The 57,671-nt window shown below is 34.6% G+C and carries 33 protein-coding genes and 2 rRNA genes (2 of these 35 cut by a window edge); 30 read left to right on the plus strand and 5 right to left on the minus strand.

Translation table 11 applies throughout. The annotated features are described in order from the left end of the window. From HHX25_RS12685 to HHX25_RS12710, 6 genes are all read left to right on the plus strand, one after another. Nucleotides 1–653 (plus strand): 23S ribosomal RNA (locus HHX25_RS12685) (it extends 2,168 nt beyond the left edge of the window). Between the two features lie 131 nt (nt 654–784). Continuing rightward, nucleotides 785–894: ribosomal RNA gene (gene rrf, locus HHX25_RS12690) — 5S ribosomal RNA — on the plus strand. A 225-nt stretch (nt 895–1,119) separates the two neighbouring features. Continuing rightward, a complete protein-coding gene (locus HHX25_RS12695) occupies nt 1,120–3,564 on the plus strand; it encodes a helix-turn-helix domain-containing protein (protein WP_169674015.1) in 2,445 nt (814 codons plus the stop codon). A 303-nt stretch (nt 3,565–3,867) separates the two neighbouring features. Further along, nucleotides 3,868–4,539, plus strand: a complete 672-nt coding sequence (locus tag HHX25_RS12700; protein WP_169674018.1) for a hypothetical protein — start codon at nt 3,868–3,870, stop codon at nt 4,537–4,539. Between the two features lie 5 nt (nt 4,540–4,544). Beyond that, on the plus strand, nt 4,545–6,275 hold the full coding sequence (locus HHX25_RS12705; protein WP_169674021.1) for a hypothetical protein: 1,731 nt from the start codon (nt 4,545–4,547) through the stop codon (nt 6,273–6,275). A gap of 6 nt (nt 6,276–6,281) precedes the next feature. Then, complete coding sequence (locus tag HHX25_RS12710) at nt 6,282–7,622, plus strand: hypothetical protein (protein WP_169674024.1); 1,341 nt, start codon at nt 6,282–6,284, stop codon at nt 7,620–7,622. Nucleotides 7,623–7,896: 274 nt separating this feature from the next. Here HHX25_RS12710 and HHX25_RS12715 read toward each other — a convergent pair whose 3' ends face one another. From HHX25_RS12715 to HHX25_RS12735, 5 genes are read right to left on the minus strand one after another with little or no spacing between them, the layout of a single operon-like run. Then, complete coding sequence (locus tag HHX25_RS12715; protein WP_169674028.1) at nt 7,897–9,201, minus strand: cryptochrome/photolyase family protein; 1,305 nt, start codon at nt 9,199–9,201, stop codon at nt 7,897–7,899. Next, the gene (locus HHX25_RS12720; protein ID WP_169674031.1) at nt 9,202–9,699 is read right to left on the minus strand and encodes an SRPBCC family protein; all 498 of its coding nucleotides are present in this window, start codon (nt 9,697–9,699) and stop codon (nt 9,202–9,204) included. 3 nt (nt 9,700–9,702) lie between these two features. Next, a complete protein-coding gene (locus HHX25_RS12725; RefSeq protein ID WP_169674034.1) occupies nt 9,703–9,879 on the minus strand; it encodes a Lacal_2735 family protein in 177 nt (58 codons plus the stop codon). Nucleotides 9,880–9,891: 12 nt separating this feature from the next. Next, the gene (locus HHX25_RS12730; protein WP_169674037.1) at nt 9,892–10,353 is read right to left on the minus strand and encodes a TspO/MBR family protein; all 462 of its coding nucleotides are present in this window, start codon (nt 10,351–10,353) and stop codon (nt 9,892–9,894) included. 24 nt (nt 10,354–10,377) lie between these two features. Next, a complete protein-coding gene (locus tag HHX25_RS12735) occupies nt 10,378–11,796 on the minus strand; it encodes an SDR family oxidoreductase (protein WP_169674040.1) in 1,419 nt (472 codons plus the stop codon). A 365-nt stretch (nt 11,797–12,161) separates the two neighbouring features. Between HHX25_RS12735 and HHX25_RS12740 the strand changes: the two genes are divergently transcribed. The 24 genes from HHX25_RS12740 to HHX25_RS12855 all read left to right on the plus strand — a co-directional run. Next, nucleotides 12,162–12,836 carry a TetR/AcrR family transcriptional regulator gene (locus tag HHX25_RS12740; RefSeq protein ID WP_169674043.1) on the plus strand — a complete coding sequence of 225 codons (675 nt, stop codon included), beginning with the start codon at nt 12,162–12,164 and terminating at the stop codon, nt 12,834–12,836. A gap of 50 nt (nt 12,837–12,886) precedes the next feature. After that, a complete protein-coding gene (locus tag HHX25_RS12745) occupies nt 12,887–13,156 on the plus strand; it encodes a hypothetical protein (protein ID WP_169674046.1) in 270 nt (89 codons plus the stop codon). Between the two features lie 122 nt (nt 13,157–13,278). Further along, nucleotides 13,279–14,955, plus strand: coding sequence for a peptidase domain-containing ABC transporter (locus HHX25_RS12750; protein WP_169674051.1), 1,677 nt, complete (start codon nt 13,279–13,281; stop codon nt 14,953–14,955). Further along, a complete protein-coding gene (locus HHX25_RS12755) occupies nt 14,948–16,306 on the plus strand; it encodes an HlyD family secretion protein (protein ID WP_169674055.1) in 1,359 nt (452 codons plus the stop codon). Before HHX25_RS12750 ends, HHX25_RS12755 begins: the two co-directional genes overlap by 8 nt. Nucleotides 16,307–16,310: 4 nt before the next feature. Continuing rightward, nucleotides 16,311–17,717, plus strand: a complete 1,407-nt coding sequence (locus tag HHX25_RS12760) for a TolC family protein (RefSeq protein WP_169674058.1) — start codon at nt 16,311–16,313, stop codon at nt 17,715–17,717. Between the two features lie 253 nt (nt 17,718–17,970). Continuing rightward, nucleotides 17,971–22,053, plus strand: a complete 4,083-nt coding sequence (locus HHX25_RS12765; protein ID WP_169674061.1) for a hybrid sensor histidine kinase/response regulator transcription factor — start codon at nt 17,971–17,973, stop codon at nt 22,051–22,053. A 468-nt stretch (nt 22,054–22,521) separates the two neighbouring features. After that, the gene (locus HHX25_RS12770; protein WP_169674064.1) at nt 22,522–25,614 is read left to right on the plus strand and encodes a SusC/RagA family TonB-linked outer membrane protein; all 3,093 of its coding nucleotides are present in this window, start codon (nt 22,522–22,524) and stop codon (nt 25,612–25,614) included. 11 nt (nt 25,615–25,625) lie between these two features. Next, nucleotides 25,626–27,338: a RagB/SusD family nutrient uptake outer membrane protein gene (locus HHX25_RS12775; protein WP_169674068.1), complete on the plus strand. Its 1,713-nt coding sequence runs from the start codon at nt 25,626–25,628 to the stop codon at nt 27,336–27,338. 171 nt (nt 27,339–27,509) lie between these two features. Then, nucleotides 27,510–28,733, plus strand: a complete 1,224-nt coding sequence (locus tag HHX25_RS12780; RefSeq protein WP_169674071.1) for a glycoside hydrolase family 88 protein — start codon at nt 27,510–27,512, stop codon at nt 28,731–28,733. 717 nt (nt 28,734–29,450) lie between these two features. Further along, the gene (locus tag HHX25_RS12785) at nt 29,451–31,145 is read left to right on the plus strand and encodes a DUF4955 domain-containing protein (RefSeq protein ID WP_169674073.1); all 1,695 of its coding nucleotides are present in this window, start codon (nt 29,451–29,453) and stop codon (nt 31,143–31,145) included. Nucleotides 31,146–31,151: 6 nt separating this feature from the next. Further along, on the plus strand, nt 31,152–35,138 hold the full coding sequence (locus HHX25_RS12790) for an FG-GAP-like repeat-containing protein (RefSeq protein WP_169674076.1): 3,987 nt from the start codon (nt 31,152–31,154) through the stop codon (nt 35,136–35,138). A gap of 22 nt (nt 35,139–35,160) precedes the next feature. Next, a complete protein-coding gene (locus HHX25_RS12795) occupies nt 35,161–36,711 on the plus strand; it encodes a DUF4955 domain-containing protein (protein ID WP_169674079.1) in 1,551 nt (516 codons plus the stop codon). Between the two features lie 2 nt (nt 36,712–36,713). Then, a complete protein-coding gene (locus HHX25_RS12800) occupies nt 36,714–38,288 on the plus strand; it encodes a sulfatase family protein (RefSeq protein WP_169674082.1) in 1,575 nt (524 codons plus the stop codon). A 518-nt stretch (nt 38,289–38,806) separates the two neighbouring features. Continuing rightward, nucleotides 38,807–40,669 carry an alpha-L-fucosidase gene (locus tag HHX25_RS12805; protein ID WP_169674086.1) on the plus strand — a complete coding sequence of 621 codons (1,863 nt, stop codon included), beginning with the start codon at nt 38,807–38,809 and terminating at the stop codon, nt 40,667–40,669. A 27-nt stretch (nt 40,670–40,696) separates the two neighbouring features. Further along, nucleotides 40,697–42,688 carry an alpha-L-fucosidase gene (locus HHX25_RS12810; protein WP_169674089.1) on the plus strand — a complete coding sequence of 664 codons (1,992 nt, stop codon included), beginning with the start codon at nt 40,697–40,699 and terminating at the stop codon, nt 42,686–42,688. A 19-nt stretch (nt 42,689–42,707) separates the two neighbouring features. Further along, a complete protein-coding gene (locus HHX25_RS12815; protein WP_169674092.1) occupies nt 42,708–44,681 on the plus strand; it encodes an alpha-L-fucosidase in 1,974 nt (657 codons plus the stop codon). A gap of 22 nt (nt 44,682–44,703) precedes the next feature. Beyond that, nucleotides 44,704–46,230, plus strand: a complete 1,527-nt coding sequence (locus tag HHX25_RS12820; protein ID WP_169674095.1) for an alpha-L-fucosidase — start codon at nt 44,704–44,706, stop codon at nt 46,228–46,230. 40 nt (nt 46,231–46,270) lie between these two features. After that, nucleotides 46,271–48,472, plus strand: a complete 2,202-nt coding sequence (locus HHX25_RS12825) for a glycoside hydrolase family 3 N-terminal domain-containing protein (RefSeq protein ID WP_169674098.1) — start codon at nt 46,271–46,273, stop codon at nt 48,470–48,472. Nucleotides 48,473–48,496: 24 nt separating this feature from the next. After that, nucleotides 48,497–50,557, plus strand: coding sequence for a hypothetical protein (locus HHX25_RS12830; RefSeq protein ID WP_169674101.1), 2,061 nt, complete (start codon nt 48,497–48,499; stop codon nt 50,555–50,557). A 100-nt stretch (nt 50,558–50,657) separates the two neighbouring features. Then, nucleotides 50,658–52,574, plus strand: coding sequence for a glycoside hydrolase family 97 protein (locus HHX25_RS12835; protein WP_169674104.1), 1,917 nt, complete (start codon nt 50,658–50,660; stop codon nt 52,572–52,574). A gap of 1 nt (nt 52,575) precedes the next feature. Then, nucleotides 52,576–54,150 (plus strand): alpha-L-fucosidase, encoded by a 1,575-nt coding sequence (locus tag HHX25_RS12840; RefSeq protein ID WP_205958041.1) that lies wholly within the window; start codon nt 52,576–52,578, stop codon nt 54,148–54,150. A 61-nt stretch (nt 54,151–54,211) separates the two neighbouring features. Beyond that, on the plus strand, nt 54,212–54,808 hold the full coding sequence (locus tag HHX25_RS12845) for a hypothetical protein (protein WP_169674107.1): 597 nt from the start codon (nt 54,212–54,214) through the stop codon (nt 54,806–54,808). Nucleotides 54,809–54,894: 86 nt separating this feature from the next. After that, complete coding sequence (locus HHX25_RS12850) at nt 54,895–55,815, plus strand: family 43 glycosylhydrolase (protein WP_169674110.1); 921 nt, start codon at nt 54,895–54,897, stop codon at nt 55,813–55,815. A 312-nt stretch (nt 55,816–56,127) separates the two neighbouring features. Beyond that, on the plus strand, nt 56,128–57,671 hold the 5' portion of the coding sequence (locus tag HHX25_RS12855) for an NPCBM/NEW2 domain-containing protein (RefSeq protein WP_169674113.1). Its footprint extends 1,258 nt past the window's final position; the window shows 1,544 of its 2,802 coding nt (coding positions 1–1,544); it begins with the start codon at nt 56,128–56,130; its stop codon lies beyond the right edge, outside the window.

Genomic DNA, 57,671 nt, shown 5'->3' on the forward strand with positions numbered 1-57,671 from the left:
TGGTGGGTAGTTTGACTGGGGTGGTCGCCTCCAAAAGAGTAACGGAGGCTTCTAAAGGTACCCTCAGCACGCTTGGTAACCGTGCGCAGAGTGCAATGGCATAAGGGTGCTTGACTGAGAGACCTACAAGTCGATCAGGTTGGAAACAAGAGCATAGTGATCCGGTGGTTCCGCATGGAAGGGCCATCGCTCAAAGGATAAAAGGTACGCCGGGGATAACAGGCTGATCTCCCCCAAGAGCTCACATCGACGGGGGGGTTTGGCACCTCGATGTCGGCTCGTCACATCCTGGGGCTGGAGAAGGTCCCAAGGGTTGGGCTGTTCGCCCATTAAAGTGGCACGCGAGCTGGGTTCAGAACGTCGTGAGACAGTTCGGTCTCTATCTACAGTGGGCGTTAGAAATTTGAGTGGATCTGACTCTAGTACGAGAGGACCGAGTTGGACAAACCTCTGGTGTACCAGTTGTTCCGCCAGGAGCACTGCTGGGTAGCTACGTTTGGAAGGGATAAGCGCTGAAAGCATATAAGCGCGAAACCCACCACAAGATGAGATTTCTTTAAAGGGTCGTGGGAGATTACCACGTCGATAGGCTACAGGTGTAAAGGCAGCAATGTCACAGCCGAGTAGTACTAATAACCCATAGGCTTATTGTACGCCTGTTTTTTTATAGGTTCAACCATTGTTATGCTTCATGTGCTTCATCCACGGATGTTTTTTCAATATGTCACGATATATGTCTTTCCGATACGGAAAGAGGCCCCGCACGGGTTGCGGGACAAAGATTTAAGGTGGTTATAGCGATGGGGCTCACCTCTTACCATTCCGAACAGAGAAGTTAAGCCCATTAGCGCCGATGGTACTGCATTGTAGTGGGAGAGTAGGTCGTTGCCTTTTTTGGAAGCCCTTCATGGAAACATGAAGGGCTTTTTGTTTTTTTAAATAATCAACATATAAACGATACACAACTAAATAAAGGCTAAACTTTGTATAAGGATTCGTTTGTTATTCAGAATCAAAGACAAGAATTATTTTCTTCAGGCATCCCCGAATTATTTAACTACTTTATTATAATACATGTAATGGGTTTCTTATCTTTAATACGTTTTTATAATAAACAGAATGACAGAAAATAAGGAACTAGATTTAGCTTGGGACTTTGTTAATAATACCGATAGAAATGTATTTTTAACAGGGAAAGCTGGTACTGGAAAGACCACTTTTTTGCACAAGCTAAAAATGAAATCTTTGAAACGTATGGTTGTCGTAGCACCTACAGGTGTTGCCGCGATCAATGCAAAAGGGGTTACTATACATTCATTTTTTCAAATGCCATTTGGTCCACTCTTACCAGATACAGATTTGAATAATTCGGCTTCTGGGTTTAATCGAAAGTTTAGCAAAACCAAAATAAATATTATTAAGTCTTTGGATTTATTGGTCATCGATGAGATTAGTATGGTGCGTGCCGATTTATTAGATGGTATAGATAAAGTCTTAAGGCGTTTTAAAAACAGAGATAAGGTCTTTGGAGGTGTTCAATTATTAATGATTGGCGACTTACAGCAGTTATCCCCTATTATAAAGGAAGACGAATGGGAATTACTTAAAGCTCATTATAAAAATGGTTTCTTTTTTAGTAGCCAAGCGTATATGCAATGCCAGGCCATTACCATTGAATTAAGTCATATTTACAGACAGGATAACCCGAAGTTTATAAGTATTCTGAATGAAATTCGAACGAATACACTAACCAAAAGCTCGGCAGACGAATTAAACAAACGCTATCAACCCAATTTTGTGCCAGATGAAAAAGAAGGCTATATCTCTTTAACAACACATAATAAGAAAGCAGAACAAACTAATTATAGAGAACTGGAAAAGCTAAATACAAAAACCTATACTTATAGAGCCAGTATAGAAGGTAAGTTTCCAGAATATGCCTATCCAAATAAAGAAGAACTGATTTTAAAAGTTGGGGCTCAGGTCATGTTTATTAAAAATGACAGCTCACCCGAAAAACGTTATTTCAATGGAAAAATAGGGAAAGTGATTCATCTGGATAAGGATGAAGCTATTGTGCATTGTCAGGAGGATGATTTTAATATAGTTACCACACCCGAAATCTGGGAAAATATCAATTATACAGTAGATACAGAAACCAAAGCTATCACCGAAAATAAAATTGGATCCTACACACAGATGCCATTACGGCTCGCATGGTCTATTACCATACATAAAAGTCAGGGACTAACCTTTGAAAAAGCGATTATCGATGCGCAAGGGGCTTTTGCTCACGGGCAAACCTATGTAGCATTGAGCAGATGTAAATCTTTAGAAGGTTTGGTGTTGAATAGTAAAATAAGTTCCAGTCATATCATTAGCGATAGTAATGTGTTGTCTTTTAATAAAATGACCGAAGAGAATCAGCCCGATCAACACGTTTTGCAAGTTTCAAAGTCAGAATTTCAGTTGAATTTAATAGAGGAGTTATTCAATTTCTATAAATTCCTCCATCCCATAGGGCGTTTGCTGGATATTTATTATAAAAACAAAACTATTATAGAAGGACAAGTAGAAGAACCTTTAAATACAATGAAAACCTGTGTTACAGAGCTGTTGAAAGTCGCCAATGCATTTAAAGCACAATTAATTACCTTAGTAGAAGTTTCTAAAACGCCAGAATCGAGTGAAGCACTTCAGGAACGTTTTATAAAAGCAATTGACTATTTTGGTGCCCAGACAAAGCAACATATAAGTCCTTCAGTTAAAGCCTTTGGTTTTACAACAGATAACAAAGCAATTGAAAAAGACCTCCTTAAACAGTTTGATACATTAGAAGTATTATTAGCGACTAAACTGCTTTATTTTGGAGGCATGACGGCGGGTTTTAATGTTACCACCTTTTTAGAACTACGCGCTAAATCTGTTTTTCTGGCCAAGGAGAAACCAAAAAAGCCTAGAAAAACAGTGATAGATGGCACTACAAATATGGAGCTATTTGAGTTATTGAGAGAGTTGAGAAATAATATAGCACAGCAAGAAGATTTAATACACTATCAAGTGTTTACACAAAAGGCATTGTACGATATGTGCGAAACCCTACCGACCAATAAGCAAGAGTTATTGCAGGTAAATGGGATGGGCAAGGTGCGGGTAGAAAAATACGGAATAGCTATTTTAGAGGTGATTAGAGCTTACTGTGATGAACATAATATAGAGACTTCTAGTACTAGTGAGATTGACTTTTATGAAAAGCCCAAGCCAAAGCGTAAAAAAGGCGATACCAAAAAGGTTTCCCTGGACTTGTTTAAAGCTGGGAAATCTCCAGATGCGATTGCATTGGAGCGTGATTTAAATGTCAATACTATTATGGGGCATTTAGCTAGTTTTATACCTTCTGGCGACGTAAAAATAACTGATTTAATTTCTGAAGTACACTATAAAGAACTAAAAACTATCATTCCAAAAACAAAATTTGAAAACCTCTCAGACCTCAAACACCAGATAGATGCTAAATACAGCTATGGAGAATTACGTTTGGTGCTTGATGATTTGTCTAAATAGTTTTTAAGCAATGTTATAATGTTCTGTGTGACCTTAGTCCTGAACTCAATTTGGATTAACTTTCCTTTGATGAAAAGTAATTGAGATATAGTTTTGATTAGATGATAATAGAAACGAAGAAGGAACATCCATTGCGATATACATATCTATTTTGAGGTAGGAGGTATGGTTACGGCTAAGAAAACGATAGCAAGCTTAAGCTATGCTATAAGAGGGTATCTACTCAAATTTTATCAGAAAAATTATACTTTAAAACAGTACTAGTTATAATAATTCTATTAAATTTACTGCTTAAAAATTGCAATGCACAAAAAGTTAGTCAAAGTATTTTTTTTAGGACTATTCGTTATTTGCACGAGTTGTTTCGAAATTATAGAAGAAGTTAGTTTTAATAAAGATGGTTCGGGACATGTTACACTAACCATGAATTTAAGCCAGAGTAAAACTAAGCTAAATTCTATAATGTTGCTTGATAGTGTTAACAACTACAAGGTGCCTTCCAAAACAGAAATTAAAAATAAAATTGCTCAAATAATTCGGAAAGTAAAGCAAATTGAAGGTATTTCGAACGTTCAAAATACGTCCAATTTTAATGAATATATTTTTACAGTTTCCTGCGATTTTACGAATGTTGAAGTCTTAAATATGGTGATTTCTAGTTTTAGTTCAAAAAAAGATGCCGCGATTATAAAACAACAACAACATTTTAGCTTCAATAAATCTCAAAATACGTTTAGCAGAAACTACCATTATGACCTTTCACGAGCATTTAAAAAAACGAATCTAGAAGACCGTAAAGTTTTCGAAACGGCAACAATGACTACTATTTATCGTTTTGAAACTCCAATTGCTTCATCAAAAAACCCGACTGCTAAAATATCAGGAAGTAAAAAGGCCATCATGTTACGAGTACATGCGCAAGACCTTATTAAAAACAAAAATTCAATTAAAAACCAAATAAAACTTCAGAAGTAAATACCATGAAAAAAATCCTACTTTTTATAGCTGTTTTTGTGTCATACACAAACATAGCACAAAATATTGAAAGTAAAATACCAAATAGTACTGAGGCTATCATTTCTATAAACGGTGATCGTCTTATAGAGTTGGTCTCCATTGCAGAGTTTGACGACTATAATTTTGCTAAAAAAATGTTTAATGAGTTAAATAGAAAGAATGATTCTACATTTACTGTATCAAGTGTTAAAGATCTTGGGTTCGATATAGACTCGAAAGCATTTTACTTTCACAAGCGAACAGATAGTATAAGTTATCATAATTTCATGGTTAAATTAACCGATAGAAATAAGTTTGAAAACTTACTACCTAAGAAGAAAAGAGAAAGCATTATTTCAGAAGGAGGCATGCATATAAAGGCAAGTAATGGTGCTATAGCAGTGTGGAATGATCATTTACTTTTATTTACTGGATATGAAAAACAGCGTAGTTATTTTAAAGAAAATGAAGAACGCTTGATGGCCAAACCAGAAAACCAGGAGCTTTCATATTATAAAGTAAAGAAAAGAATGACTTCCCAGTGGGCAAAAACATATGCTCTAGATATTTTTAGAGGAAATGGAGAAGCTTCTATTTTAAACAATAAAAACTATAGAGCAAACAAGGATGAAAACGCTGTAGCATCTGTTTGGGTTCGAAACTATGGTCATTTGCTTAATGGCGCCATGTCGGCTGGTATGAGTGGTATGGGAAGAAAAGGGGGGATGCCATTTTTTAAAGGATTTGAACCTACATCTGATTTGTATGGTTTTAAAAGTGTTGTTGCTAATTTATATATAGACGAAGACGCTATTAAGCTGACCACCGAAATGGAAGTGAATTCCGATTGGCAAAAGATAATTAAAAATATCTATAACTCTAAAATGAATCATAGTTTTTATGATTATTTTAATCAGAATGAGGCTTTGGCTTATATGAGTTTTTCTATGGATATACAGGCACTTTTGGAAGAGTATCCAGCTTTAATGACGCGCATATATGGTGGGATTACTCCAAAATATAAAGAAGAAATGGATCTGACCGGTGCCTTTTTTTCTCTTTTAATAGATGAAGAAGCCATTGGCGAATTAATGACTGGTGATGTGTTATTTGTGTTGAACGATTTTGGAGAGAAAGAAGTAACATATACATCGTACGAATTTGACGAGGATTATAAAAGAAAAGAGCTAACAAAGACAAAAAATGAAGTCGTGCCAGATTTTACGATTATGATTGGTTCTAAAAAAGAGAAATTGTTAAATAAAGTGGTTCGTTTAGGTGTTAAGCATGGCCTTTTTGAAAATACAGGAGGGTATTATAAAATGAATTTGCCTGATATGAAAACGCCTGTTGATTTATATGCTGTAGTAAAAAATGATATTTTGTTTTTCACTACTTCAGAGGAAAGAATTTCAAATATTGTAAATAACCGTTTTGTTAAGGATTTGGGAAAGCATAAAAAACTAATAAAAAATAATAACACCATCTTTTATATAAATGGCCAGGAACTGATGTCTAGAATGCCCTTTTCAGAATTAAATAGTAAAGCACGTAGATATTTTAATTACACGAAAGATAATTTTAAAGATGCTTATTTTAAAGGATCTAAGGTGAAAGGCAATAAAGTGCATTCAGAAATAAAAATCAATACGTCCAGTTCTCAAGGAAATTCGTTAAAAGCATTTTTAAATTTTATTGAGGTCCTGGCTAAGTAAAGATAGATGAAAAAAAAGCTCGCCTATCTTTTCGTAGCTATTATTATTGTGGTTTTGGTACTGTATCTTTTTAGATATAAGCGCTCTTTAATAGTCGAAAATAAGATACCCATTACGGCTACCGAAATCGTGCATATCGATCTTCGTCAAATAGAACATCATTTGTTGGTTGATGCTATCAAGAACCCGTTTAAATACATCAGTTTTAAAACTGAAAAAAAGAAAGAACGTCTATCGTTTAACGAAGCTATTTCTGTTCCAAGAAACCTGTTGTTTTTTACCAATACCTCTAGTTTTAAAGGAGCTTGGTTTAGTAATATTATAGAACTTAAAAATAATGCTAAACTTAGAAGTTATTTATTACAAGAGGGATTTGAAGAATCAATAGATGAGACGTTGGAATTGTATCGTAAGGATAAAATGATCCTAGCAGTATCTGGTGAGAACCTGTTAATTGTATATAAAAAACAGAAGCAAATACCTGTAAGAACAGTGATTCAATCTATTTTCAATGAAACGAGTTTCTATAAAAAAGACACAGATTTGCTCAAATCCATTTCAAATTCAAAAAGCGATATGGCCTATACTAATTTGAATGCTGATTTTTTAGATGCAAATTTTAAAAATGGATGCTTTGAAATTAAAGGAAAGCTACATTCTAATCTATTTATAGCCGATGCCTATGCTGAAAACCCCAAACACTCGATAGGGTTTCTTTCAACTAGAATTAATAAAGATCATCAGGTATTTAAATCTCTTATATCTGATAAAAACAAGACAAAGTTTCGTGAATTTGCAAAGCTATCGATTGACTCTATCATAGATCATTGGAACGGAAGTGCGGTAATTAATCTAAAAGCAGTTCATAAAGAAATTGATACAATTGTTACTTACGAGTATGACGACGATTTTAATAAAATAGAAAAAAAATCGGTTCAAGAACTCAATATACCCCATGCCGTTATTTCATTAGGAAGTGATGCGAAACTGTATGAGTATTTTTATAGAGGCAAAGCGATTCAAATCATTGACAATGACACCCTTTTTGCAGGGATGCCTTTATATAAAATGTATGTGAGAAGACATGAAAACAACCTAAATATTTTTACTCAAAAACAGTTTGAAAGTAGTTTTATAAAAGAAAAAAAATACAAATTAAATACTTATATAGATATAAGTAAGTATTTAGATACCCCGCTCGAGTTTTCTTTAATGCCAAATAAAAAGGACTACTTTCAATTATTAAAAGATGTCTCTGCTAAACTGACATTAAGTGATGAGCTATTGATACAGGTGAGATTAAAGGAGAACAATCGTAATTTTCTTAGTCAATTTTTAAAACCTTGACGATCTTCTCTTTTTGCTAAAAAGATTAGAAGGACGAGGTTTAAAATGTTTGTGGAATGGATTTGGATTTGGTCTGCAAAGTTTAAATGTCAATTTATGATCTATTAAAGCCAGTAGGTTAGTATTATATAAGTTTTGGGTATCCCAAAGGTTAATAGTTCAATTTAAGAAGGTTTTACAGGTTGTTCACTTCATATTAATGTTTTCTCATTTCGAAGTATAATTAATTATATAAGGTTCTTCTTTATACTTCGAGTATAATATTTGGCTTGTTTTATTTCAAAGCATCCCCATAAACTTTTAAACAGCGTTCTCGTGCCAATTTATGGTTTACTAAAGGAGGCGGGTAACTAAGCTCTTGAAATTCGGGTACCCATTTTTGGATATAAATCAGGTCTTTGTCAAATTTTTGAGCTTGTGAAGTTGGGTTAAAGATTCTAAAATAAGGAGCAGCGTCTGTACCACAACCAGCTACCCATTGCCAATTACCAATATTACTAGACATATCGTAATCCAATAGTTTTTTTGCGAAGTAGGCTTCTCCCCAACGCCAATCTATTAATAAATGTTTGCACAAAAAACTGGCAACCACCATGCGCACACGATTATGCATGTTGCCCGTGGCATTTAATTCGCGCATACCAGCATCAACAAGCGGATAACCTGTTTCTCCTTTGCACCATAGATAAAATTCCTGCTCGTCATTACGCCAAATAATTCTATCGTATTTCAGTTTAAAAGCTTTTGTTGCCGTATGCGGATAATGCCATAAGATCTGCATAAAAAACTCACGCCAAATCAGTTCTTTTAAAAAAGTATTATTGGATTGTTTGTAGGCTAATAAAACAATTTCACGAATGCTCACAATACCAAAACGTAACTGAATTCCAAGCTTTGAGCTCCCGTTCTGAGCAGGAAAGTCGCGCTTGCTTTCATAGGTGTTTATAAAAGTTGAGCTGAGCTTATAGCCTTCTGTCTTTATTGAAGCAGCTTTAAATCCTATATCTTGAAGCGATAAAAAAGGCAGATTCTTACTTTTTACAAAGTTTTCCAAATGTTTTTCAGAAGGAAACCTTTGAATGCCTTCTTTTTTTAAGACTTCCAGCCATTTTTTTGAATATGGTGTATATACTTTATACGGAGAACCATCTTGCTTAACGATATCGTTTCGTTCAAAAATAACCTGATCTTTAAAGCTCTTAAAAGTAATGTTTTTAGAAGTTAAAAGTGTTTCGATTTGTTGATCACGTTGTAGGGCATAGGGTTCGTAATCCCGGTTTGTATAAACCGATGTTATGTGGTTTTCTGAAATCAACCGCTTAAAAATGGTTTCTGGCTTTCCAAAATAAATAGCTAAGGAGCTTCCAAATGCTTTTAGTTTGGTATTGATTTTTTCTAATTGCTCATGAATAAATGTTACTCGTGCATCATCATGGTCTAGTTTATCAAGAATATCTGAATCAAAAATAAAAATAGGTAACACAGGAGGACCAGATATTAATGCTTTGTATAAACCAGCATTATCATGAGCTCTTAAGTCTCTTCTAAACCAAAAAACAGTCACCCTTTGCTTTGTCATTTAAAAAGATTTTAAGGTTAGTTGATTAGGAGTGGTCTTTAGTTTTCCAAAAAGCTCCGTTAGTTTTTTTTCTCTGTAACTAAAAATTTGTTTGAGCTGTTTTTTTACGATGATGGGATGTACCCATTGTCCTAAAAGACCAAAAGGAATCTTATAGTCAATAATATCTTCCATCTCTACACCACCGTTAATGTCTTTTATAAAATGTTTGTGATGCCATAAGGCATAGGGACCGAAACGCTGCTCGTCAACAAAATATTCCCCTTCTTTAACATGGGTGATTTCCGTAACCCATTTCGTAGTGTATCCAGAAAAAGGCGATACTTTATATTGTATAATTTGTCCTGGAAACATAGGTCGATCTGCTCCAGATAGAATATGAAACCCCATGTGATCTGGTGTAATGACTTTAAGGTTCGCTGGATTAGATAGGAATTTCCAGGCTTTTTGCCTTGAAATAGGAAATGCTTGTTTGGAATGCAATTGATAGAGTTTCATAAGCTAGTTTGGTTTAGAGGCTAATTTCTCAATGTGTTTATATACCTTGTCAGCTTCGACATATTTTTCATCACTCAATTTTCTATTAACAGTAGATAATTTATAAGCTTCGCTTAGTAGCTTTCTATGTGAAGCATGAAGTTTTTCGAGCGACGACTTTTTTTTGAAGAAATTAAACATATGGTTTCTTTTTTAATTGTAAATAAGAATGTAAAGGTTTAAGGATGTTGCGATATAAAGCCAAACAACATAAGGTACGATAAATAAACTTTTAAATTTGATAACCTTATAAAATGCTATTAAAAAGTAGGAGACTAGTAAGGTTAATAATATTAAATTTATGAACCCTAAAGTGATTAAATGCTGATTGAAAAACACATAATTCCAACTAATATTTAATAAAAATTGTATAGCAAACAGTAATATTATTTTGTTGGATTTTAATTTATCATATAATAATGACATATAAAAAGAAAAACAGATCATAATAGTAGTCCATGCGGCTCCAAATACCCATCCTGGTGGTGACCATGGTGCTTTGTTCAGATCCATATACCATGCTGTAATTGGTCCGTTTTGCATGAGCAAACTGCCAATACCCAATGCTCCGAAATTAATAAGAAGGAATATGAAGAATAAAACTGTTTTTTTCATTTTTAAAGGTTTTAATACTTACAATTAGGCTGCAATTTTATTAATCATGCCATTAAAAATAAGACCGTGAAAGGGTAAAACTGCATACCAGTATAAGCGTCCCCAAAGTCCTTTTGGTCTAAAAGTAGCTTTTTGCATAAGCGTATTATTAATAATTTTAAATTCTAACCATGCTTCTCCGGGTAGGCGCATTTCGGCAAATAGCAAAAGGCGCTTTTCATCATTGTTGGCATAAAGCACACGCCAAAAATCAAGGGCATCTCCAGTCTGCAATTCACTAGGATGCCTTCGGCCACGTCTTAAACCAATGCCGCCTACAGCTTTATCTAACAAGCCTCTTATCTTCCAAAGTATGGTGCCATAATACCAGCCATTGTGCCCACCAATGGCCCAAATACGCTTCATAGTTTGTGTTTCATTTTTAACGGTTCTTTTTTTGATATCCTTAAAACAACCAAATTGAGGAACTTCAATATATTGAGAGAGTCTGTTGCTAAAGCGTCCGCTTACTAAAGAGTCTTTCCAGCTGGACATAATACAGTTTTGTTCTATTTTCATGAAGGCTTTTTTTACAGCCTGTTTATAATCTATAGGTTTTATATTTAGTAATCGATTAATATCGCTAGGTCTGCCAATAACTTCAACTTTCATGCTATCTACTAAAGATGTAGCCAATTTATACGAAGTTGCTGTTATAAAGAATAGCCAATAGGATGACAGTTTTGGTGTCATTACCGGAACTGTTAAAATGTGCCTTTTTAATTTTCTAACACGTGCAAATTGCAGCATCATTTGTTTGTAAGATAAGATATTCGGTCCAACAATATCATAAGATTTATTCATAACTTCGGGACGATAGATGGCCTTTGATAAAAAAGAAAGTACATCTCGTATTGCGATAGGCTGACATTTAGTGTTTACCCATTTGGGAGTGATCATTATAGGTAGTTTTTCAACTAAATCCCGTATAATTTCAAAAGAGGCACTACCACTGCCAACTATAATTCCTGCTCTAAAAGTCGTAAGAGCATATTTTGATGATTGCAATAATTGCTCTACATTATATCTGGATTGCAAGTGCTTAGATAACTGGTTGCCGTTAACAATACCACTTAAATAGATGACCTGCTTTGCTCTGGTGTGTTCCAGACATTTTCTAAAATTTAAAGCACATTGCTTTTCTAAGGATTCAAATTTTTCAACACTGGTAGACATCGAGTGTATTAAATAATAGCTCAAATCGATATCTTTTGGAATGTTCTTTAAGCTTTCTTCTTTAAGGAAATCGACTTCGATTACAGAAACGTTCGTGTGATTTTTGAGTGTTTGTGGCACTCGATTTGTGTCTCGTACACAGCATATTAATTCATGGCCTAGTTCTAACAATATAGGAATGAGTCGTTTGCCTATGTAGCCTGTTGTGCCTGTTACTAATATTTTCATGTCATGACTATTTATATTACAAATATAATAATAAATATTATTTTGTTTAATATATTTGTTTAAATGTTAAACAAAATAGACGAATAAGCATTTTGAATAGATGATTAACGTAAAATTTTCTGTATTGAAAAAAGGCGCATTTCATTTTAAGGAAAGATCATCGAACAGGTTGCTAATTCTTAATTGGGAGCAAAAAAGAGAAATGTTTTGGATTAGAAATTAATGCAATAATATTTAAATAAAACATTGTAAATCTTGATGTCATGTTATGTAAATAAGTAAAAATTATATTATAATAAACTTAAATAATAGTATTACTATTGTTTTTTGATAGTAATACTATTATATTTGTCATAGTTAATCATATGAATACAATACCCGTACATATAAACATTAATCCTGAGCTTTATAAAAAGAATCCAGAATCTTCAGATCTTGGTAAGCGTATCATTACTAAAAGCATAGAAATGATTCATGAGATAGGGTTTGAAGATTTTACTTTCAAAAAATTGGGTGTTGAGATTACATCTAACGAAAGTTCCATCTACCGTTATTTTGAAAGCAAGCATATGCTTCTGGTTTATCTTATAAATTGGTATTGGAGTTGGTTGGAATATAGGCTGGCATATAAAATTCAAAATATAAAATCGCCTAAAGAAAAGTTGGAAATTGCCGTAGATTTACTTGTGCAGGAGGTGATAAACGATAATGATTTTTCGAGTATAAATGAAGTGTTGTTACACAAAATAATAGTCGATGAGTCGTCTAAGGCGTATCACACTAAATCGGTCGATACCGAAAATGAAAAAGGATTCTTTAAGTGCTACAAACGTGTCGTAGGACGTGTGAGCGAATTGGTTCTTGAATATAACCCTGATTTTGAGTTTCCGCATATGCTGATTTCCACAGTGATAGAAGGTGCGCATCAACAACGCTATTTTTCACAGCACCTGCCATCGTTAACAGATTTTGAAAAGGGAAAGAATAATATAGTCAGGTTTTACACAAATTTAGTGTTTAAAGCATTGAATATTTCATGAGTTTTAGGTTTCAAACATATAAACCCTTTTATATTCTAATAGCCATAGTTATGTCGTTATATTTTGTAACACAATATAACGTTCAAAATTATTTAATTGAATCAAATAAAGAGATTGTTTCCCTGAAAAAAGAAACTTCAGAAGATTCAGAAAAAAAAGATAAAATTGAGGAGCTAAATGAAGACTCTAAAAAAATCCATACACAAGTAGTGTATCATACATTATCTTTAAAAGTAGATGAAGATTTTACCTTTTATGTTGAAAAACATAGTCTGGTAATAAATTTTGATGTTCTAATTCCGCCCCCTGAACAGGTCTGATTTTCTTCTCATACATATGCCGCATTAGTCTAATTTCTATGCGGTACCTCAATTACAGTAAACATTATAACCAATTAAAAAACAGTATTAAAGGTCATTGCTATTTAATATAACTTATTTCTATGGAACAAAAACAATTAACACCTTGGAGACGATTTATAGGCTTATTGCAGCTGGATAGAAAAGATATTAGACAAATCTTTTATTATGCCATTTTTGCGGGTATAGTCGCTTTATCCTTGCCGTTGGGCATACAAGCGATAATCAATTTTATTCAAGGAGCCCAAGTATCTACCTCATGGATTATATTAGTGATTTTGGTAACGATAGGTGTAGCTTTTCAAGGTGTCCTACAATTAATGCAAATTAGGATTCTTGAAAATATTCAACAAAAGATTTTTACAAGATCTTCTTTTGAGTTCGCGTACAGATTCCCAAAAATAAAGATGAACGAGCTACGAAATTTTTATCCGCCCGAGTTAGCAAATAGATTTTTTGATACCCTGACGGTTCAAAAAGGATTATCAAAGATTTTAATTGATTTTCCTGCAGCCTTATTACAAATAATATTTGGGTTGTTACTACTGTCATTTTATCATCCTTTCTTTATCATATATGGCATATTGCTTATAGCTTTGGTTTACGTCCTTTTTAAATCTACAGCTCGAAAAGGACTTGAAACGAGCCTTATGGAGTCGAAGAACAAATATAAAGTAGCGCATTGGATACAAGAGGTGGCACGGTCTTTAATTAGTTTTAAACTATCTGGAAATAGTCAATTGGCTATGGATAGAAATGACGATTTAACGGCCAAATATCTTTCGGCAAGAGAAAGCCATTTCAGAATATTGCTCAAGCAATTTATTCAAATGATTGGATTTAAAGTGCTGGTAACTTCAGGTTTATTGCTTATAGGCGGATTACTGGTGCTAAATCAACAGATGAATATTGGTCAGTTTGTTGCGGCCGAGATTATTATTCTGCTTTTAATCAGTTCTGTCGAAAAGGTAATCACAGGATTGGAATCTTTTTACGATGTGCTAACTTCATTAGAAAAGATAGGTCAGATAGTAGATAAAAAGCTAGAACCGCAGGGGGGGATAGATCCTTTTGAAAATAAAAGTAGTATGACTTTGGAATTGGATGACCTAAAGTATAATTCTCCTGAAGGACAAGAGATACTTAAAGGTATTAATTTTACACTCTCATCAGGAGATAGAATTCACTTAGAAGGGGCTTCGGGAGCTGGTAAAACAACCTTGCTTAAGGTAATTTCAGGTCTGGTGGAACCAACAAGTGGCGATTTGTATATAAATGATGTGTCATTAGAAGCAGTATGGCCTAATCGATATAGAGCTAATGTGGGACAAGTGCTGCCAGATCAAACACCTTTTGAAGGAACCATACTCGAAAATATAACATTAGGCACTAACAATATAGTGCAGGAACGATTGCATGAAGTGCTAAAAAGTGTAGGCTTGTTGGATTTTATTAAGAAACAACCCAAAGGGTTAATGACCATGATACATCCGGAAGGGCAACAAATTCCGTATACGATTTCCAAGCGTATTGTATTGGCAAGAGCTATTATTCAAAATCCTAAATTGTTAATACTCAAAGACCCTTTAGAACACTTTGAAGAAAAAGAAGCTAATCGAATAATCGATTATTTGCTTTCTCCAAAACAGAGCTGGGCACTTATTATTTCTAGTAGTAACCCGGTATGGAAGGAAAAATGTCATAGAAGTATGAAGTTAGAAAAAGGTGTATTAATTAATAAAAATAATACGGATGCTTAATATATCTCATAATCAAATAAATAAAAAAGTAACCTTAGAGGGTTATCAATCCTATAAAAAAGTCTTTCAAAGAAGACATTATAAAATGTTCAATAGGTTTTTAGGAGCATTTTCAATTATTGGAATTATTATCTTGTTTTTACCCTGGACACAGAATGTTACCGCAGATGGATACGTAACAACATTAACTCCAGATCAAAGACCTCAAACAATACAATCGCCCATACCTGGAAGGATTGAGCAGTGGTATGTAAAAGAAGGGGATTTTGTTAGTAAGGGAGATACGATACTTCGTATTTCGGAGATAAAAACTGAGTATCAAGATCCAAAGTTAGTGGAGCGTACCAGGCTTCAACGGGATGCAAAAAGTAATTCTGTACAATCATATAAAAACAAGATCGAAGCACTTAAAAATCAAATAGGAGCTATATCCAGAGAAAGAAGTTTAAAACTTGAACAAGCTGAAAATAAGTTAAAACAATCTTATTTAAAGGTAAAAAGTGATAGCATAGATTTGGAAGCTGCGAAAACAAATTATAAGATTGCTAATACGCAATTAGAACGCGTTGTTACACTTCATAGTGAGGGGTTAAAGCCTATGACAGCTGTTGAAGAGAAGCGGTTAAAAAAGCAAGAAGCTCAGGCAAAGTTGATTTCTCAGGAGAATAAGTTGATGTCAAGTAAAAATGATGTGATCAACGCAAGAATAGAAATTAATAGAGTAACGGCTGCATATGCAGATAAGCTAGCTAAGACTGATAGTGAAAAATTTACAGCACAATCAAACCAGTTTGAGGCAGAAGCCCAGACATCGAAGTTAGAAAACCAGACCTCTAATTATGAGCTTAGAAATGCACTTTATTATATCACGGCACCACAAGATGGTTATGTGAATAAAGCATTACGAGCTGGTATTGGCGAAACGTTTAAGGAAGGCGAATCTTTGGTAGGTATTATGCCTGCTAATTATGATTTGGCAGTAGAAACCTTTGTAGAACCTATAGATTTACCATTAATACATAGGGGAGAGCGTGTGAGAATTCAATTTGACGGATGGCCAGCTATTTTCTTCAGTGGATGGCCAAATGCATCATTTGGAACATTTGGAGGGCGAGTAGTAGCTGTAGAGACATTTATTAGTGATAATGGAAAATTTAGAGTACTTATTGCGCCAGATACTAACGAAAATGAATGGCCTCAAAATGTACGTGTTGGTTCTGGCGCCTATACGATTGCTTTATTAGAAAACGTACCAATCTGGTTTGAAGTATGGCGAAAGTTAAATGGATTCCCACCTAATTATTATAAACCTGATCAAAATAAGGTAAAGCAAAAAAAATCAAAAAAATAAGGACATGAAAATTTTCTTTAACAGTTGTATCTATTTTTTTAGTCTTTTTATAGTAGCTCAAGGTACTTTAACAGACTCCTTATCTTTTCAGGAATATATGGGTTATGTAAAACAGCATCATCCTTTGGTGAAGCAGGCTAATTTAACTTTAAATATTGGAGAGGCTAACCTTTTAAGGTCTAGAGGCGGGTTTGATCCAAAAATAGAAGTCGATTTCAATCGAAAAAAGTTCAAGAACACAGAGTATTATAATGAACTGAATACTACTTTTAAAATACCTACCTGGTATGGTGTTGAGTTTAAGGCTAATTTTGAGCAAAATTCAGGAGATTTTTTGAACCCGGATTTATCTGTGCCTGATGATGGTTTGTATAGTGCAGGCGTTTCGGTGTCTCTTGCCCAAGGATTACTAATTAATGACAGAATGGCTTCACTTAAAAAAGCACGATTTTTTAGAGAGCAATCGAAAGCAGATAGGGATTTGTTGGTTAATAATGTATTATTTGAGGCAGGAATGGCCTATACAGAATGGCTGGAGGCAGCTAATGAAGAACGTATATTTTCAAATTTTTTAACAAATACCAATATTCGTTTTTTGGCTGTGAAACGAAGTGTGGAAACAGGTCAGGCCGCATCCATAGATTCGGTAGAAGCAAAAATAGCTTTGCAAAATAGACAGTTGAGTTTTGAAGCAGCTAAACTTAAACGTATAAAAGCAGCTTTAAAAGCAAGTAATTACTTGTGGATTGAAGGGGTGCCTGTTGAGATTGAAGAAAACATTTTCCCTATTAGGCCTTCTGCAGATGATTTAAATATGACATTAATGATACAGCAAAACCGAATAGATTCATTGCTCTTAGAACAACATCCAAAATTAAGATCGTTAGATAATAAGATTGGAGCATTGAAAGTAGATAGGAATTTAAAAATGAATAAACTATTGCCAAAACTTGATCTGCAGTATAATTTTTTATCTGAAGATTATGAGTCGTTGGGAAATTTTAACACGTCTAACTATAAGGCCTTTGTAAACTTTAGTGTACCTCTTTTTCTGCGCAAAGAACGTGGTGATTTAAAGCTTGCCAAATTAAAACTGCAAGATGTTGATTATGAAAGGGCATCACAGGTGCTTACCATCAAAAATAAAATTAATGCTATTAATAGTGAGATAACATCTTTGGATAAACAGCAAGTTATTGTAAATAATGTTGTTGCTAATTACAAAACTTTGCTAAAGGGTGAAGAACGTAAATTCTTTTTGGGAGAGAGTTCTTTGTTTCTTATCAATTCACGAGAACGTAGTTTGATAGATGCTCAATTAAAAGAAAACAACATTGTGATAAAACGACTTGAATCCAGTATTCGATTTTTCAATACACTTGGGATAAGTCCTTTGGTACCTGTTAACTAAATGTTCTTTTCTTCCCTTGTGTATATGGACTGTTCGATAAAAATATTGCTCAAAATAAATTACTAAAAAATGTATTTATAAATTTCTGATCTCAAAAGTTATATATGGTTTTAATAAATCCAATTATTAATAAACATCGTGATAATTATCAGAAACTTTACCTATATTGTGGAATTAAAGTTAATTTCACACATATTTTTTAGTATATTTTAATATTATGATAAAGAATCATTATATATTCTTGTTCATATGTATGTCTAATTTGTTAGTTGGTCAAGCTATACATAAGACGTCAAATGATTTAAAATTCGAACACTTTTCTTCTAAAGAAGGGCTGTCTCAAAGATCGGTAACATCCATTTTTCAAGACAAAAAAGGATATTTGTGGTTTGGAACCAGGGATGGATTAAATAAGTTTGATGGAAAAAGCTTTGTTCAATATAGACATAATTCACAAGATTCTACAAGTTTAAGTTATAGCTGGATTAGTTCGATCTATGAAGATACTATGGGGAATTTGTGGGTAGGAACCAAACAAGGGCTGAATAAGTATAACCCCATTGGAGATAATTTTATAAGATATAAGTATTCACTAAATGAAAATACAATCTCAGATAACGAAATTTGGGATATTACACAGTTAGATGATGATTTTATTTGGGTTGCTACAAACGATGGAATTAATAAAATAGAAATAAAAACAAACAAAATATCTTATTTAAAGCATGAAAGTAATAATGTAAATTCCATTTCAGATAATAGAGTTAGAAGTTTTTTTTCTTCAGAAGAAAATGAATTTTGGATTTGCAATATTGAAAGTGTAGACGTTTATAATGCTCAGAATAAAAGTTTCAGACAATATGATTATCCTAAAGGAACCATAACAAATGCACATGTAAACAATTCGCCATCCATATTTATAGATAGCAACCAGAATGTTTGGTTGGGATACGAAGGGGGGCTTGCAATTTTAGATAAAGCTTCCAATGCTTTTGTGAACTATCATTTAAACGCATCAAGAATCATTGATAAACCTGTGAGGAGTATAAGTGAGGACAATTTTGGAAATATCTGGATAGGAAGTTATAACGGACTTTATATACTTAACCGTAAAGCAGGAACTCTTAAACACTATGTGCATGACGAAAACAATGATAAGAGTTTAAGTCAAAACTCAATATATAAAATTTTAATAGACTCCAATGGAGGCGTGTGGATTGGTACCTGGGCTGGGGGTATAAACTTTTTTGATAAAGACCATGATAATTTCAAAAGTGTTTCTTCAAGTCTAAACAATAAAGGTTTAAATTATAAGGTAATTAGCTCTATAGTAGAAGGTACGGATAAAAAAATATGGATTGGTACAGAGGGAGGAGGTATTAATTTGTATGATAAAAGAACGGGAAAAGTAGAATATTTTATGAGCGATCCCGCAAATCGTTTTAGTTTAAGTTCAAATAACATTAAGCATATATCCAAAGGCTCTAACGATAATTTATGGATTGGTACGCATGATGGAGGGGTTAATTATGTCAATCCTAATTTAAGGCCTTTAAAGTTTTATAACCTTGAAGATAAATCGCCTAAAGGGATTAATCTTAAAGATTATAAAATTACTACTATGATGGAGGATAGTAATAAAAATTTATGGATTGGAACGTTGACGGCAGGTGTTATTTTTTACAATTCGAAGGAAGCTTCATTAACTAGGTTTAAAAGTCCAATTAAATCTGTAATATTCATTAAACAATCCGATAACCCAAATGTGCTACTTTTTGGAGGGGCTGGAGGTATTGGTAACATTGATATTAACTCAAAAATTATAAAACTAGTTGATTTTAATAATACGAAAAGTGAATATGGATTTCCTATACAGGCAAATTGTATATATAAAGATGAAAATGATAATTATTGGATAGGGACAGAAGGCAAGGGGCTTTATAGATACAGTCTTAAATTAAACAAATCGGAACATTTTGGAACTAATGAAGGGCTTCCAAGCGAAATAATATATGGTATTTTGCCAGATAAAAATGATAATTTATGGATTAGTACCAATAATGGGCTTAGTAAGTTTGATGTTAAAAAATTGGCTTTTAGGAATTTTTATGTGTCCGAAGGGCTTCAGAGCAACGAGTTCAATTATGGAGCATTTCTTAAAACATCTTCTGGTGAATTAATGTTTGGGGGGGTAAATGGGTTAAATTATTTTAACCCTAATAATATAATCGACGAAGATTTTATTCCTAACTTGGATATATATTCAGTTAGTGTTAGAAACAAACCTTTCTTAAGAATTACCGATTCAATAAAAGAAATAAAATTAAAGTACGATCAAAATGATTTTAAATTTGATTTTGTTGCTATTAACTTTTCTAATCCAGATAGTAATAATTATGCTTACATGCTTGAAGGCTTTGATGCTGATTGGAACTTTATCGGAAATAATACAAGTGCAAACTATACCAATTTAAGTCATGGAACTTATGTTTTTAAAGTTAAAAATTCCATAGACCCTAATTCATGGAGTGAACCAAATGAGATAAAGGTAATCATATTGCCAGCACCTTGGAAAACATGGTGGGCGTACCTTATATACTTGTCTTTGGGAGCATTACTATTTTATTTTATAAGAAAGTTGATTAAAGCTAGAATTATTGCTAGAAATGAACTTAAAAGGGAAAGACTTGAAAAAGAACAAATTGAAGAGGTGAACAAATTAAAGCTCCAACTTTTTACAGAGATATCACATGAGTTTAGAACACCGCTTACACTCATTTTGGGGCCTGTTGAACAATTGTTGAAATCGAATATTGAAGAAGAAAATCCAGAATACAAAAGAAAATTAGATACCATTAAAATAAATACAAATGTTTTGTTGCAACTTACTAGCGAGCTGTTAGACTTTAGAAAAAGCGAATCTGGTAAAGCTAGGCTATTTGCATCAAAAAATAATATTGTTCCTTTTATTCAACAAACAAAGCTTTCATTTGATGAATTGGCACAGCAAAAAAATATTGATTTTCAATTTATCTCAGAAAAGGATACTATTAAAGTATGGTTTGATGATTCCAAATTAAGGAAAATACTATTTAATTTACTGTCTAACGCATTTAAATACTCAAGTGAGAATCAGAAAATTATAGTTCGTACTTCGGTAACATCAAAAAAACATAGTCTCGATTCAAATAAAGCCGTTAAAATCGATATTATTAATTTCGATAATGTGATTCCAAAAGAAAAAATCAATTTGATTTTCGATAGGTTTTATAGATTAGATCATAAAAACCTATATACGGGTAGTGGCTTGGGGCTATCACTTACAAAGAGACTTGTAGAGCTGCACAAAGGTGAAATTGTAGTGAAAAGTTCTAAAAAGGATGGCACTTGTTTTAGTGTTTATTTGCCATTGGGCAAAGGGCACCTTTTGAAAAACGAACGGTTAGAATCCACAGATATCAATGAAGAAATGCAAATTGTTAGTGGGGCTCCTTTTGTAAAGCAAGAACTACTCAAAATATCACTAGAGTCAGAAACTAACATAGAGCCAATTGACAAATCCCGTGAAACGATTTTGATAGTTGAAGACAATACCGAAGTTAGAAGTTATATTAAAAGTATTTTTTCTAAAAACTATAACATATTTGAAGCAGCAAATGGGCAAGAAGCCATTGAAATGGCTCAAAAAGAAGAGGTTGATGTTATTGTTAGTGATGTTATGATGCCAATTATGGACGGTTTCGAATTATGCCATAAAGTAAAGTCCGAAATTATAACTAGTCATATTCCAGTTGTATTGCTTACTGCTAAGACTTCAGACCAATACAAAAAAACAGGTTATAAAATTGGAGCAGATATATATATAACAAAACCATTCGATGTAGATGTTTTAAAGCTCAGAATATTTAATTTATTAGAAAATAGAAAGAATATTATTTCTAAATTTAAGAAAGATATTATTTTAGAACCTGAGGCACTAAATATTACTTCAGAAGATGAGAAGTTTTTGCAAAAAGCGATAAAAATAGTAGAGAATAACATTACAAATCCAGATTTTAATGTATCTGTATTTACAAGTTTAATGGGAATGAGTCGACCAGTATTGTATAGAAAGCTTAAAGCTTTGGTAGATCAATCTGTTTCAGAATTCATAAGAGGTATTCGGTTAAAAATAGCAAAACAAATGTTGATTGAAACTAAAATGAATGTTTCTCAAATAGCTTATGAAGTTGGGTTTAATGATCTTAAATATTTTAGAAAATGTTTCAAAGAACTTTTTAATGAAACACCTACAGTTACTAGAAATAGGCACCTTGAAAAAACAATAGAGCCTTAAAAACTGTTGTTTTATTATTTAAAAATACTAATAATCTATATTCTTAAATAAGTTTAAGAAATCTTCAAAAGGTATTTTACTTTAAATAGCAAATTAAAAGAGCGCGCTTGCATGATACGTTTTGTTCAGTGTCTTGAACAATAAGTACATGCTAAAAGAACGGAATTACTCCCTTTATTTGTGAAATTTGAGATAAATTTATACTATAATTAGAATCCAATAATTCTGATGTAAAACCGCCTTAAGGTTTGTTTGTACTTAGTTTTAAAGTGAATAGTAGTTAGTTTATATTTGAGTTAGTTTAGTTGAAAAGTGGTGTGTTGTATAACACACCACTTTTTTTTGAAATAGCATGTAGCTTCAAAAGTGTATGAACGATTTCCCCCTTCTTTTTTTTCTGATATTCCCCTAAGACGAATAGAGCCGTGCTGTAGCTTTACCATATTATTAACAAACTAAAATTTAAAAATGAAAAAAAGAATTACTAAATCGACTAGATGGTATTGTTTTGTTGCAATACTCTATCTATTTTGTACCCATGTCGTATTGGCCCAAGAGCAAAGTGTTTCTGGTAGTGTTTTAGATGAAAACAATGTCGGAATACCTGGGGTGAATATTATAGTAGAAGGAACAAATAAAGGAGCAGTATCAGATTTTGACGGAAAATTTAAAATAAATGCTTCCTCAGGAAATACATTGGTCTTTTCATATTTGGGATATAAGACACAAAGAGTCGTACTGGGTAATAGTACAACGATTACGGTAACCTTGATTGCCGATGTAGAACAATTAGATGAGTTAGTAGTTATAGGGTATGGTGCCCGAAAAAAATCTGATTTAACAGGATCTGTATCAACAGTGAAAGGAGAATCATTAACAGTGGCCCCAATGGCTAATCTCTCGGCAGGGCTTTCAGGTAAATTAACAGGTGTTGTTACTTCTCAGCAAACAGGATTACCTGGTTTCGATAATACAACAATTAGAGTAAGAGGTACCAGTACATTAAATAATAATGGCGCTCTTATTATTGTTGATGGTGTAGAAAGACCTTTAGGAAGAATTAATCCTAATGAAATTGAAAGTATTACTGTGTTAAAGGATGCAGCATCAGCAGCTATATATGGTGCAAGAGCTGCGAATGGTGTTATTTTAGTAACAACAAAAAGAGGAGGAGATCGTAAAGCAACCTTTAACTTTTCAACGAGTTATGGGATACAAACGATATTGAATTCTCCACAAATGATGAATTCTTTACAGTTTGCTACGCATTTTAATGAGGCTCAGTTGAACTCTAACCCTAATTTAGATCCATCAGGTTTAAGGTTTTCGCCTCAGGATATTGAGGATATAAGAAATGGGTTAACACCTGATACAAATTGGTATGATGAGGTTATTCAAAATAACGCCCCTATATTACAACACAACCTAACAATTGATGGTGGAAATGAAAAAACAGGCTATTTTCTGTCTTTTGGACATTTAGATCAAGAAGGACTGTATAAAAGTTCTGGTTTTAAATCATATAGTATTCGTTCAAACATTGATACAAAAATTGGAGAAAACTTAACTATTGGTTTAGATTTAACTGGTAGATTAGAAGAAACAACCAATAGTGCTTTTGCTGGTTTGAATGATGATCCAGATAGGACAAGTTTTGCTACATGGGCCATATTTGCAGCTGTTGGTAATGGTATCCCAACATTTGCCCCTTATGTTGATGGTGACGGAGACGGTGAAGTTGATGACCTAGGTTTTGATGGAAAAATTGATTCTGCAATAGGTCGAGCAAATCATTCAGGAAGATATGTAAGAAGGAATAATGTATTTCAAAGCGCACTAAACCTTAAGTATGAGTTTCCTTGGTTAGAAGGACTTTTTGCAAAGGCAAGATATTCTTATGATGCATCTTTCAACAACAGAAGAGCCTTTAAAACACCATTTACATATTACCAACCAGTGAGTGCAGGTTTCAGTGTTGCAGAAAGTGCGCCATCTCCATCGTTAACCGAAAATAGAGGAACCTGGAATCAAAGGACAGCTCAATTTAGTTTAGGTTATGATAAAGAATTTGGAAAAAATAAAATTGGTGCATTATTTTTATATGAGCAGGTGGAAATAACATCGAGTAACCTAGGAGCATTTAGAGATGGGTTCTTGGGGACAACGATTGATCAATTCATCGCAGGTTCTGAAGAGAATGCATCGAATAGCGGATCGGCAAGGGAGCAAGCTAGAATAGGTTATGTTGGTAGAGTGAACTATGATAGAGCAGGTAAGTACTTGTTACAGGCTAATTTTAGATATGATGGTTCGCACCGATTTGCTAAATCTGATCGATTTGGTTTCTTTCCAGCTGTTAGTGCTGGATGGAGAATTTCTAGAGAAGATTTTTTCCCTCAGGATGGCGTAGTTAGTAACTTAAAATTAAGAGCTTCATGGGGTAAATTTGGAAATGATAGGATTAACGATTTTCAATTCCTATCTCTATATAGTATAGAACCGTCTGTTTCTGCAGTAGGAGGTACTACCCGAACGGGTATAAGTGAGTCGGTGCTTCAAAACCCATTTATAACATGGGAAGAAGCCATAGGGACTAATATTGGATTTGAATTAGGTCTTTTAAATAATAAAATAGGTGTAGAGTTTGATTACTTTACTAAAGACACAAAGGATATTTTAATTGATGCTGGAGGTGACACGCCAGATACTTTTGCTGGAATTTTACCAGATGAAAATATTGGTGAAACTAAAAACAATGGTATAGAAGCTGAAGTTAGATATTCTGATAATTTTGGGGATTTTAGCTTAACTACATCTGCTAATATTACTTACTCAACTAGTGAAGTTGTTAATATAGCTGAAGCCGAAAATGTTAACGAATGGTACAAGCTTACTGGGCAACCAATAGGAGTAGAACGTGGTTTGGTTTCGCTTGGCTTATTCCAATCTAGAGAAGAATTGGACAATTCTCCAAGACAAGACCAAGATGAAGTGAATCCAAATTCGACGCTTTTCCCAGGAGACATAAAATATAAAGATATTAATGAAGATGGTGTTATTGATGGGGATGACAGAACGATTATTGGTAAAAGTGATCTTCCTGAAGTCGTATTTGGTTTCAATTTAAATATGCAATACAAAGGGTTTGGGCTTGTAGCTAATTTTCAAGGAGCAACAGGTTTTACTAGATACATTGAGTATGTGCCTTTTTCAGTAGAATCTAATTCCAGAGCAGCACTGGTCGATTCTTGGAGACCTGGTAATGAAGGTGCAAGATTTCCACGGTTAACCGTTGGAGGCACAGCTAATAATAGTTTAAGGTCTAGCTTTTGGTTAAATGATGTGACATATTTTAGACTAAGAAATGTACAGTTGTCTTATACGTTACCAGATACAGCACTAAAATCTGTAGGAATTGATAGTGTTAGACTTCATTTATCGAGTACAAACCTATTTACTTTAACCAATGTAAAAGATGTAGATCCTGAAGGTCCTTCAACGGAAAGACCATATTATCCGCAAATGAAGTCTACTACATTTGGTGTTAACATAACCTTTTAAAATAAACAATAATGAGAAAGATAAACATATTAATATTCGTTTTTTGCCTATTATTTTCAATGGTAGGTTGTCATGACGATCTTGATGTAGAAAATAAATCTGGGATTAGCTCTGATGCTGTTTTTTCAGATGAAGGATTGGTAGAAGCATTCCTTTATACGCTCTATTCATATACAGGAGTAGATTATATGAGAGGAATTGGTTCAATAGGAAGTGATGGACCTTCTAATCGCCTTTACAATAACACTTTTCAGATGGCATCTATTACAGATGAAGCCAGGGCAAAAAGTGGTTGGGTAGGCGCGAATAGAAATGTTGCGCCAGGGAATATATCTCCAACAGATAATAGAGGCTTAGAACCTAATTTTTGGAGAAATTGCTATAGAGGTATAAGAGAGTGTAGTACCATGATAGAAGGACTAAAGGATTCAAGTTTAGAAGAATCATTCGTAAGTCAAATGAGTGCAGAGGCCAGATGGTTAAGAGCGATGCTTTATTTCGAATTGGTGAGACGATATGGTGGAGTCCCTTTAATTACAGCGCCGCAAGGAATAGATGACGATTTATTAGTATCTCGTAATACCGCAGACGAGGTTTACGATTTTATTTTTTCGGAGTTAGAAGCTGCTGCCAACGATTTGCCGTCTGTTAATGATGGTGCTTCAAGAGATAGAGCTAATAAAGAGGGAGCTTGGGCTCTAAATGGAAGAGCTATGTTATATGCGGAAAGATGGGCACAATCTGCCATGCTTTCTAAAAGAGTTATAGATGCAGGTATGGAATTATCTCCAGATTATAATGCATTGTTTAGATCGTATGGAGATGATCCAGAGATACTTTTCGAAGTACGTGTTGAGGTAGGAACCTTTGCGCATGGAGCAGATAAATGGAACTGGCCACTGGGATATAGAAGTGAAGCGGGAGGTCAAACTAACCCAACACAAGAGTTTGTAGATTCTTATGAAACTACTGATGGATTGCCTATTACCGATCCACTATCTATTTACGATCCTAATGATCCATATGCAAATAGAGACCCTAGATTTGCTGCTTCAATAGGTTTTCACGGTAATCCATTTGGTTTAACACCAAAAACGGGTATCGATAGATTGGATATCGAATTTATTATTGGTAGAGATGGATTGAGGAATCCAAACGATGGTAACGATACACAGACGGGTTATTATCTTAAAAAATTCATGGATCCGTCATTAGGGCTAGATCCAGATAGAGGTGCCAGTAAAACCTCTTTCAAACACATAAGATTTGGAGAGGTCCTGCTAAACTATGCCGAAGCTAAAAATGAAGATTCGGGTCCAGACCAAAGTGTACATGACGCAATTAATGAAATTAGAAGCAGGCCAAGTGTGAATATGCCAGATATCCCGGCTGGTTTGGATAAAGATGAAATGCGAGAAAGAATTCGTCAAGAAAGAAAAATTGAGTTGGCTTTTGAAACACATCGTTGGTACGATTTGATTAGATGGAGAATAGCTGAAGATGTGTTAAATGGTAAACAATTTCATGGTATGAAAATAACTAGAACAACACCAGTTCCAGATCCATATGAGGCTGAGTATGATCCTGCAAATTTAGTTTACGATCCTACATTTGTTGTAAGCACTACAGTACCTCAGGTGTTTTTACCACATTTTTATTTGATGCCTATTCCGCAATCAGAAATAGACAAAAATATAAATTTAAGACAAAACCCAGGATACTAAACCATCTTAAAGGCACATAATACTTTCATAAGATATTATGTGCCTTTTATTACTAAAATATTTTTTTAATTAAAATCGACTAGAGAGAGCTTATTGGCTATGTTGTAAAAACTAACGCACTCTATAAATAAGCATAATGACTCTATTGAAAAACTTCTATTAAAATTTGATATGAAATTTAAACAATTAAACCCCTCTTTTTATATATTATTAATCTGTATTGTAATAGTTGGGTGTATACAATCAGGAAAAGCAAACCAAACAGAAAAGAAGTTTCAAAAGGAGAAAGGTTTTACAATAGAAGGCCAAATCTTAGCTGCTGAAGAAAACTATAAACTTTTGGTTAATAGTGCAAGACAGGCAAATAATATTCCGAGAACTCTAGAAGACAATGCAATTAAATGGATAAATAATGGTTTTGATTGGACAGAAGGATTTTTCCCAGGCTCACTTTGGTATATGTATGAGTTAACCAATAATGATAAATGGAAAAAAGAAGCTATATATTTTCAAGAGTTGAATTTTGATGATCGTTTTGCTTCTAGTCACGATTTAGGTTTTGTTTTTCAGTGTTCATATGGTAATTCATTTCGATTAACAAAAGCAAAACAAAATAAACGAGCCCTAATTGATGCATCAAACGCTTTAATTGATCGTTTTAGTGAAGCCGTTGGTTGTATTAAATCATGGGATGTGGATAGTGGATGGCAAAAACAAAGAGATTGGCAATATCCTGTTATAATTGATAATATGATGAACCTAGAACTATTGTTCGAAACCTCTCTATTAACGGGGGAGGACAAATACAAAAACATAGCTATTTCGCATGCCAATATGACATTAAAGAATCATTTTAGAGAGAATAACAGTTCGTATCATGTAGTAGATTATGATTCTATTTCTGGGAAGATAAGATCAAAACAAACGGCTCAAGGTTATGCTCATAACTCCTCTTGGGCTAGAGGTCAGGCTTGGGGGCTTTATGGGTTTACGGTTAGTTATCGTTATACTAAGAATCCTGAATATCTCACACAAGCTAAAAAAATTGCAGATTATATTTTAAGTAATCCCACGATTTCAAAAGAAAATATTCCTTATTGGGATTATAATGCTCCTAATATACCAAACGAGCCAAAAGATGTTTCGGCAGCAGCAATTGTAGCATCAGCTTTAATTGAATTAAGTCAATATTCCGATAAGAAATACCTTGATAAAGCCAAAGATATCATTGAGACATTGTCGACAGATACGTATTTTGTGGAATCAGGTACCAATGGAAACTTTTTACTTAAGCATAGCGTAGGCAGTATACCGCATGGAGCAGAGATTGATGTTCCTTTAAATTATGCTGATTATTATTACTTGGAATCTTTAGTAAGACTAAGGAAATTATAAAAATATTTTTATAACTATCTTTGATAGTAAGTAGTGTCATCATGTATTTTTGAAAACTGACCATGTTGAAATGTCACGTATTTTTAATGATCTTTCAAATATAGGTTGTTGTCGAGAACATGGTATTTCTCAAAAAATAATCAAAGTGATTAAAGCTTCAAAATATGATATACTAATTTAATGCGCAAGAGGACTTTTTTATAAAACAGAGGGATTAAGAAATTCGGTTATGGAAATAATGTATAACACATGGTCATGTATATTTAATAATGATTGTGCATGTTTTTGATTTTTCAAATTGACTGAAACTTTAGTACTATAGTGGGTATAAAAGAAATGTTGTTTGGATTCATAATGAAACTATTTGCTTCTTACCAGTATCGCCCCAAAATTGATCTATAGGTACTACAAAGGATTAAAAATATGAGGTAATTTTGAAGTAGATACGGAATGGTTTGATGGGGAATTAAAAATAAATTTTAATAAAATCGCTTATTAGATGGATGTGCTGTATGCGTGCAGAATAAACTTTACAAATTAATAGAGGCAAATCATTGATGGAGTATGATAATTTTAATGCATACAAACAAAGTCCTCAAACCTAAACTTTTGGGGATTTTTAGGTTGGAACAAAGTCAATTATAATTTAGACAAGGCCAAATAAACCAATCAAAGTTAGTTTGAAGATTAAATAGTTGAGATAAACTTGTAATTTTAATGAAATTTAGATATAAATCGTCAATGATATCAAGAATTAAAATAAGTGCGGCTATTATTATTTTTGTATTAGTTTCATCTTGTAAAGCGCAAGAAAAAGCTCAAATTTGGCAGTCCTATGTGACTCAAAAATCTACTGGGAAACCAACATCTATAATTGATTATTCTTATGCAGGGTATGCTTTTGGAGAAGTAGGTATACCCAATAGTTCTGTATTAAATTATCCAATTTTTGATGTGACGACTTTTGGAGCGATAGCTAATGACACTATTGCTGACGATTTTGCAATTGCTAAAGCTATAAATGCTGCCGAAAAAAAAGGCAAGGGAGTCGTTTTCTTTCCTAAAGGACGATTTGTTGTCAATAAAGGAGAACACACCAAGGGGTTTGAGATAAACAGTTCAAATATAATTTTAAAAGGCGCTGGAGCTGGTCTGGATGGAACCGAGATTTTTATGCAAGACTATATGAGGCATGACAAATCTCTGTTCAAATGGACATCCCCTCACATGTTTACTTTTAAACCTAAAAACTTAAATGTTGATACGTTTTGTTCAACAAATATAGATAGCAGGCCTTACCCATACGTATCAAAAATAGTAGAAGACTCTAAATTAGGTTCTAAAACTATATATGTTGAAGATGCAAAACGATTTGCAGGCCAGTCACATATTATTTTGGTGATGCCTTACAATAAAGAATCCATAATCGATTTTATGGGGACATTACAAACAAGGCCACAATGGGAGAGAATCAACAGCAAAGGCATAGCGGCAAACGAAATACATAAAATAGCATCGATAAAAGAAAACACGATAACTTTAGAAAAACCTTTATTAACTGATATAAAAAAGAAATATGGATGGTATGTAGCACCTCACGAAGTTATTGAAGCGTGTGGTTTTGAGGATATCCATTTCATTGGCAATTTTCAAGAAAGTTTTGTACATCACAAAAATAAAATCCATGATGGGGGGTGGAAAGGCGTAAAAATGGCGCACGTATCTAATGGTTGGGTAAGAAGATGTGTATTTTCAAACGTTAATAGTGCCGTGGGTATAGTGGGCAGTATAACATCTTCCGTTATAATGAATGTTTTAAACGGCAAGCAAGGTCACGGATCTGTAGAAATGACCTTTGGTACAAGAAACTTTGTTGGTTTGTGGAAAGACGATACAGATAAAGGACAATGGCATGGTATAGACGCCTCTCATCTTGCAGCAGGAAATGTGGCATGGCGTATATATGCTCAAAAAGGAAGAGGATTCGATCTGCACTCGGGAAGCACCAGGCAGACACTTTATGACTGTTACGAAGGCTATAATATGAGTGGAAATGGCGGAAACTATAAAATGGAACCTCACCATTTAAATGGGTTTACATTATGGAATTTTAAGCAGTATGGACCAGCAGTTGCAAATTATAATTATTGGTCGTTACAACCGCGAAAAGATAACCCTCAAAGTCCTTATTGGGGATTTGCAATTTCAAACCCCTATATTGTAGGCTTTCATGGTGCTAATACAACATTTAACGAGGCCAGTTTAGGTTACGTTGAGAGTATAGGGAAAAAAGTGTTGCCAGAATCATTATATGAGGCGCAACTAACTTATAGGATGGGCGAACGGCCAGATTGGATTGATACAGTATTAGAAACTTGGGAAAAATGGTATAAAGAAGTTGTTAAAAAATAAACGCTTATGAAAATCTCTCTCATTTTAAAATTTGTTTTAGGATTAATTGTAACGAATCAGGTCGTTGCGCAAACATTTCATCGATCAGAAGTTAATGCTGGCTTGGGAATACTATCAGAAAACAATGGTGTTGCCGTAGCAGATTACGATGGAGATCATGATCTGGATTTATTCGTTGTGGCCAAAGCAAAAGATAATAACAGTAAAGAGATAAGTAAAAGCAGGTTGTTTAGAAATAAGGGTAACGGCCAGTTTGAAGATGTTACCGAAATTTCGGGATTGGTTAACTTGTTTCCTTTCAGCGAAACGGCAGATTTATTTTCAGGTCTCGATGGCATAAAATATGGTGCTTCGTGGGGAGATTATGATAATGATGGATTCCCGGATATATTTTTTACCCATTCATTTAAAATTCAACTATTCCATAACCAAGGAGATGGAACATTCGTTGAAAGAACTGTTGAGGCTGGTTTCGAAAAATATAATGCATGTAGAAATACAAGCGCAACATGGTTCGATGTTAATAATGACGGATTTTTAGATATATACATTTCAGATTGGGGGGCGTGTACTAACAACAGCTTTTATATTAATAATGGAGATGGCACGTTTGAAAACGTAACAGACCAATTTGGAGATGATAATACCAAATTGTCCTATATGAGTGTGCCTTTTGATTTTAACGATGATGGGTGGATGGATTTATATGTTGCAAATGACAAGAACGACCCCAATGAGCTTTTTATAAATAGTATAGGTACAAGTTTTGAGGAAAGAGCAAGTGATTATAGAGTTAATAATTTTGGTGATGATATGGGGATTTCAGTTAATGACTATAACAACGATGGCCTTTTTGACTTTTTTGTAACCAATATTGGAGAAAATATATTACTAACCAACCAAGGCAATAGCACGTTTATAGACGTAGCCATTGGAGAAAATATAAGTAGCACAGGATGGGCGTGGGATGTAAATTTTGCCGATTTTGATTTAGATGGCGATGAAGACCTATTTGTAGTAAACGGTTTTAGTGCAACCGAATACAACGCATATTTTAAAAATTTATTGGTAGAAGGAGGCACGGGCTTTTCAGATATTACAGAACAAGTAAACCTAAAAGATCTAACAAAAAGTGTAGGATCGACGCCATTTGACTATGATAACGATGGTGATTTGGATCTATTTATAACCAATACCGATAGAGAGTCTTTCTTCTATGAAAATGATATTATTAACGGGGAGCCTTCAGCCAGCTCCCATTGGTTCAAAGTAGTATTGCAAGGTACTACATCAAATAGAAATGCCATAGGTACCAGGCTTACAATTACCACAAACCAAGGTACATTGCATAGGTATTATACAGGTCTTGGGTTTTTGTCACAAAGTCTATTGCCCGTTCATTTTGGACTAGGAGAAGCTACTTCAATCTTAGAATTAAGGATTCAATGGCCTTCTGGCCTTATAGAAACCCATGAAAATTTAAATGTAGACACATATATTCTAGCAGAAGAAGGAAATGGCTATACGGTTCTTGACCTTCCGGATGTAAACAAGACTAGAGGCTGTACAGACCCCAATTCATGTAATTACAACCCAGAAGCCGTTATTAACGACGGCAGTTGCACCTATCTGGAATCTAAGGTAATTTCAGGTAAATCAAACGTAAATAGCTTAAGTGTCGAAATGTATTCTTATCCAGATACAATAGATTCAGAACTAAATTGGTCGGTTACAGGAGGAGAAATTATTGAAGAACAGGCAAATTCAATTACAGTTAAGTGGGGTATTGGACCTTTGGGAGAAGTTTCGGTTATTGAGTCGAATTCGGAATGCTCATCACAAACCATTGGACTTAATGTCGGTTTTTCATTATCTCAGAACCATTCAATAGCAAGAATTTGGAACGAAGCTTTACTACAGGCTATTAGAAACGATTATGCGCGACCTACTGTGCATGCTAGAAATCTTTTTCATGCCAGTGTAGCAATGTACGACTCCTGGGCAATTTATAATCAAAAGGCCAAACCCTATTTGATTGGAAATCAAGTACACGGTTTTAATAGTGTGTTTGATGGTTTTGAGACAGGTGAAAATATTGAAGAAAATAGAAATAAAACGATAAGTTATGCCATGTATCGTTTATTGAACCATAGGTTTAAAAACTCTCCCAATAAGGAAGAAACCTATGAAATATTTGATTCGATAATGAACAATCTAGGATTTGATGTTAACGATGCCTCGATAGATTATTCTAATGGAAGTCCTTCAGCTTTGGGAAACTTTATAGCACAAACAATCATAGATTATGGTCTGGTTGACGGATCAAGGGAAACAAGACGTTACGATAATTCGTTTTATTTGCCAATTAATGCGCCTCTGGCTCCAATTGTTCCAGGAAATAATAACATTACAGACCCTAACAGATGGCAACCGCTAAGTTTGGAGCAATTTATAGACCAAAGCGGAAATTTGGTTAATGCTACAACACCCGATTTTTTGAGTCCAGAATGGGGAACTGTTAATCCTTTTTCATTACAAGAGGGCGATAAGAAGATTTTTTCCCGAGATGGAGATGATTATAGCATTTACCATAATCCCGATGCACCTCCACAACTAAATGAGGTATCTAATGATGCTTCAAGTAATGCTTATAAATGGGGTTTTTCTTTAGTATCTATTTGGGGAGCGCATTTAGATCCATTGGATAATGTAATTTGGGATATCTCCCCAAAATCAATTGGTAACATAGATGTAAATAGCTTCCCGTCTAATTATGTAGAATACCCCAATTTTTATGATGAAATAGAAGGAGGTGATATTTCAATAGGACATTCTGTAAATCCGCATACAGGAGCTCCTTACCAAGAACAACTAGTACCCAGAGGAGATTATGCAAGGGTTTTAGCCGAGTTTTGGGCAGACGGACCCGATTCTGAAACACCCCCAGGACATTGGTTTACTTTGCTAAATTATGTAAGTGATCATAGTTTGTTTACAAAAAAACTGAATGGAAAGGGAGATATTTTAGATGCACTGGAGTGGGATGTGAAATCATATTTTATAATGGGAGGCACCATGCATGATGCAGCTATCGCGGCCTGGGGTATAAAAGGATGGTATGATTATGTAAGACCCATTTCAGCTATACGTTATATGGCTGAATTAGGGCAGAGTAGTGATTCTGAGCAAGATAATTATAACGTAGCGGGAATCCCTTTAAAAGAAGGCTATATAGAGGTTGTGGAAGAAAATGACCCCCTAGTAGGGAATAACTCTGAACATCTTGGAAAAATAAAATTATATACATGGAGAGGTCACGATTATATAGGTAACCCGGAATCCGATAATGCAGGTGTTGGTTGGATTTTAGCCGAAAACTGGTGGCCTTATCAACGACCAAGCTTTATTACACCTCCATTTGCTGGATTTGTATCTGGGCATTCCACATATTCCAGAGCTGCAGCAGAGGTTATGACCCTATTAACGGGTGATGCATTTTTTCCTGGAGGTTATGGCGAGTTTATTGCAAGGAAAAATGAGTTTTTGGTCTTTGAAGAAGGCCCGAGTGTCGATGTTAAATTGCAGTGGGCAACTTATAGAGATGCGTCAGACCAATGTAGCTTATCAAGAATTTGGGGAGGCATCCACCCGCCAGCAGACGATATTCCTGGAAGGCTTATTGGAGAACAAATTGGAGTCGATGCCTATGAGTTTGGTGTACGGTATTTTGAAGGCAAAACCAATGGAAAAGAAGAAGGGGCAGATTATATAATGTATCCAAACCCCACGAATAAAAACACATTGTATGTTGCCAATACAAAAGTATCAGATGTTTTTCAGGTGTTTGATTTGAAAGGAAGTTCAATTTCAATAGAAAGTATATATCATGATGATAACACAAAAAATACCAGACTCACTTTTTCTAATGTTTTAGTAAATGGTGTTTATCTATTAAGAATCAATAATGATGCTAAGCTCTTTGTTAAAAGATAGCTCATTAATTTAATAAATAAGTATGCGTTTAAGATTATCTATATTAATTTTAGTTGTTTCATGCTCAATATGGAACTGTAAATCACAAGAAACCACTTTATGGGAAAACTTTAAACAAGCAAAAAAGGATCATTCCGAACCCACACTACCCGATTTCTCTTATGCAGGTTATAAACATAGTGAGGTAGAAATTCCTCATGTGGATTATAAAATATTCGACGTTACCAATTATGGAGCTAAGCCTAATGATGAGGTTTCAGACAAAAATGCAATTAAAAAAGCAATAAAGGCAGCAACAAAAAATGGCAATGGCATAATCTATTTCCCAAAAGGAAAATATGATATCAATACTAGTGACGATGACCAAAGTATTATAGCAATTGCATCATCAAATATAGTATTTAGGGGAGAAGACCAAAAAAATACAATTTTATTTTTTAATCAAGATTTACCACCTGCCAACCCAAAAAAGTTATGGACTTGTCCTTATGCAATTCAAGCCAAAAGTTTAAGAGAAAATTCTTTTTTGTCCAAGGTTATTTCAAATTCTAGAAGAGAATCTCATAAAATAAAACTGAGTGATGCATCTAAGATTAAAAAAGGGGATTGGGTTATTTTAAAAGTTTTAAACAATGATAAGGAATTGGTGCATTACGATTTGGGTGGATTAGAGCCAGAAAAAGGATGGACTTCCATTTTAGAAAAGGGTGTTAGGGTAAATGAGTATCACCAAATAGCCTCTGTTAATGGAGATACTATTGAAACGGTTGCCCCAATACATTATGATATCAAGGCAAGGCATAATTGGGAAGTACATAGTTTTGCACATATAGACCATGTGGGGTTTGAGAATTTAACATTTGAAGGAAACTGGATAAAAAAGTTCGTGCATCATAGGTCTGCTCAGGATGATGGCGGGTGGAGTATTTTAAAAATTACCAGAGCTGTTAATTCTTGGATTAGAAATTGTACATTCAAGAATATCAGTAACGCCGCAAGTTTTTCTCAATCAGCGAATTCCACAGCTCTAAGCATTACTATAGAAGGGAACTTTGGTCATAGCTCTGTACACGCATCACGTTCAACTAATATTTTAATTGCGAATTGTACAGATAAATCAGGAATGCATCATGCTTTTGGAGTCGATGGTTTTACATCGGGAACTGTAATATGGCGATCTAACTATCCTGCGCACACATCATTTGAGTCTCACGCATCACAACCTCGTTATACGCTTTTCGATAAAGTAGAAGGAGGCTTTTTTCAAGGTAGAGCGGGAGGGGCTAGATTTAATTTGCCTAATCATGGTAGGTATCTAGTTCTCTGGAATTTTAATGAAATAGACAAATCAGAAGAAAATTTTCGATTTGTGGCAACAGATACGTGGTTCTGGCGAATTTCGCCTCCGATTATTGTAGGGTTTCACGGCGCAGGAACCACATTTAAAAAAGACGAGGTTCAAATTTTAGAAAGCCTTGGAGCCCCGGTTGCCCCAGAATCTTTGTTCGAGGCACAATTAGAATTAAGGCTTGGAAGTCTTCCCAAATGGATAATGAATATAAAAAAGAAGTAAAAATGGGGCGCAAAACAAGGATTTTAATTATTTTAAGTTTATTCTTTTTTAATTGTCAGGAGAAAATAACGAAACTTACTAAAGACGAAAAGAAACCCAATGTTTTAATTATATTCCCAGACCAACTCAGAAGATACAGTGCGGGATTTTGGGCAGAGCCTCCTTACAAACAGCATGTTATAGGTAAACCAGATCCTGTAATAACACCAAATATAGACAAGTTGGCTAAAAATGGTGTGGTTTTTACACAAGCAGTTAGTAACTACCCACTTTGTAGCCCCTATCGAGGTATGTTGATGTCGGGTATGTACCCAGAACAAAATGGCATTTGGAACAATTGTAAAGTAGGAAGAACCCATAGTTTGAAGGATAATATAGCAACCATTCCCGATTTGTTTTTAAATGCTGGATATAATACTTCTTATATCGGTAAATGCCATTGGTTAAAAAATGATCCGCTATTTGATGAAGATGGAACTTATGTAGGTTCTGTAGAAGCTCCTGGAGGCTATCGTATAAATAAGTACGATACATATATACCACCAGGAAAAACGCGTCATGGGATTGAATACTTTTATCAGGCAATTAAGGATCAACATTTCAATCCACATATTTATTCTAATGATTCAGAAGCTATCGGGGGTAAAAAGGATGGCGAGTTACATTTACCAAAAACATTTTCACCAAAAAATGAATCACAAATCATAATTGACTATTTAAGAAATACAAGAAGTCAAAGGGATAAAAACAAACCTTTTTGTATGATATGGTCTATGAACCCGCCCCACAACCCATGGGATGACAAAAATACAGATATGGCCACTTTAAGAAAGCATTATGATATAGATAAATTTCCTGAGATCAATGATAGCTTATTGGTTCGAGAAAATGCCGATAAAGAAGTGGCAACTTATGTAAGGCATTATTTTGCAAATATAACAAGTTCCGATTACTATATTGGTTTGGTTTTAGATGAATTGGAAAAGTTAGGTGAATTGAATAATACGATAGTGATTTTTAGTTCAGATCATGGGGAAATGCTCGGGAGTCATGGTAAAAAAGGTAAAAATGAGATAGAATTAGAATCTACCGCAATTCCATTTATTATACACTGGCCTAAAGGATTAAAACACGGAGTTAACGATCTGCTTTTAAGTGTACCCGATGTATTGCCAACAACTATGGGATTAGCTGGTATAGGAAATCAAATACCTAAAGAAATTGAAGGTACTAATTTCTCATCCCTACTTCTTAATGAAAAAAATAACAATGTACAGAAACCTAAAGCGGTTCTATTGATGTTGGGGAATTCAAGAGGTGTTCTAACTAATAGATACTCATTGTGTTTAAAAGAAAATAAAAAGCAATGGGATGTACAAGGTGCTACGAGCATTGAAGAGGCCTTTTTATATGATAACCAGGTTGATCCTTATCAGTTAAATAAAATAGATATCGAAGAAAAACCCGAAATTTCAAAAGATTTATTATTAGAGCTGGCTAAACTTCTTAAAAAAACAAACGATCCCTGGTATCAGGATAAAAGATACAGTAGTATTATTCCATATACAGAAATTTAAAATAACGCGAATTACTTAACTTTAAGTTTATACAAGATTTACTTCGCTTTAGATAAAGTACATAACTAATTTTTAACTATAGGTAAGATTATTCAAAGATGATGGGCTTGATATATAATCTCATATTTTGAGAAATAAAAATGTATTTTCTTTCTATGTCCCAATATAAAAGATGAGTGTTTCTTTCAGAAAAAGCTCTGAACTAAATATTAACCATAAAGAGATATTTCTACCCTTAAGACACGTCTTAAATTCCAATATTTGTTTTTACATTAAGTTTTTCTAAAACTCATTTACAGCTAGCTGAAAAATTACTGAGGAAGTTTAGGGTTTGTAATGGCTTAAGGATAAAAGAAGTGTAACATTGACATTTAAGTAATGGTAATCCCCTTTTTGGCAAGTTCATGATTATCCAACGATAAAATATCCAGTATTAAAGGTTTCGAAAAAGTATGAATTGCCAGGTTTTACAGAATTTCATGTGTTGAAGAAATAATACTTAAAAGAAATATTTATAAATGAGGACAGTTATTTTTACATTTTTAATGCTAGTTGTATGGGCAGGACATGCGCAAAAAGAAAATAACGTATTAAGTTGGGAAGTACTTTCTCAACATGAGGTTCCTGAGTGGTTTAAAGATGCTAAGTTTGGTATTTATGCACATTTAGGTGTTTATTGCGTACCAGCATTCGAAGGAGAGTGGTATCCACGTTTAATGTATCAAAAAGATCATAAAGTACAAAAGCATCATATAAAAACTTACGGTTCATTAGGTAAGTTTAATTATCACGATTTTATTCCTAAATTCAAACTTAAGAATTGGGATCCAAAAGAATGGGCCGATTTGTATAAACGAGCAGGAGCAAAATTTGCAGGGCCCGTAGCAGAACACCATGACGGTTTTTCCATGTGGGCTAGTAAGGTTAACCGTTGGAATGCTAAAAAAATGGGGCCAAAAAGAGATGTTGTTGGTGAATTAGTAAAAGAGATACGTAAAAACGATATGAAAGTGATTACGTCGTTTCACCATGGGTTCAATATTTCAGGTTATTATAATACAGTAGAAGGTACAGCAACTGCAAACCCGAAATATGCAGATTTATATGGAAAATTATCTCCAGAGAAGAGTTATGAACGTTGGTTCAAAAAATTAAAAGAAGTTATTGATAACTATCAACCAGATCAGATTTGGTTTGATTGGGGGTTACGTGACATCCCAATGGAATATCGTCAAAAATTTGCCTCTTACTATTATTCAAAAGAAAACGAATGGAATAAAAAGGTTATTATTACCAGAAAGCTTGACCAATTACCTTTAGGTGTTGGAGTACATGACTACGAGGGGGGGAGTGCCAGAGATTTATCACCAAGGCTTTGGCAAACCGATCAATCAACGGGAGGGCATTATTGGAGTTGGAGAGCAGGTATGAAAACACGTTCCCCACGTTGGCTGTTACGAGAGCTTATTAGTGTAGTAAGCAAAAATGGTGTTATGTTGCTTAATGTTTGTCCAGCTGCAGATGGTTCCATTCCAGCAGGTCAAAAGGAAATGCTTTATGAAGTAGGGGACTGGCTAAAAATAAATGGCGAAGCTATTTATGGTACACGACCATGGCGCGTTTCTGGAGAAGGTCCTAATATGTATGGTAAAAAAGGATACTATATGGAGTATAATTCTGCGCTTCAAACAAGCCCGATTAATGTACGCTATACCCAAAAAGACAATAACCTGTATGCGATATGTTTCGATTGGCCAGGAAAAGGATTTTCGTTCGATAAAATACAGGTAAATAAGATCACAGATAAATCTAAAGTAACTTTAATTGGTCATGGAGAAGTAGACTATGAGGTGGTAGATAAAAAGCTTAAAATCAAAAAAATGGGGATTTCTCAAAAAGAAATGCCGTTTAAGCATGCTTACGTACTAAAAATAGAAGGTTTTGATCTAGAGGCAGATCCATTTTCAAAACTAGAAGTCATCCGCTTAAATGCCGATAATGCTACAACTACGGGGCATATTGTAAAACGAATTGGAGGTGTGTCTAATGCTAAAGTTCAAAGAAACGGGCTTCAAAATTGGCATAACCCTTGGGATAAAGTGTATTGGCTTGTTAATGTGAAGACTCCTGGTGAATATAAAGTACGTGGTGAATTTGCAACGCGTTTTAAGCCAGCTCGAATGGTGTTGAAAAGTCAAGATGATGAGCTTAAGTTTGAGACTGTGCCCAAAACTAAATATGGGGTTAGTGTCGTTAAGGACTATGGTTCCATATCTTTTTCTAAAACGGGCTTATATCAAATAGAGTTAAAAGCGCAAGATTACGATAATTTTCCAGGAATCCAGAGGTTTTGGCAAATTGAATTAGCTCCTTTAGAGTGAGTTTTCAGATATAGAAAAGTAATGTAAATGGCTTCAAATAGGAATAAAACTAGATCGTTGAGGGCAACTAATGTATTGTTGGTCGTATTATTTATGTTGACTAATTCCGTTTTTTCACAAGAAAAGATTGAGGCCATTGGCAAATATGATATTTGGAATCTTCCAGATTTGCAGGTATATCCTGGTATTTACAAACCCAATTGGGAATCACTAAAAAAATATGAAGTACCCGATTGGTTTAGGGAGGCTAAACTGGGTATTTGGTCGCATTGGAATCCGCAATCGGTTCCAGAAGCAGGAGGGTGGTATGCGCGTTGGATGTATATAGAAGGAGATAGGCGTTATAAACACTGTATTGAAAATTACGGACACCCTTCAGAATTTGGTTATAAGGATATATGTGCCATGTGGACGTGTGACCAATGGAATCCCGATGCATTTTTAAAAATGGCAGTGGATGCTGGCGGGAAATATTTTGTTGCTTTAGCCAACCATCATGATAATTATGATAGTTGGAATTCAACTTATCAACCATGGAATTCGGTAAATATTGGTCCCAAAAAAGATATAATTGCTATTTGGAAAGCTGCTGCCGAGAAGCATGGTCTACCTTTTGGTGTGTCTGTACATGCATCGCCAGCAAGAACATGGGGGCAATTTATGCCTCACTATTTTGGAAGAGACAAGAAAGGGAAATATAAAGAAATACCTTATGATGCTGCTACTGTAACTTTTGAAGATGGAAAAGGAACCCTTTGGGAAGGTCTTGATCCTAAAGATTTGTATGGGTTTCCTCATGATAAAGAATTAGATGCGAACCAATCTCCTTTTGCCAATCAGTTTATGTGGCGTGTAGACGATTTGCTTAAATATAATCCCGATTTACTCTATTTTGATGAAAGTGTCGGGGTAAATGGTTGGGTCGATTTAGGTGTAAAAATGGGTTTTGGGCATTTAGCACCACAAATAGCGGCTAATTACTATAATAAGAGTATGGCGATGAATAATGGTAAGCAAATTGCTGTTTTAAATATGAAAGCAGTTGGAGGCAAAGCCAATAGTTTATATACCATAGAAGAAGCCGAAATTGTGGCTAATTCGTTGGTAAAAGATAGTGAGAAAAAAATCGAAGGCCAGATAGAACCCTATCCTTTCCAAACAGACGATGCTATCGGGCCTTGGTTTATTAATAAAGAAAGACTGAGGTATAAAGATGCAAAGTGGGTCATTCACACACTTATAAATAATGTAAGCAAAAATGGTAATTTGTTATTATCAATTCCACAACGAGCCCAGGGCAATGTCGATCCCGAGGCCATTAAAATTTGTAAAAATATAGGCGAATGGATGCGTATAAATGGTGAAGGAATTTATGGTAGTAGACCTTTTGAAGTGTTTAAAAGTAATGTTGGAAACTACTACTTTACAAGAAAAGGAGGGTACATATATATGTTTTGTTTGGAATGGCCAGAATCGAAAAACATAGAGATTCCAGAGTTAAAACAAGGAGGCGCCACTATAGGAAATATTACAAAAATTGAACTATTGGGAACTAGAAATGAGATTAGTTTTAAACAAAACGAGGAAATTCTAAATATTCAACTTCCTAAGAATAGACCAAATGAAATTGCAGCTGTATTTAAAATAAGACAGGATAAAATATGGGTTAATGATGATGATCCTGGAATGTATTATTATGGTTGGGTTCATAAAGTAAACCGAAATAAAAAAGAGTTTAATAACGATATACATGAATCTTATATAAGAGGTGAACGATTTAGCTGCTCGTTTGAAGGAACAAGTGTCGATTTAATAGCCAATACGTCTCCAGATATGGGAAAATTGATTGTTTTAATTGACAGACAATTATATGATACTGTGGATTTAAGCAAGCAAGCAAGTTGTGGCGTACAGCAAATTGTATTTTCTTCAGAGAAATTACCTTTTGGAAAACATAAAATAGAAGTTATAAATGCAACTAATAAACTAGTTGCTATAGACGCTTTAATAATTAAATAAATATTCTAAACACAATTAAATGAAAAAAACAAACACTCTTTTATTTACTGTTCTAATGGCAGTCTTAATGTCTAATATAATATACTCTCAAGACATTAAATTAGCCAAACCATCTATAAAACAGATTAGGTTTGCCGATTGGGAAGTTGGGGCGTTTATCCATTTTGGTTTAAATGTGTTTACGGATATGGAGCATGGAGATGGTCAGTTTCCACCGTCCATGTTTAATCCAACCAATTTAGATGCAGAACAATGGGTATTAACAGCAAAAGCTATGGGAGCCAAATATGCTTGCCTAACCGTAAGACATGAAGGTGGATTTTGTCTATGGCCTTCAAAAACTACAGATTATACCATTGCTAACAGTCCATACAAAAATGGTAAAGGAGATATTGCCAGAGAGTTTGTAGATGCTTGTAGAAAACATGGTATTGTTCCTGCCTTTTATCATACAGCGGCCTTTGATGCGAATGCCACATTAGGAAAATATGAGGGTGATTTAGAGTTACCTTTAAAATGGAGTTCTACTTGGAGCAAAGCCATGGGAGAAGCCCATAAAAAAGATCCAGGCCTAAGAGGTCGGTTAAAGAAAAAACAGGTGGAGCAAATGCGTGAGCTGCTCACTAATTACGGCCCCATTGGTTTCATGTGGTCCGACCATTGGAATGCGAAAGACCCCAATGGTGTTTGGAGGGCGGTTACAGATTTAGCTGAAGAACTTCAGCCAGATATGGTGTTTATGGGACCAGATTCTTGGGTGCCTGGTAATGAAACAGGGCATGTAGTCTACCCAATGTGGAATGCTGTAAATACAATAGATGGAACTAAATATTCACGACCATCAGCCAACGACAGTGATGTAACGACAAAAAATAGTTATGGGTTGTTAGAAGGCGAAGTTCGTACAGGACATCCTCTAGGTAAATTTTGGCGGGTTAGAGAATGTACAACCAATACAGGGTTTAATTATGGTGGTTGGTTTTGGCACCCAGATTCTGTAAAAAGAACCGCTCCAAAAAAACACTGGGAGCATTTAGATTTATATTACAGGACAGTAGGTTTAGGTGCTAATGTGATTATTAATTTACCACCAGATAATAGAGGACTGGTTCCGGATGATATCGCTAAAGCAGCAAAAAAGTTTGGAGATGCTATCAACGAACGATTTTCTAAACCTATAGCCGAATTAGAAACGGTGACATCTGGAGACATTGTAGAACTATCATGGAAAAAGCCGAAAAAAATAAATACCATAGTAACTATGGAAAATATTGCTAATGGACAAAAAGTGGTGAGATATTTACTAGAAGCCTATGTTGATGGCAAGTGGCAAAAACTAGAACCAAGAAACAGAGTGATGGGCTTTAAACCCTATAATAATAATCCAGGATACGAAACGATAGGTCATAAAAAAATAGATAGGGTAAAAGCTGTAGTTACTAACCGTATTCGTTTTAAATGTTTAGAATCGGTTGCACAGCCAGTGGAAATTAGAAGTTTTGCCGTTTATAATTGTGACCCTATTACAAGAGATTTCGATTCTGGTTACCCCTACATAAGTGGTGTAGAAACCATCTATGAATCGGCACATGGTGGCGTGAGAAGAGATAAAAACTACAAAGGCGATAAAATTTTTATTAATGGAAAACATTTTAAACAAGGTTTAATGGTTTGTCCTGTCGGTAAAGAGAAGAAAGGCGTTGTAGAGTATGATTTAACAGAATATCCAAACGCTAGAGGCTTAAAAGCATCTATAGGGATTGAGGATATGATTGGCGATAACGGCTCAGTTGTTTTTATTGTAGAAGGCTATAAAAAAGGTGAGTGGATTGAGTTATACAAGAGTAAGAAACTCACAGGAAAAGATGATGCTGTAGAGATAGACATTAAGTTTCCATCTAATCTAAGAGAACTTCGCTTAACAACGACCGATGGTGGGGATAATGCAAATTCAGATCACTCTGTTTGGGCCAATGCAGTATTTACAAAATAATGATTTAAAAAACGCTTTCTTTATGAATAGATATAAAAATTTTTCACTAATAATCGTTTTTGCATTTTTATATTTTTCTTGCAAAAACAATGAAAAAAAAGAAGCTGAGGTTCAAAATCAATCTTCAATATTGGTCAAGCCAAGTAAAAAGCAAATCGAATTTGCAGATTGGGAAGTTGGTGCCTTTTTCCATTTTGGCTTAAATGTATTTACAGGACAAGAACATGGCGATGGAAAAGAACCACCTTCAAAATTTAATCCAACAGCATTAGATGCAGAACAATGGGTGTTAACAGCCAAATCCATGGGGGCTAAGTACGGTTGTTTAACAGTAAGACACGAAGGAGGCTTTTGCTTATGGCCCTCTAAAACTACAGATTATACCATTGCTAATAGTCCTTATAAAGATGGCAAGGGAGATATCGCTAAAGAATTTGTGGATGCTTGTAGAAAACATGGCTTAAAAGTAGGATTTTATCATACCTCAAGTCATGACACATACGAAGCGCTTAGCTGGTATGACGGCAAAATAGGTTGGGGACCAGACAGGGACTCTCTAGTAGAAATAGCATTTCGAGATAAAAAAAGGAAAGAAAAGTACCAACAAGTGCAACTGGGACAAATGCGAGAGCTTTTAACCAATTATGGACAAATAGATTTTATGTGGTCCGATCATTGGGGAGCACCTGGAAGTGAACATATTTGGAACCCTATGACAGATCTGGTTGCAGAGCTTCAACCTAATATGGTATTTATGGGACCAGAAACTTGGGTGCCAGGCAACGAATCTGGGCTTGTTGTATACCCCATGTGGAATGCTGTAAATACAGTAGATGGTACTAAATATACCCGTCCTGCACCTAATTCAAATGATAGTTCCGTTGAAAATGACTATGGTTTGCTTGAAAATGAGGTAAGAACAGGACACCCGTTAGGCAAGTATTGGCGCGTAAGAGAGTGTACGACCCATTGGGCATTTCATAGAGGTGGTTGGTTTTGGCATCCTGAAGTCACATTGCCATTACCATTATCTAAACATGTGGATTTATATTATAGAACCGTTGGATTGGGAGCTAATACCATCATAAACTTACCACCAGATCATAGAGGATTGGTACCAGATACTATTGTAGTTGCAGCTAAAAGGTTTGGTGATGAAATTAAAAGGCGTTTTTCTAACCCAGTAGCCGAACTAAAAGATATTAAAAAAGGCAATATTGTTGAGCTTAGTTGGGGAGTACCAAAAGAAATCAATACAGTTGTTCTAATGGAAAACATAGCTAATGGACAACGTGTGGCAAAATACATTTTAGAAGCTTTTGTGGATGGTATATGGCAAGAGCTGAAACCTATCAATCATTTTCCAATAGCTAAGAAACCTTATAATAACAATCCAGGTTATGAGACTATTGGTCATAAAAAAATTGACCGTGTTATACCAGTAATAACCAGTAAAATTAGGTTCAAATGTTTAAAATCTGTTGAAGGAATAGCTGAAATACGTAAAATACAGGTTTTCAACTTTGAGCCTTATGATAAGTTAAAATGATTCTTGAACTTAATTAAAAGAAATGTCAAAATATAAAATAATGAACAGAAAAATAATATTAGTATTTATAAGTCTAATTACAGTTTCAAATGGGTTTTCTCAGAAAAATCATATGGATGTTGAAATTAAAATTGATAAGCTCATTGCTAAAATGACCTTAGAGGAAAAAGTTCATCAATTAGCAACCCAATACCCAAATGCTAATATGAGGTTGGGGATACCCAATATAAGCGCAAATGAGTGCTTGCATGGTATCAAGATGAATCATGCCACCGTATTTCCTCAAGCCATTGCTATGGCAAGTACCTGGGATTTGGATTTAATAGAACGCATGGGACATACCGTTGCAAAAGAGTCTCGTGCTTTTGGAATTCATCAATGTTATACACCCATGTTGGCCGTAGTGCGTGATATTCGTTGGGGTAGAACCGAGGAGAGTTATGGAGAAGACCCTTATTTAGTAGGTAAAATAGGAAGCTCTTATATTAAAGGACTTCAAGGTATGGGAGATAAACGTTTTGATAAAGACCATATTTTGGCAACAGCAAAGCATTTTGTAGCAGATGGGGAACCGATGGCAGGAGATAATGGTGCCGCCCATGACATATCAGACTATACATTACATAATGTGCATTTATATCCGTTTCGTTTGGCAATAAAAGAAGCTAAGGTAGGTGCAATTATGCCCGCGCATCATTTGCTAAATGGGATACCATGTCATGCAAATAGTGACATCCTTAATGATATTTTACGTAAAAAATGGGGTTGGGACGGATTAATTGTTTCAGATAACGGCGATTTACGCTCTTTAAAGCGCGTGTTTAATTACGTTCCAGATTGGAACCATGCCGCCAATGCAGGGTTAAAAGTTGGTATTCATCAAGAGCTGGCTTTATTTCAGGGATGGAATGAACATCGCATGTATGGAGATAACTTAATTGAGGCGGTTAACAAAGGAATTGTCTCAGAAAGTTTATTGAATAATGCGGTAGCGCATGTTCTAAAAACCAAATTTGAGTTGGGTCTTTTTGATGCCGATGTGACTTTAGACGACCGATTTGATGTTATAAAACATCCTGACAATGGTGAACCAGAAAAAGTATCGCAACATGATGCCGAAATGTTTAAAAAAGCATTGTACGTAGGACTTGCAAAAGACAATTGGAAAGATATCGTTTCTAATCAAAAACACAATGATTTGGCTTTAGAAGTCGCTCATAAAGGCATCGTGCTTTTGAAAAACGAAGGTAATTTACTTCCGTTGTCGAAAAAGAAAAACAAAAAAATAGCCGTAGTAGGGCCCAATGGAAGTGCTATGCGTTTAGGCGGCTATTCACCAGATATCCCTAAATATTATATCTCCATTGTAGATGGCCTAAAGGCGTATGTAGGTGATGATACAGACGTATCATTTGCAGAAGGCTGTAATTTTACGCCTTCCATAGAAAATATCCCAGAGGCTGTAGCGTTAGCAGAAAGTTCAGATATTACTATTGTGGCTATTGGAGGATCTGAAGAAACATGTCGTGAAAATCAAGACCGCGATGAATTAGGGTTGCCAGGCCCACAACAAAAACTAGTTGAAGCTATTCATGCTACTGGTAAGCCATATGTAGTGGTTCTTTTAAATGGGCGTCCGCTTTCAATTGAATGGATTGCAGAACATTCTAAAGCCATTGTTGAAGGCTGGTATTTAGGTCAAGAAACAGGGAAAGCCATAGTCAATGTGCTTTTTGGAGAAGTAAACCCTAGCGGGAAATTACCAATTTCGTTTCCACGAAATGTCGGGCAAGTACCTTTGTTTTATAATAAGTTACAAACAGGACGACCAAGAGATATTTACAATTCGAATCCAGAACCATTATTTTCATTTGGATACGGATTGAGTTATACAACTTTTGAAATAGGAGAACCCAAACTAGAAAAAAGTACCATTTCTATAGATGGAAATACTACTGTATCGGTATCTGTTAAAAACACGGGTCATTATGAAGGAGAAGAGGTTGTGCAATTATACATTCACGATTTAATCTCAAAACGAGCTAGGCCAGCGAAGGAATTGCGAAATTTTAAACGTGTTAATTTAAAACCAGGGGAGACAAAAATAGTTGAGCTTAGTATAGGAAAACAACAATTGGAATATTGGAATGAAGGAAAATGGATAGTTGAACCAGGAACTTTTAAAGTTATGGTAGGAGCAGGAATAGAAAATCTAAAAGCAACCAATTTAGTTGTAAAATAATTAAATGATAATAAAAGTGATTTTATGGGATATAACAACCTAAACAAACAATTTCTAAAAACAGCTAGTTTAGTAACTTTTTGGGTGTTTTTTATCAATATAATGTCTTTTGGACAATCTCAAGACAGTATTCCATTTGAGCCTAACATTGTTTTTGGTGGGCAGTTTAAAGACCTAATTCTTCCAATGCCAATAATAAATGGTCTTGAAACCGAAGGAATATGGGGGAATGAAAATGTTATTCCCCGTGATAAGGATAACGGAATTGAAGATAATGAATGGTGTTATTGGGGGGGAAATCCCATACTTGGTAATGATGGTAAATATCACATTGCAATATGCAGATGGCCAGAAAATAAAGGTCACCATGGTTGGTTTAATTCTGAAGTAGCACATTGTGTTTCTGATACTCCAATAGGGCCATACAAAATTACAGGTACAATTGTTGAAAAAGGTCATAATCCTGAAGTTATAAAAATGCCTGATGGTAGTTTTGTTTTACATACTTTAGGTTCAAAGGTTTTTAAAGCTAATCATATGAAAGGCCCATGGGAACGAATAGGTTCGATGAAACTAGATGCAAGAGGTTTTAGACCAGATGATAAGTTTGGTTCAAACCTGACTTCAGAATATCGCCCTGATGGAAGCATTATAGTCATGAAAAAAGATGGCGATATAACAATATCGCGAAAAGGAATTCTTGGCCCATACAAAATGATGTCCATAAATAATTATACCCGAACAACAGGTTACCCAGAAGATCCTGTGATTTGGAGAAGCAGGCATCAATATCATGCGATCTACAACCATGCCCAAGATCGTAAAAGCGGTTATATGCGTTCTATTAATGGTATTCATTGGAAGAATGAAGCAGGGTTGCCTTATGATGCTTCCACTACTTTTTATACAGATGGCACAAAAAATACGTGGTACAAGTTTGAAAGACCAAAAGTTCTCCAAGATTCTTTAGGTAGAGCATCACATTTATCTTTAGCCATAATGGATGTGGCTAAAAGCAAGGATAAAGGAGACGATAATCATAGCTCTAAAAACATGATTATGCCTCTTGTGCTGGAAAAACTTATTACCATATTAAATGATGAACCTATAACACCGAAAACAAAAAAAATCACACTTAAAATTAAGGCAGAGCATGGATTTAATCCCCAGAAAGATTTGGATATAAAATCACTTCGTTTTGGGTCTGACCAACTTGTAAATTATGGGGGAGGATGTAAAGCAGCGAGTACAAAAAATAGCGGTAAAGATTTAATCATCATCTTTAAAGGGCAAAATGGAATTAACCATCGGGACTTTGATTTTAAGTTAATAGGGCAAACTAAAAAAGGAGACCTTATTTATGGTTATGCGCTTCTCCCCGGGAGATCGATAGAAGAGGAAGCGCTTATAGTACTGCCAATTAAAATAAATGATGTAAACGGTAGTAAAGTACTTGAGAGTGAAATTGAAAACGGTGGACTTTCGAAATCAAAAAACTTTAAGGCTGAAATTCGAGAATATAGCAGAACAGGGCTTCGAATATTAAAAACAATTGACTTTGCTTCATTACTACCTTACGAAAGTACTAAGATAAGTATTCCTCTAGAGGATTCAGATACAGGTAATCGTGAATATGAGATAGTTATTCTTGGTGATAGGCATTACGATGAACTTTGGCAAAAGCTTGATGAAACTAACAGTTCGGTAGAATTTATAGGCAATTGGCAAAAACGAAAAAAAGAGGAAAAATCTTGTTTTATGGGGAGTGAGATGGTGAGTACAACTATTGGAGATTCTGTAGAATTTACATTCACAGGAACAAGAGCAAAAGTATATGGAAAATTGGGACAAAGAAAGGGTCCACATGAAATAGGGGCTTATGATGTGTACATCGACGGTGAATTCGTTGAAAAAATAAGATGTGGTTGGAGGCCGATATCGCAATCTCCAATCTATCAAACTAATGTGCTAAATATGGGAAAACACTCCTTGAAATTGGTTAAATCAAAGTCTGAATATATGGGAGAGGTTACAATAGATGCATTTGCTTATGAGACCGTTCCCTATAAGAAGAGAAAAGATTGAATTCCAAATGGGAATTAGAGAAATACTTTATTTATAAAAGTTGGTTAGGAACATTTTAATAAATATAAGGTGACTTAAAATTAATATTAGAAATTAATCTATGAAGTTTATAAAACAAATATTAACAGTTGTAATATGCTCTACACTCTCAGTAGGTTGTAAAGAAGAGTCACCTCAAATTTTGAGTCCAAATGGTGATTTGAAATTGCATTTTAGTATATCTAAAAACGCTCTGTTAATTACACAGCTCTTCAAAGGTGATACCATCATTAAAAAATCCCCTTTAGGCTTGACCATAAATGGCTCAGATATTCTAAGAGATTTCGAATTAAAAAAAATAGAAAAACAAAATTTTAAAGAAACTTGGAAACCAGTAATTGGTAAGGCTAAACAAGTAGAAAATAATTATAATGAGTTAACCTTTCATGGTATTAGTAATGGCAAAAATAACATTGAATTTAATGTCGTTTTAAGATGTTATAATGATGGTTTTGCATATCGTTATAATATTCCAAAACAAGACGGAAAAGATTCAATTCAAATTAATAGTGAATCAACGAAATTAGCCTTTAATTCAGATTTTACTTTTTGGGGGTATAATGGAGAACACCACAATATTGGACCATTAATTTGGTCTAAAAGTAAGGACAGTACTTATAGAATACCATTAGTAACCAAACAAAATAATAATACTTATGTTGGTATTCATGAAGCTGAGATTATAAGATATGCGCCTTTTGAAATTAAAAAGAATACTGGTGGAGATAATTCGGTAGGTATTAAAGTAAAAGAAACTAAAGATGAACTTCCCATAAAAACGTCTTGGAGAACTTTTATTATTGGTGAAAACCCTGGAGATTTAGTAAATTCTAACTTGCTGGTGAACCTTAATGAACCTTGTAAAATTGAAGATATATCATGGATTAAACCAGGTCGTGCAGTTTGGGATTGGCGAGTTTGGGGATATAAATCCAATGATGGTTTTGAATATGGGCTAAATACAAAATCTCATTTCAGGTTTATTGATTTTGCTGCAGAAAATAATATTCAATATTTATTGATAGATGCTGATTGGTATGGACCAGAGTTTGAACAAAATTCAGACCCAACTAAAGCCAGAGAGGGCATTAATATTGAAAATTGCATGGCGTATGCAAAAAGTAAGGGGATTGGAGTCATATTATATCTTAATGATGTTGGAGCCAAAAAGTTTGGTTTAGAGCGTGTTTTAAAACAATTTTCAGATTGGGGAGCATCGGGTGTTAAATATGGTTTCATGAGAGGTTCTATAGAAAAAAAAGTGCGTCATACCAGAAGCGTTGTTGAATTATGTGCCAAATATAAATTAATGGTAAATTTTCATGATGGGCCTATACCTCCTAGTGGTGATGATAGAACATGGCCAAATTTAATTACAAAAGAATTTTGTCATTCTCAGGCAGATGCATTACGTTCTTATTATCCAGAAACTATCGTTACTACAACTTTTGTGAACATGATGGCTGGGGCTATTGATAACTGTGACGGATGGTTCGATTTTGATAACAGTATAGAAAGGGTAAGGGTGTTTCAAGAAATACCTGGTACAGTAGCTGCTGAAGTTGCTAAATTGATTGTAGTTTATACAGGAATGAATATTATGCCAGACGCTCCAGAAGAATATTTAAAGAAAAACGATTTATTTGATTGCATAAGAAAAATGCCTGCACAATTTGATAGTTTTAAGGTTGTTGATGGCGAAATTGGAGCATATATAGTAGCCGCAAGACAAGCTGGTGAAAATTGGTTTGTTGGGGCACTTACCAATAGGGAGAGTAGAGAATTAAATATTGAATTAAGCTTTCTTTCAGAAAATGAAAATTATAATGTTACCATTTATGAAGATGCTGAAACCACGCATTTTTTAGATGAGAGAGAAAGTTATAAGATAAGGAAAGAAGTCGTGAAAAAAGGGGATAACATAAAATTAAAGTTAGCTAAGGGAGGAGGAGCTTCGCTTCATCTAGAAAAAATATGAAATGAGATTAGTACCAAAAAACGTTAGAATTAAGAATATGAAAAATACTTTATTAATAGGGGTACTTGTAGCCGCTTTGTTTGTGTCTTGCGCCAAACAAAAAGAGACACAAGATATTGAAAAAAAGTCTATTCAGAGTTTTGAACCAACAATCGAATCTCTTCAAAACTATGAATGTCCCGAATGGTTCAGAGATGCAAAATTTGGAATCTACATGCATTGGGGAGCATACTCTGTTGCTGAACAAGGGGAGTGGTATGCCAGAAGGTTATATGTAGAAGATAGACCAGAGTATAAACACCACCTTGAAACGTACGGGCATCCTTCCAAATTTGGGTACAAAGATTTTATCCCTATGTGGAAGGCCGAAAATTTTAACCCAGATGAATTAGTTGCCCTGTTCAAAAGAGCAGGCGCTAAATATTTTACCCCCTGTGCCGTACATCACGATAATTTCGACTTATGGAATTCTAAGCACCACAAATGGAATGCTGTAAATATGGGTCCCAAAAAAGATTTAATAGGGATGTGGCGAGAAGCGACCTTAAAAGCAGGATTGCGCTTTGGCGTTACCACGCATTTATCAAGAAGTTACAGCTGGTTAAATACAGCTAATGGTGCTGATTCTGAAGGTCCAATGAAAGGTGTGCCTTATGATGGTGCTCAAGGCGAAGGCGAAGGACTTTATCCGCCTAAGCATGATGATACACACACCAGGGCACCATTTAATGCGCCAAAAGAATGGCGGGATTTGTGGGCCAATAGACTTAAGGATTTAATAGATAACTACCATCCAGATTTGCTTTATTTTGATTGTGCTGTTCCTTTTAGGGGAGACGATGGAGGGAAAACAGGCATGGACGTTATTAGCCATTTATACAACCACAGTATAAAAAATCATAATGGTACAAATGAAGCCGTAATGACTATTAAGGACCGTCCGTGGCAAGGCTTGTATGCCGATGGTATGGCCACTCTCGATTTTGAACGCGGAAAAGCGAGCCATATATTGAGCGAACCCTGGCAAACAGACGATTCAATGGGGCCTTGGGGATACAATGTAAACAGACCATACACTACAAGTGCAACCCTAATTGATAAGTTAATAGACATTGTAAGTAAAAATGGCAACATGTTACTTAACGTGCCTATAAAAGCAGATGGCACGTTAGATGAAACCGCCACGTCTATTTTGGAAGATATGGGTAAATGGCTGGCTGTAAATGGAGAGGGAATTTATGGAACAAGACCTTGGTATACGTTTGGAGAAGGACCAACACACCACATGCCACATTTTACAAAAAAATCACCCTATGGCAAAAAGGACATTCGATTTACAGTTAAAGATAATTACCTGTATGCCTTTGTTTTGGATTGGCCTGGCGATAATACCGAAATACTTATTGAAAAGATAACAAAATTAAATACCAGGGTTGGAGAAATTAAATCTATAGAATTGTTGGGATATGATGGTGAAATTAAATGGAAAGCTGGCCCTGATGGCTTGGTAATAAATACACCAGACCAAAAACCAAATGACTTTGCTTATACATTTAAAATAGAATTGAAGGAGTAATAATAAGTCTGAGTTAAGAATAAACACTCCCGCGTTAGTAATAAATTTAAACTATAGAGAAATGAAAATTAAAGACCTAGTTTCAATAATCTTAAGAATTATTGGGTTGGTTGCATTTTGGAAATCAATCCAAACTTTTGGTTCAATGTTAAGTGGTGTTGGAGTATTGACTTCAATGTTTTCAAATAATCATCATGTGAATAATTCATTTATGATTGTTATAGGGACGGCTATGGTTTTGAATTTTATATTACCCTTAACTGTTGCTATTATATTCATATTTCGGACTGAAAGAGTGTTGTCAATAATTAAGATTAAAGAGCAAGACCAGATCGATTTAAATCTTGACAAACATTTACTTTATCATCTGGTAATAATTGTATTTGGGTTTATGATTATTATGCATGGATCTGGAAATTTTCTTGAGTTTAATTTCAAGACTGATACCAAAACAGAATATACTACAAAAAACATTTCGAATAAAAATCAATCGCCGAATATTTCAAAAGAGGAAAAGGTTTTTGTGACAAACTCAAAGAGTAAGAATATGAACTATTTTGCTTTGATTGAGATTGTTTTTGGAGTTGTTTTATTGACTAAAGCTACTGATATATCTAAGAAAATCGAGAATAATTTTACTTCAAAAAGAACTGATTAATTAATAATTAAAACTATAAGAACAGGTATAAGTAATGGTGGTAATATATTCAAAATCATATAATTTACCTTCAGTTCATTAAAAATATGCATTTACATTTAAAAATAGTGATATGGATTGTGGTTGGAATTACAGGATGTAGTTATATATCGGCTCAAAATAATCCCCTAAACATGAATGCACTATACACTGCCGACCCTACTGCCCGAAATTGGGGAGATAATAAGATATGGCTTTATACGTCACACGATGTACCCTGTATGGCCAGCTATTCTGCCATGAACGATTGGCATGTTTTTTCTTCTAAAGATGGCATAAGTTGGAAAGATTACGGTCCTGTACTGTCACTAGATAAATTAAACCAACAAGGATGGAAAGTATATAATGCCTGGGCTCCGGATTGTGTAAAAAAAGATGGTCGCTATTATTTTTATTTCCCTGTTAAAGGTATGGAGGACAAGGTATGGAAAATAGGCGTCGCAAGAAGTAAAAAGCCTTTTGGCCCATTTGAAAAACCAGTATTGGTAGTCGCAAATTGGGGAATAGACCCTAATGTATTTGTGGACGATGATGGCAAAGCTTATCTGTATTGCCAATATAAAATGGGAGAACTCAATAACGATATGGTCACCGTTAAAGAGGAGACTGTTGTAGAGTTGAAAGATGTAGCCCATATTCCTTATAGCCACTATGAGGGACCTTTTGTATTCAAGCGGAAAAATAAGTATTATTATATATGTTCATCCGAAGGTTACAAACGGTTAATTTATTATATGAGCGACCGTCCCCTGGGACCATGGGAATATAAAGGTACGCTAATGGCGCCAGATGAAAGACCAGCGGAAAATAATCATGCTTCGGTCGTTAAATTTAAAGATAAATGGATGTTATTTTATCATAGAAAAGAATGTAACAAAGCCCGAAAAATATGTGCAGATTATATGGCTTTTAATGAAGATGGGAGTATTAAAGAAGTTATAAGAACGGATAAAGGAATCAAATTTTAGTAGAGAAAACCCATAGAATTTTTGCCTTAAGGATAGTTCATTTTAAAAAATAGTTATTTAAAAAGTTAAAATCCGAAGTAAATGTTAGAGAGTCTTTGTTGTAATCTTTTTTTATGCAATGATCTGTTTAATAGATTCTTAAAAATAAAACGTTGAAAAAATATTACTGTGTTGAATGTTTATAACACTATATTGACCAAATTAACATCCTAATCTAATTACCATAGTCGTTATTTTAGCTATTAGTTAATTAATAAATTTAATAGCATTTAATCCCTTAGAGAAGTTCTCTTCAAATAATTTAAAAATAGAATGTACAAAAAAAGTATCGTATTGATATTTGCGTTGTTTGTAATATCAAGCTGTTTTGCTAGTAAAACAAAATACTGGTATGTTTCCACAGGTAAGCAAACCACTGGAGTAGGGTCAAAAGAAAAACCGTTTGCATCCTTGGAAGAAGTGCGTAATGCCATTCGTGAATATCGAAAAACACATTTAGAAAAAGAAAGCCATATAGTCATTATAGATGATGGCCATTATCACTTATCATCAACCTTTGTTCTCGAAGAAGAAGACGGAGGTGTAGAAGGGTATCCTGTAATTTATCGAGCTAAAAATAAAGGAAAAGTGTATGTTTCAACAGCGCCAGAACTATCCTCAAAAATATTTAGAAAAGCGACAGATAAAGAAGTGTCGAGATTGCATCCAAAGGCAATAGGACATGTTCTTGTTGCGGACTTAAGTACCGATTTGGTTAACCAATTTGGTAATGGACAAGGTGATTATGGTGCTTTAGCATGGAATGAGCACATGCTACAGTTGGCACAATGGCCAAATAGAGGGTATAACCTTTTAGATAAGGTTGTAGATATAGGTCCAACACTTCGTTGGTTAAAAACATCAGAGAAAGAAGCGCCATATAGTTATGAAAAACCTACAGGGGGAAAATTTACTATAAAGGAAAAAACAGATTTCTCTCTATGGAAGGCTGAATTGGAGCGTACATTAGATATTCGTCAAGATGGTTACTTAAGTATCGATTGGGCAAAAGACCCCAATCAATTGGCAAGAGTTTCCGAAAAAGGAGAAATTCAATTACTGGACGCCACGCGCTATGGCATTGGAGGTGTAAAATATACAGGAGGTTACTCTAAAGATAATCCAAAGCCTAAGTTTTTAAGAAATAGAAGATTGGTGTTTTTAAACGTACTGTGTGAACTGGATATGCCAGGGGAATGGTATGTAGATCGTTTAGAAAACAAATTGTATTTGTGGCCAATAGATAATAAGGGTTTTGAAAATGCAACAATAGCCATACCTAGTGGACCAAACATGGTAGAATTAAAAAACACAAATTATATAAAAATTGAAGGAGTTGTTTTTGAAAATGGAGGTAAAAAAGTGTTAGACATAAACGGTGGTAGCCATAATGAAATTGCAGGATGCACTTTTAGGAATTTACAAGGTATGGCAGCCACAGTAAATGGTACAAATAACGGATTTCGAAGTTGTGATTTTTATAATATGGATACATGCTTAAGTATCACAGGAGGCGATTTTAAAACACTTAAAAAGTGTAATAACTATGTGATTAATTGCGATTTTCATGATTTTAAATCCATGGGGTATGGAGCCATTAGTCTTGTTGGATGCGGTATGACTTTCGAAAACAATATTGTACATCAAATAAGTTCTGGTATTTGGTATTCTGGTTTTTATATAGAATTTAGAAACAATGAATTTTTTGATGTAGGTTGGGGTATGGGTGACTGGAATATATTATACCAGGGCGCAAATATTTGGTGTAATGGTAACGTTATAGAGAACAACTTCTTTCACAATATGTTTGGGCATCC

Source organism: Flavivirga algicola, from assembly GCF_012910715.1.
Lineage (GTDB): Bacteria > Bacteroidota > Bacteroidia > Flavobacteriales > Flavobacteriaceae > Flavivirga > Flavivirga algicola.

Coding starts and splice junctions, on each gene's coding strand:
- HHX25_RS12695 (WP_169674015.1), top strand. CDS start 1,120: ATGACAGAAAATAAGGAACTAGATTTAGCTTGGGACTTTGTTAATAAT.
- HHX25_RS12700 (WP_169674018.1), top strand. CDS start 3,868: ATGCACAAAAAGTTAGTCAAAGTATTTTTTTTAGGACTATTCGTTATT.
- HHX25_RS12705 (WP_169674021.1), top strand. CDS start 4,545: ATGAAAAAAATCCTACTTTTTATAGCTGTTTTTGTGTCATACACAAAC.
- HHX25_RS12710 (WP_169674024.1), top strand. CDS start 6,282: ATGAAAAAAAAGCTCGCCTATCTTTTCGTAGCTATTATTATTGTGGTT.
- HHX25_RS12715 (WP_169674028.1), bottom strand. CDS start 9,201: ATGACAAAGCAAAGGGTGACTGTTTTTTGGTTTAGAAGAGACTTAAGA.
- HHX25_RS12720 (WP_169674031.1), bottom strand. CDS start 9,699: ATGAAACTCTATCAATTGCATTCCAAACAAGCATTTCCTATTTCAAGG.
- HHX25_RS12725 (WP_169674034.1), bottom strand. CDS start 9,879: ATGTTTAATTTCTTCAAAAAAAAGTCGTCGCTCGAAAAACTTCATGCT.
- HHX25_RS12730 (WP_169674037.1), bottom strand. CDS start 10,353: ATGAAAAAAACAGTTTTATTCTTCATATTCCTTCTTATTAATTTCGGA.
- HHX25_RS12735 (WP_169674040.1), bottom strand. CDS start 11,796: ATGAAAATATTAGTAACAGGCACAACAGGCTACATAGGCAAACGACTC.
- HHX25_RS12740 (WP_169674043.1), top strand. CDS start 12,162: ATGAATACAATACCCGTACATATAAACATTAATCCTGAGCTTTATAAA.
- HHX25_RS12745 (WP_169674046.1), top strand. CDS start 12,887: ATGTCGTTATATTTTGTAACACAATATAACGTTCAAAATTATTTAATT.
- HHX25_RS12750 (WP_169674051.1), top strand. CDS start 13,279: ATGGAACAAAAACAATTAACACCTTGGAGACGATTTATAGGCTTATTG.
- HHX25_RS12755 (WP_169674055.1), top strand. CDS start 14,948: ATGCTTAATATATCTCATAATCAAATAAATAAAAAAGTAACCTTAGAG.
- HHX25_RS12760 (WP_169674058.1), top strand. CDS start 16,311: ATGAAAATTTTCTTTAACAGTTGTATCTATTTTTTTAGTCTTTTTATA.
- HHX25_RS12765 (WP_169674061.1), top strand. CDS start 17,971: ATGTCTAATTTGTTAGTTGGTCAAGCTATACATAAGACGTCAAATGAT.
- HHX25_RS12770 (WP_169674064.1), top strand. CDS start 22,522: ATGAAAAAAAGAATTACTAAATCGACTAGATGGTATTGTTTTGTTGCA.
- HHX25_RS12775 (WP_169674068.1), top strand. CDS start 25,626: ATGAGAAAGATAAACATATTAATATTCGTTTTTTGCCTATTATTTTCA.
- HHX25_RS12780 (WP_169674071.1), top strand. CDS start 27,510: ATGAAATTTAAACAATTAAACCCCTCTTTTTATATATTATTAATCTGT.
- HHX25_RS12785 (WP_169674073.1), top strand. CDS start 29,451: ATGAAATTTAGATATAAATCGTCAATGATATCAAGAATTAAAATAAGT.
- HHX25_RS12790 (WP_169674076.1), top strand. CDS start 31,152: ATGAAAATCTCTCTCATTTTAAAATTTGTTTTAGGATTAATTGTAACG.
- HHX25_RS12795 (WP_169674079.1), top strand. CDS start 35,161: ATGCGTTTAAGATTATCTATATTAATTTTAGTTGTTTCATGCTCAATA.
- HHX25_RS12800 (WP_169674082.1), top strand. CDS start 36,714: ATGGGGCGCAAAACAAGGATTTTAATTATTTTAAGTTTATTCTTTTTT.
- HHX25_RS12805 (WP_169674086.1), top strand. CDS start 38,807: ATGAGGACAGTTATTTTTACATTTTTAATGCTAGTTGTATGGGCAGGA.
- HHX25_RS12810 (WP_169674089.1), top strand. CDS start 40,697: ATGGCTTCAAATAGGAATAAAACTAGATCGTTGAGGGCAACTAATGTA.
- HHX25_RS12815 (WP_169674092.1), top strand. CDS start 42,708: ATGAAAAAAACAAACACTCTTTTATTTACTGTTCTAATGGCAGTCTTA.
- HHX25_RS12820 (WP_169674095.1), top strand. CDS start 44,704: ATGAATAGATATAAAAATTTTTCACTAATAATCGTTTTTGCATTTTTA.
- HHX25_RS12825 (WP_169674098.1), top strand. CDS start 46,271: ATGAACAGAAAAATAATATTAGTATTTATAAGTCTAATTACAGTTTCA.
- HHX25_RS12830 (WP_169674101.1), top strand. CDS start 48,497: ATGGGATATAACAACCTAAACAAACAATTTCTAAAAACAGCTAGTTTA.
- HHX25_RS12835 (WP_169674104.1), top strand. CDS start 50,658: ATGAAGTTTATAAAACAAATATTAACAGTTGTAATATGCTCTACACTC.
- HHX25_RS12840 (WP_205958041.1), top strand. CDS start 52,576: ATGAGATTAGTACCAAAAAACGTTAGAATTAAGAATATGAAAAATACT.
- HHX25_RS12845 (WP_169674107.1), top strand. CDS start 54,212: ATGAAAATTAAAGACCTAGTTTCAATAATCTTAAGAATTATTGGGTTG.
- HHX25_RS12850 (WP_169674110.1), top strand. CDS start 54,895: ATGCATTTACATTTAAAAATAGTGATATGGATTGTGGTTGGAATTACA.